Consider the following 57,671-nt stretch of genomic DNA (forward strand, 5'->3'; position numbering starts at 1 on the left):
ATAGAAATATTTACACGCAAAATAGAGAAAAGTGAATTTGAGGATCCTCAAATTCACTTTTCTCATTATTTAGAAGCTAGTTATGTCCCAGCCTCTTTTTCTATGAACAGCTTTTACCCATATTGCTGTATTTAACTTTTGATCCCGTTTCTCCTCGCAGCAAATCGCCATTCGTTGAAATGATGATTTCGTCTGTCACTTTATTAGAGATCGTATTTGCAACTAATTGTAGAAGATCATTCACTTCCACCTGAGATTGTTTAAATTCTTGGACAAGTGGAATTTCATCCAGCTCTGCTTCAAGTTTTTCAATTTTTGCTTCTACTAATTTAAGTGCTTCTGTTTTCCCATAATGCTGAAAGTTAACTGCTTGTTTTTGTAAGCTTTTAATACTTGCGACCATTTCACGGACTTTTTGATTTTCATTAATTTGAGCTTCCGCTCTTTTAAAAAAATCCACTTCATCTGTCTCTGCAATCATCTTAGCAATTTCTTTCGCTTTATCAATGATATCTGACTTTGTATATGTCTTTTCCATCTAGTTCACCTCAGCGACTTTTTCTACTTGTACCATTTCTCCATTTAATGTCCATGTTTTTGTTTCTGTTATTTTCACATGTACGAGTTTTCCAATAGCTGATTTCGGACCAATAAAATTAACAAGTTTGTTTTTCCGAGTATATCCAGCCAGGATATTAGGATTATTTTTACTTTCTCCTTCTACAAGAACTTCGACAACTTGTCCTTGATATTTGTCCATTGCTTCACGAGAAAGTTCGTTAACTAATGCATTTAAGCGCTGTAAGCGTTCTTTTTTTACTTCCATTGGAACGTTGTCTTTTAGCCTAGTAGCTGGTGTACCTTCACGCGGCGAATAAATAAATGTATAGGCTGTTTCAAAACCAACTTCGCGATAGAGAGAAAGCGTTTCTTCAAACTGCTCTTCTGTTTCCGTTGGAAATCCAACGATAATATCCGTTGTTAAACATACATCTGGAATTGCTTGTTTAATTTTTCGAACGAGCTCTAAAAACTGCTCTCTTGTATATTTTCGCGCCATGACTTTTAATACTGCACTTGAACCAGATTGTACAGGCAAATGAATATGCTCTACCAAATTTCCTTTTTTAGCAAGCACTTCAATTAATCGATCGTCAAAATCACGTGGATGGCTAGTTGTAAAGCGAATTCTTGGAATATCAATCGTCCGCAAATCATCCATAAGATCGCCAAGACCATATTCAATGTCTTCAAAGTCTTTCCCATATGCATTTACATTTTGTCCGAGTAATGTTATCTCTTTGTAGCCTTGAGCTGCCAGTTGACGAATCTCTTGAATGATATCTTCTGGACGGCGGCTTCGCTCTTTTCCTCGTGTGTACGGAACGATGCAATACGTACAAAACTTGTCACAGCCATACATGATATTGACCCAAGCTTTAATATTGCCTTTTCTTACTTTTGGCAGATTCTCTATTACGTCGCCCTCTTTTGACCATACTTCTAATACCATCTCTTTTGACATGTATGCTTCATGTAAAATTTCTGGCAAACGGTGAATATTATGGGTGCCAAAAATCATATCGACAAAATGATAAGATTTTAAAATCTTATTCACGACCGATTCTTCTTGTGACATACATCCACAAACGCCTAAAAGCAAATCAGGCTTTTCTCGTTTTAGCGCCTTTAAATGGCCTAGTTCACCAAATACCTTATTTTCTGCATTCTCGCGAATCGCACATGTATTCAACAGGATAACATTCGCTTCTTCCAGCTTCTCTGTTGGTTCATAGCCCAGTTCAAGGAAAATACCAGCCATCACTTCAGTATCATGCTCGTTCATTTGACAGCCGTATGTTCTTATATAAAATTTTCGCCCTTCTCCAATCCCTATCAGAGATTCTTGAATTTGAAAATCATCGTGATATTTTATTTCTTCCTTTCCTCGTTTACGAGCTTTTCTTAAGGAAGGAGGGGTATATACCGTTTGAAAATATTGACTATAATCTTTTTCTTGTTTTTCATTCGTTGTTCTCGTGATCTGTTGACTTTCTAAACGTTGTTTCTCGTTCATGAAGATCTCCTTTCTAACATAGTGAATTTTCCTCAAATAGAGAAACTTAAGTGCAAGACGACAGCATATTACCCAAAGAAGTTTTCTCCTTCTGCTGCAACACTTAAGCGGCCTATGATTCAGACCTGAATTCAAAATATTTTGCCACGTTCTCTAAGACGCCATGCACTCTCTCATTAGGACACGAGGTAAAAGCACTTAAAAAAGAAGCTGTTGCTTCTCATTATATATGAGTTGATCTAAATAATACAGACATACATCTATTAAGTATAATCGCTTTTATTTTTGAACACAACAGTTGAGCGAAACATGCCTTTGCATTTACTATCTCTATGGCTCTGCTACTCATGACGAAAAGCCTTGTTTTACTATAACCAAACAAGGCTTTCCCTATTTCATTTCCGTGATGCTCTCGCTATCTCGGTTCGATAATCAATTTTATCGCAGTTCGTTCCTCACCGTCAATTTCAATATCTGTAAAAGCTGGAATACAAATAAGATCTACACCGCTTGGAGCAACAAAGCCTCTAGCAATTGCCACTGCTTTCACAGCCTGGTTCAAGGCTCCAGCACCAATCGCTTGAATTTCTGCCCCGCCTCTTTCACGAAGAACACCCGCAAGTGCACCAGCTACAGAATTAGGATTAGATTTTGCTGAAACTTTTAATATCTCCATTCCTTCTCCTCCTTGTTTTCCCGATCCCGAATGCTCATGAAAATGTGAACAAACTTGGTACGATGATTCCATTGCTACTATATTCGCCATGAAACAAAACTATTCCGAGTAAACATTAAAAAGGTAAAAATGGACGATTTTATCTCTTGCCGTAATTGCAAGCTTGCGTTTCATCTTCATTATTGATTTTAACCCCGATGGATAGTAATGACTTCCATCTAGCCAGTATATTAGGATCAAAAGTCAACAAATGGATGATCGTCGTTGATCATGATCCTTTCGATGCTATTGGCCATCCCAGTTTTTTCATTTACATCAATAAGGCAGCCGCTGAGCTGATGCCGTCCAGTTTTTGGCACTTCAAAGCGCACCGGAAGCCCTGTTGTAAATCGTTTTAATACTGCGGAGCGTTCCATTCCAAGAATACCATCGTATGGGCCTGTCATTCCAACATCAGATAAATAAGCGGTACCATTTGGTAAAATGCGATTATCAGCTGTTTGGACGTGCGTATGCGTCCCAATTACTGCAGTTGCTTTTCCATCTAAAAACCAGCCCATTGCTTGTTTTTCACTCGTTGCTTCAGCATGAAAATCAATAAAAATTATATTCGTTTTTTCTTTCGCTTTTTCGACTAACATTTCTGCTCGTTGAAAAGGACATTCTGAAGCAGGCATAAATGTTCTTCCTTGCAAGCTAATTACTGCGACTTCCAAATTGTTTATTTTTGAAAAAACTAGCCCTGTCCCTGGGTTATTTTCTGAGAAGTTTGCAGGTCTCGCTAAGTATTTGACTTCTTCGATAAAATTAAAAATATCTTTATTGTCCCATGTATGGTTGCCAAGTGTAATAACATTGGCGCCTGCATCTAAAAAAAAGCGATAAATGGCCTCCGTTATTCCTCTCCCACCCGCAGCATTTTCGCCATTAATGATCGTTAGTTGAGGATGATATTTAGCCTTTAGTTTAGGTAAATATGTTCTTACCATGTCGCGCCCAGGTGAACCAACGACATCACCAATAAATAAAATTTTCATGTATATATCCTTCCTCATATGAAATTAAGGTTATTTCTCGTCTTCTAAAAGTCTTAGCATCAGAATGCAAATCAGTTCGATGAATCACAGGGCGTGATTTTTCAATTGTTTGCTTGTCAATGCTCTTGTGTAAATAGCCGTTTCGAGAACAGTTTTTAATACGGACTTGCACGCAAACTCTTAGCGTTGTTTGCCTTTCTTTTTGTATAGCATATGCATTCATTGCTCTTTTTCAACAAAAAAGCAGAGTGATCACACCCTGCTTTTTTATAAGAACGAATCTGTTAAAAGGTAGAACTGAAATGGTTCTAATGAGGATCACTTTGCATATTCGACAGCCCGTGTTTCGCGAATCACTGTTACCTTAATATGACCCGGATAATTCAGCTCTTCTTCAATACGCTTCCGAATGTCGCGTGCTAATCGATGGGATTGTAAATCATCGATTTGCTCCGGTTTTACCATAATGCGTACTTCACGGCCAGCTTGGATAGCAAATGATTTTTCCACACCTTCATAAGATTCCGAGATATCTTCTAACTTTTCAAGACGACGAGTATAATTTTCAAGCGTTTCACTACGTGCACCTGGTCTTGCTGCAGACAATGCATCGGCAGCAGCAACTAATACTGCAATGACAGAGGTTGGTTCCGTATCTCCATGATGGGAGGCAATGCTGTTAATGACAACAGGATGCTCATGATACTTTGTGGCCAATTCCACGCCAATTTCTACGTGGCTGCCTTCTACCTCATGATCAATTGCTTTTCCGATATCATGCAATAAACCAGAGCGTCGTGCTAATTTCTCATCTTCTCCAAGTTCCGCAGCCAACATTCCTGTTAGGAACGCGACTTCCATAGAGTGTTTTAAGACATTTTGTCCGTAACTTGTACGGTATTTTAGACGGCCAAGGATTTTAATGAGATCTGGATGCAGCCCATGAACACCAACTTCAAATGTTGTTTGTTCACCGATTTCCCGAATGTGTTCATCTACTTCACGCCTTGATTTATCAACCATTTCCTCAATACGTGCCGGATGAATTCTTCCGTCTTGTACAAGCTTTTCAAGGGCTAGTCTAGCTGTTTCACGACGAATCGGATCAAATCCAGAGAGAATAACTGCCTCTGGTGTATCGTCGATGATAAGATCAATTCCTGTTAAGGTTTCTAAAGTACGAATATTACGCCCTTCTCGACCGATTATTCGTCCTTTCATCTCATCATTTGGCAAGTTTACAACGGAAACCGTTGTTTCTGCTACATGATCAGCTGCACAACGTTGAATGGCAAGGGACAGGATGTTCTTCGCTTTTTTATCTGCCTCTTCTTTAGCGCGATTCTCACTCTCTTTTACAATGAGTGCTATTTCATGAGATAGATCATTTTCAACACGCTCTAAAATAATGGCTCTTGCTTCTTCACGAGTGAGGCTTGAAATACGTTCAAGTTCAGTTTGCTGCTTGCGTCTCATCTCGTCCACTTTGCTTTCCATCTCTTCAATATGTTGTTGTCTTTGAATTAGAGAATCCTCTTTCTTTTCAAGAATATTTTCACGTTTTTCAAGAGATTCATCTTTTCGATCGAGGTTCTCCTCCTTTTGCAATAATCGTTTTTCTAGCGTTTGCAACTCATTTCTTCGTTCACGAAGGTCATTTTCCATTTCAGTACGAAGTCTATGATTTTCATCCTTTGCTTCTAACAGAGCTTCTTTCTTTAATGCTTCAGCGTCTCGATTGGCGTTCTCGAGGATGGCTTCCGCAGTACTTGTCGCTCCTGTTATTCTCGTTTGTGTTATTTTTCTATGGATGAAATAGCCAACAACGACACCGACGATTAGGGTTATAAGCAAAATGGAGATGATAACTAACAAGTTTTCCATCATTTTCACCTCCTCTTGCTATGAATTTATATCATGTTTCAAACATGTCGGCTGATACATTGTTACATACATTCAATATACAGCACTAAGCTTTTTAAAAAATGTCATTTGAGTATCATGTAAAAACATACAATTTAATTTTAAGGCTGTGAAAAATCATTGTCAAGTAAATATCCTTTTATATTTAGATTTAAAGCTTTTCTAACATGGCCACGATCTAAATTCATTTTCAAAAACAATCATCTCATTCTTTTCATACTGAATAGTCTGAAAAGAACAGCCGCTTACTTCCTCATTTCACAAAAAGAAACAGACAAGGATACGTTTTTTAGAACACAACTTCACTTTTTCACAGTACGGCATCGTTTTTTTGAACTACTCTCACTTACTTCGTTGAAGTGAGAGATTCCTACGAACACCAAAGTATCCTTCGGTTATTTTAGAAGGCTAACCCCTTAGTCCCTACGGTTTATACGATTTTCGTATGGTATTACAATCTTGTATTCAGTTTGACACTTGGTTTTCGTGTCACAGATTTGATAGTTTATTCTTTTTGCGACTTTCGAATGGTATAGGCGAACGACAACCACCAAACAAGTTCTATTTACGCAACAAGCAACCACACTTGAATTCATTCTATATCTATTATACCTAACTTTTAGGCTTACGCCTAACCGACATTCATCTCCCACCTATCGTCGGGCTTCACCCTTTACACGATTGAGGAGGGAGTCTTCTGTCGGAAAACGATAAAGAAACTGACCCACATGTCATTGTGACAACATAGGTCAGTTTTTTTCATTTCATTATTTTTTCGATTATAAATCGAGCTCTGCTTGTTCTTCTACATTTTCTTCGACAAGCTTTTCTTCATCTAATCCATAATGCTCTCGAATTTTCATCATAATTTCATTGCGAATTTCAGCATTCTCCTTAAGATATTGCTTGGCATTTTCTCTCCCTTGCCCTAAGCGCTCCTCATTGTAGGAATACCAAGAACCGCTTTTTTGAACAATATCTAATTCAGATGCCATGTCAACAATTTCGCCCTCTCTTGAAATGCCTTCTCCGTACATAATATCGACTTCAGCTGTCCGGAAAGGAGGAGCGACTTTATTTTTGACAACTTTTACTCTCGTTTTGTTGCCAACGATATCATTTCCTTGTTTTAATTGCTCTGCCCGTCGTACTTCTAAGCGTACAGAGGAATAGTTGGGTAGGAAGGAAACGCCTTTTCATCTCGCGATAAGAGGTTTTCTCCTTCCCCCCGCCGAACCGTACGTGTAAGTTTCCAAACATACGGCTCTCCAGTCATTACTAAGCCTTATCTACACTCGAATTTCGATGATTTTATTGATGAGGTTTTTTCAAAAGAATAAGATGTTGATACTCTATTTATATGAACAATTTGTTGAATTGTTTAATGGCTGATAAACGATGTGTTCTTTTTGGAACAACGGCAAAAATTGTTCTTCATTATCTTTATTTCGATGCATGACGCCCCAAACACCGTTAAAAAAGTATTTTTTCTTTCCGCTCGCTGTTCTAACAGACATTAGTTTACGCACTTTTGTCCTGTATTTTCCTGCAAGTGTCTTCGTAAAGCTTCTTCGGAAAATAAAATGTGCTTTTCCCAATTTTTCTTTGGCATCAAAAGCTATTTGATAGTAGCGGCAAAATCTTTTAAACTCTGTATTATATGCCTGAAGGATAATGTGATCATCACAGTGCAGCAGTCTAGGCCGATGCAGTGCTTTCCACTTTCCGTCTACTATTTTCATATAGCCATGCTTTAGCAGGAAAGCTCTTAAAATCTCATAGGGCATAGAAAATTTGATCGTTCCTGTATCATTCTGCCGAAAGCCGCTGTTCTTTTTTTGTGAAGGAACAATAAACATATCATAGTCTAAAAATCGGATTTTCTCTCGCCAATGTGACATTTTTATTTGTTCCTCTCTAAACGGAAGCCGCAGCGTTTTTGTCAAATCATCGTGCAGTTGTTTTTTCATATTCTCTGCATCCTGTTTTTTTCCAATAATGCCAATAAGACAATGGTTTGCGTAACGAATGTATGCCATCTTCTGCTGTGAGTTCTCGCTGTAACGTTCCATCCGTTTCTCCATCCCCTTATCAAGCTCTTGAAGATAAATAGATGCCAACAAATTACTGAAGCTTTGCTTACGAATGCCTGTATCGGTTAAATCGAATTCGAAATTAGCCAGATATCCTGCTTTTAAAAATTTCCTAATCAGTCTAAGCAGCTTTTCGTCATCAATGCTTTTACGCATTATTTGAATGAGCGTTTCATGATGAATGTGCTGCATGCTTTCCTTTATATCCACGATAATCCACCATTTAATGGCTCGAAACTGCTGCTTTATTTGTGATAAAGCCGGCTGTAAATGTTGATGCGAACAAGGTGAAAACCGTGATGCAAAGATCGCTGTCAGCAACTGTTTAAGCACTTCTTGTACAAGCTTATCAGCAAATGGCTGCTTCTCTTTCACACCGCCCTTGATAGAGATGGGCTGGTAGTTTTCTGTTTTTAACTGTTCTATTAATGTTTCTACTCTTTCTGTAGGGAGCTCATTTTGTTTAGATGTATTGTTTCCTTTCTTTTGATACAGTATTGCATATGCTTTTTGATAGAAAGCTGGATTGTATAAATTTCGATATAATTTTTGAAAACGATAATTGTTATTTTTCGAGTGTTTGTGTAGACTTTCTAAAACCCAGTCAGGATTTCTCATGGCCTCTCACCATATCCTTTCCTCATGTTTTAGTTTTCATGACCTGTCTCCCTTCGCTCTCGTGATTTTTCTCCTTTACAGCTATCACTAGCTATATCCAAGCGGATCACGATCCTTGCGCTACTATGGAGACTCCGTTGCCGTATAAAGCATTTGAGCATCAGCCTTTCCAGACTATGCCTTATCTATTGTCCCAATGTTTACAAGACGCAAATCAGTCGGGAGCTGCTGGTGTGGATGCGTTTGTTTACTAAGCATCCTTTCATAGCGCCGCTTAAGCACCCTTTTTCTATCATTATTCAATCCTTGCAAACATTGTTGTTTTTTTACAAGTAAAATTTCTACCGCTAGTTTTATTACAATAGACGCTTTACTTAGGCAATCGTAGGTTATACGGCATAGCATAATATGATCCTTGCTTAGGCCTCTCGTTCGTTGTTTGCCTCTAAACTTGAGGTGAAGGGAGCGCTGTTCTTCCAGTGTCAACGCAAGTTTTAAACGCTGCACATCCGCTCCAACTGCCATTTGCTAGCCACTCATCAGGCAGTTTCCGCTCTTATGGACTCTCCAACTGAGATTCAAGCAGTATAGCCTTGACCATACAAGGTGTTTCCGTCTCGCCATTCATCTTCGTTCCCAGTGGCTGGAACGGATTATGACTTTTCAGCCATGCTGTCGTCGCCCATTCCTTTCGGTTAGGGGTTAGGCTGCTGACGGTAGCACTCAGAACTGTGCTAGCTGGTTCTTTCATAACAGCAATGCTATGCTGAACACGCTTTTGTGAAGTGAAGATGACAAAAGCTTCCTACCGCACAAACTTGAGAGCACGTCCACCAGGAGTTGTTTATCGTGATAGGTAATAGACAGCTGCAGCTTGACCTGTTAAGCGCTATTTTCCCCCACGTCACACCGTACGTGAGACTTTCGAACTCATACGGCGTTCCATCAATGATCTTAATGTGGAAAAAGTGATTTTTTTCATCAAAATAGCTTTTCCAATCATTGACTATGCCCCTTCGCTCCCCTCTCATTACAAGAGGCTCGACACTACTACGGGCTGCTGCCACTTGAATACAACAGACATTTCCTTCTGTTTAGAGACATCGGTTACGGCCAACCTTGACATTCTCTTTCAAGCTTCCTTTGTTCCTCAAGAATCTAGCTTTTACCATTTGTAGCCTTAGGCTTCCTCTATAGCCCGCCAGATCCCTTTTCGACCTTCTTACTGGTGGTCTTAAGGTGAATATCTCTTACAAGCATATCCACAGTTTGATGTTATCCAGATACATCAAACCGCTTCTGGCACCTGCTCAAGCAGGCGCTTATCCTTTCAGACAAGCTTCGGTTTACGAGCCGTACACACAAGGATTCCCTTTCGGTAGCCATAGCAACTTTTTAGCCCCCCGCATACTTCATTTGCCTTAGACTCTCATCCTTAGGCACACTTTTCTGCGACTTTAGCGAGCTTCGTACAAAAGCTGGACCATCAGCCCTGCACGTCGCAGTCTTAGGGTATCCGATAGCCAGTATTCTATCGGGAAAGGAACTGCCCCCTTCTGGAATCGATTCTTGAAGTTGCATTTTACTGGCGTTTCCATGCTCGGAAAAACAAAGAAATTCTTTTTCATGAGCACCTCTTCCCAGCAATATGCCTAGACATTGCTGTGCATTTCTGCAAACAGATTACGTCTAAGAACAAAGCGCACCTGGATTACCGAACATTACTCCTACTTTTTCCCGGATTTGGTTAATAAAGATTGCGATTGTTTTCGATTTGTTAATAGCACCGGATAATTTTCGCAGCGCTTGTGACATGAGACGCGCCTGCAAGCCGACATGGGAATCTCCCATTTCTCCTTCGATTTCTGCTTTAGGCACAAGTGCTGCAACTGAGTCAATAACAATGATATCAACTGCTCCGCTGCGCACAAGTGCTTCAGCAATCTCTAGAGCCTGCTCGCCCGTATCTGGCTGTGATAAAAGCAACTCATCAATATTTACGCCTAACTTGCTTGCATATACAGGGTCAAGTGCGTGTTCCGCGTCGATAAACGCTGCTTGACCGCCCTTTCCTTGTACTTCAGCAATTGCATGAAGAGCAACAGTTGTTTTACCAGAGCTTTCTGGTCCGTAGATTTCAATGATCCTGCCTCTTGGATACCCTCCTACACCTAAGGCGACATCCAATGCAAGAGAGCCGCTTGGAACGGTAGAAATTCTCCGGTCTGTCTGCTCTCCAAGCTTCATAATAGAACCTTTCCCAAATTGCTTCTCTATTTGTTTTAATGCCATATCCAAGGCTTTTTGACGATCACTCATTCCTTTTCCTCCCACTCATTTATCTTCTCTTGTTTTAAAAGAGCATCTATCTTTTTCTTATATACACTTCCCCCTTTCATCAAAGAATAAAACCTACCCTTACTATATATGTTTTTAAGTCATTTGCCAAGCAAAAACACGAACATTCATTCGATTATTTTTTTAAATGAATGAATGACAAATGACCATTTTTCATTGTGCAAAATTTCTTTATATCCGTATCATACAAAACTAAAATCGTATTTTTGTTCCTTTACAGACTTCTAGTGAAAAATAGAATACAACAATATTTTCCAGTATTATTCACTAGAAAAATGAAGCTAATGATGTATATTGATGACACACTACCTAAATGACAGACAAAAAAAATCAAGTGCCTCCTATTCTTTTAATGTGGAGACGCTTGATTTAGTTCTGTCATTAGAAAGTAGCATCCATATCTCACTGTTCTTTTGCGGTTTCCATTTCTTGAACCTGCTAAATGCAATAAAAAAGCTTTTGGAGGCCTTTCTTTTACGGCAATTCCGATCCAAATCGTTCCGGGTGAATGCCCTTCAAGGGAATCAGGACCAGCAACGCCTGTAAAGCTAATGCCAATATCGGCATTGAGCTGCATTTTCACATTAGCTGCCATTTCAAGTGCACATTGTTCACTAACAGCGCCATATGCATTGATCGTTTCTTCCTTTATGTTCAACTGCGTGATTTTTGCGGCATTGGAATAGCAAACGACCCCTCCTAAAAATCTGGCGCTGACACCTGCTACTGATGCTAGTTCTGACTGAAACATCCCGCCAGTAAGACTCTCCGCACAAGCAATTGTATACCTCTTTGCCTCTAAAAGCTTGACGAGTTCATCCATCAATGTTGTTTGTCCATATCCATAAAAATAATTGCCGACACGTTGAAAGATTTGCTCTTCCATTTGATCGATAAGCGCTTGTGCATCCTTTTGTTGGCGACTTTTCGCGGTAATTCTAATCGTTACATCACCATCACCAGCTAGTGGTGCAAGAGTAGGATTCGTCTGCTTATCAATCAAATCCTCAAGCACTGTTTCTAGCTTCGATTCCCCAATATCAAAGAATCGCAAAATGCGTGATTCTATTTTCTCCTTTGCTCCCAGCTGCGCTTCTATTAACGGCATCGCATGGTGAACAAACATTGGCTCCATTTCGCGCGGTGGTCCAGGCAATAAAATGTAGACACAGCCTTCCTTTTGCAAGTACATGCCAGGTGCCATTCCATATTGATTGGGAAGCACTTCTGATCCCGTTATAACCAATGCCTGTTTTTTATTATTGGGCGTCATTTCTCTTTTTGTTTTCGCAAAATAAGCTTGGATTGAAGCAAATGCAGCTTCATGAAGTGTCAATGTTTCTCCTAGATGTTCGGCAATGATTTCTTTCGTTAAATCATCCTTTGTTGGACCAAGACCACCCGTAAAAATAAGCAAGTTAGAACGTTTTTCTGCAATATGTAAAACATTTTTCAATCTTTTTGGATTATCTCCTACCACTGTATGGTGGTAAACATTGACTCCCAGCTCTGCTAATGACTTTGATAAAAATTGTGCATTTGTATTAGCAATTTGACCAAGAAGGAGTTCAGAGCCTACCGCAATAATTTCTGCGTTCATAATGAATCTCCTTTATTATCACACTTCTGCTCGATTGCTTGCCAACAAAGGCTTATTCAAAAAAAACTGCTTTATTTTTATTAAAATAATCCCATCCTGACCAAATTGTAAAGAAAACAGCAATCCAGAGCATGACCATGCCGAATGGAAATGCCGAAAAGGAGGAAAATGGAAAATCATGAAGCAGTAATAGAGAAATTGCAATGAGCTGTGTAACTGTTTTAATTTTGCCAAGCATATTAGCAGCAACTACTTCTCCTGTTCCAGCTAAGACGAGACGAAGACCAGTAACTGCGAACTCGCGGCTAATAATGACAATCACCATCCATGACGGTGCTACATTTAGCTCTACAAGTACAATGAGAGCAGCTGATACGAGTAATTTATCTGCTAATGGATCTAAAAATTTGCCTAAATTTGTGATTAGGTTATACTTTCTAGCAATGTAGCCATCGATCCAATCGGTAGTCGAGGCAATGATAAAAATAAGTGCGCCAATTAATTGAGAAATAGGCAATTCTGCATTAGTTAATGAAATATTTCCCCAAGAAAATGGCACAAGCATCATAACTAGAAAGACTGGGATTAAACAAATTCGTGAAATGGTAATTTTATTAGGTAAATTCATCTTGTTTTTTCCACCTCATTATGAAGTCCGTTCTATGGTCTTTATTTGATAAGCAAATAATCTTAGAAGGTCTCTTCTAAAGGGAAATAGTCATCTAAAGATGACTATTCTGTTATCCCTGTAAACTGAATAATGACATCTTGTCTAACGATATCAGTAGGAGATATCTCATATTTGAGCTGTTCACCATTTACAAAGATGTCCGTAGATGATGCATTTCCAATCACAATAAAGGCTGATTTATCCTCTATTAAATCAAAGGTTTCGCTATCTCCCTCTTGAAACTCTTTTTGGAAAATGAATTTACCTGTTGAGTCTTTTAATCCAACCCAAGCTTTCCCTGTTGCTGCAATTTTCAGTTCAAATTTGTTTGCACCAGATAATTCGTAAGTTGTCTGTTTGCCGCTCGATCCTACAACACTCAAGCTTTGCTCAGGTTCAGAAGCATCCTCCTCCTGATCTTCGGAATCCTCTTCCTCATCAGCGGAATCTTCTTTATCTTTTTCCTTCTTGTTGTCATCTTTATCTTCTTTATTATCTTTCGCAGTTCCTTCTTTTTGTTCCATTTGTATCTGTTCATTCTGATTATTTGATGTTTTGGATGGCGTGCTTTGGTTTTGGCTTTTTGATAAAAAATACCACGCCAATAAAACAGCAACGACAATAAACGTTACGACTAATATTTTTGGCAGCAGCTGAAATATTTTCGCATTTGCAGGCGAAACTGACCGTCGTGCCTGCACACGAGAAAGCTGCTCTGGCAAATCATCCTCGTAAGCAACTGGAATTTCTTTTTTATATTCTTCAAAAAGCGCTTCTGGCTGGAGGCCAACTGCTTCGGCATATTGCTTAATAAAAGCACGGACATAAAATTTGCCCGGTATCATTTCATAGTTACCTTCTTCAATCCCGATTAAATAGCGCTTTTGGATTTTAGTAATTCTTTGCAAGTCATCCAGATCAAGCCCCTTAGCCTTTCTTTCTTCCTTTAATCGGTCCCCTAAATTTGTCAATGATGAACACCTACCAATCTAAAAATCAAACCCATCAAAACCAGTACTGCTAAACAAATGATTATTTTGTACTACTTCATATGTAATTTCTTCATTGGGATCTTTGCGCAATTCAATAATATAGTCGAAATCTTCGATGGAGTACTCAGAGTGCTGGACAAAAATATCAGGGTGCTCGATCACCTTTACAGCTGGAAGCCTCATGATCTCCCGCACTAGAGCCCAATGCTTTTCATCTGCTCTTTGCCTAGATACAATGCCGTCAATGATGAAGATATTATTAGCGTCATATTCGTCCTTGATGAGTTGACTGCGAATGGTTTGTTTTAATAGCGTGGAGGAAACAAACAGCCATTTTTTATTTGCACAAACACTTCCTGCCACAACTGATTCCGTTTTGCCAACTCGAGGCATTCCTCGTATACCCACTAATTTATGTCCATCCTGTTTAAAAATCTCTGCCATAAAATCAACTAAGATTCCTAGTTCATCCCGCACAAAGCGAAATGTCTTCTTATCATCGGCATCTCTTTGTATATAGCGCCCGTGCCGCACTGCTAACCTATCCCTTAGCTTTGGTTCCCGCAGCTTCCGTAATTCGATCGTTTTCATTGTCCGTAATATCGACTCTAACCGTACAATTTGTTTTTCGCTTTTTGCAAGTATTAATAATCCGCGTCTTCCCTTATCTACACCACTAATACTAACAATATTAATTGAAAGCATTCCTAATAATGAAGAAATATCTCCAAGCAATCCTGGACGATTCATTTTAATTTCATATTCTAAATACCACTCTTTTTTGTCCATAATACCCTCCATACAAAATGGTCATTGTATCTCATCTGGCATGGGTACATTTTGTTTTCATTTATATTATCTAGCTTATATAATATCTGATTTTTTATTAATATGAAAGGAAAACATCAAAATGGAAAAAAAATCATCTTCTTTTTGAAAAAACATCATGTAAAAGTTTGCTCTTCTCAACTACTCTTCTTGATTGTAAGCAGATTTTTTCATACAAAAAGAAGGCTGCCCTTACTTTGTAGGACAGTCCTCCTTTATCAATTTTACATGTGTATGACTTAATAAAGCAAATTTTCATTAATGCGTGCTATTATTTTCAACTAGTTTTACCATGCAGCTTGCAATCGCTTGCTGTTCCTCTTGGCTTGCAACAGACCATAGATCTGCTAGAACACGTTCCTGTTCATTTTTAGGCTGTACTTGTTCTGCAAGATAATCTCCGATTTGATAAGCAAGTTGATGAATGACTTGTTGACTCATTCCTTCATTCTGTGCTTGATCTAAACGGTCACCCAGAAAATTCTTCCACTCATTCCAGTTATCTAAAACAGACATATATCTGAGCCTCCTTTTTTAAAATTCGTTATTATTGTGCAACGAAAAGGCTAAATTATACATCTTGATTTTAGAAGTGCAAATATAAATCTTGCAGTGTGCTGCTATGGTTTTCCGATTAATTATACCAGCCTCCGTTGACTGCCAAAACTTGGCCAGTAATATAAGATGCTTTAGGAGAAAGCAAAAACGAAACAGCTGCAGCAATTTCTTCAGGTTTTGCCAATCTGCCCATCGGAATACTGCTCTCTATTTCCGAAATTTCGCTCTCGGAAAAGCCTTGAAGCATTTGGGTATCAACTGCTCCAGGGGCGATTGCATTTACAAGCAGATTATTTTGTGCAACTTCCTTGCTAAATGATTTTACAAACGCAATCTGCGCCCCTTTTACAGTAGAATAGATCACTTCACATGCTGCGCCTGTCTGCCCCCAAATCGAGCTCATTAAGACAATAGAAGAAGTTTGATTTCTCAACAGCTTTGGCGTTAGGTTTCTTACAAGCTGGAGCGGGCTTTTAACATGAAGCTGGAGCATCATCTCGATGGTGTCGTCATTTGTATCGATAAAAAGGCCATAAGGTGCAATCCCACTCATGTAAACAATTGCATCAAGCTGAAAGATTTGTTTTGCCAAATCGTTGACACCGCCAGCTGTTGCCAAATCTGCCTGAATTGGGATGACTTCTATATGGTATTGTTTTAGATCAGATTGCAATCGTTCAATCTCCTGCACATTCTGAAAATAATGAACATATAGATTCCATCCTTCTTTTGCAAGTTCTAATGCCGTTGCTCTTCCTATACCCCCACTAGCTCCAGTGAGAAGCGCATACTTCTGCAAATTGAGCACCTCCACTTTCTGTAGACTACATCTTATTTCTAATGTCAACTAACGAAACGATCGTATAAGCTTTTTGCCTCGCGAACATCTTTCGTCCCATGCACAAGTACCCGGCCATCTTTAAAAACAACTAACCGAATCTTTCCTTGTGTAAAAGAAACAAGATAAGGGTTTTGCATGACTTTCCCACCAATTTGTATAAATCTTTCTGCTAATACATCTAGATTTCGCTCTTGTTTCTTTGGAGGTCTAATCTGAACAGTGTCTCTCCCACATAAAACAGCTGTTCTCGTTTGATTTTCTTTTTGTAAAAATGGATGAGTTGCCTTATCGCCACATGATGGACAATCAGTTCTTTTCAGCTTGTCCACCACGATAGCTGAATGTTGATTTTTCCATAAGTCAAAAGAAACAAGTGTCTTACGCATCTTATCATTTGCCTCTACTAATAGCTTTAATGCTTCAGAAGTTTGGTAAGAAACGACCATTTGTACTGTCGGTGCAATGATACCAGCTGTATCACAGGTTGCAGCTCCAATTGGAACTGATTCAAGCAAGCATTGCAAGCATGGCGTTTTTGAAGGGATAACCGTATAAGTTAAACCGTAGCTGCCCACACAAGCGCCAAAAATCCAAGGGATGCCTGCATACTGAGAGATGTCATTGATCAACATGCGTGTCTCAAAATTATCTGTTGCATCAATGATTAAGTCAACCCCTTTCACAAGGAATTGCATTTCTTCAATCCCAGCATCTAAAATATGCGATGCTACTTGAATACCAGAATTTATTTGTTGTAATCGTTCCTTGACTGCTGCTGCTTTAGGTGTTCGATTTTCTGCTTCATCTTCGCCGAATAGCTGCTGGCGCTGAAGATTGCTCCACTCGACATAATCGCGATCAACAATCGATATTTTCCCTACACCTGCACGGGCAAGAATTTCTGCATTTCCGGTTCCTAATGCGCCAGCACCAACAATTAACACATGTTTATGAGATAACTTTTTTTGGCCTGTTTCTTGTATGCCATAAAACAACGCTTGTCTAGAATATCTCGTCTTCACGATAAGCTCAAACCTTCTATCGGACTGCTGGCTGTCGCATACCTTTTTTTAGGAATACGGCCTGCTTCATAGCCATATCTTCCCGCTTCGACTGCTAACTTCATTGCGAGCGCCATTTTTACAGGGTCTTTTGCACCCGAAACAGCACTGTTTAACAATACTCCGTCAGCCCCCATCTCCATTGCAATCGCAGCGTCTGACGGTGAACCAATGCCAGCATCGACTATAACGGGAATCGATGCTTGTTCAATAATAAAGCTTAAATTTAATGGATTTACGATTCCTTGTCCTGAACCAATCGGTGATGCACCTGGCATAATGGCATGTACACCTAAATCTTCGAGTTTTTTCGCCAAGAGCACATCATCTGATGTATAAGGCAATACGATAAACCCTTCTGCTAATAGCATTTCAGATGCTTTCAATGTTTCAAGCGGATCAGGAAGCAGCGTTTTGTCATCACCAATCACTTCTACTTTAATCATGTCGCATAAACCTGAAGCTCTCGCAAGCTTGGCAATCCTAACTGCCTCTTCAGCATTTTTTGCCCCAGCTGTATTAGGAAGCAGCGTATAGTCTTCTACTTCCAGCTCTTCTAAAAAATTGGGTTGTTCTGCATCATAAATATTCATTCTGCGCACAGCAAATGTCAAAATTTCTGTACCTGATTTTTTTACTGCTTCTTTTTGAACCTCAAAGTTGGGAAATTTCCCCGTTCCTAACATAAGTCTTGAAGAAAACTGATGGGTTCCTATTTTTAACAACTTAACCGCCTCCTACAAAATGCACAATTTCTATCCTGTCTTTATTTGTTAAACGACGCGTTTCATATTCTTTTTTATGGAGTATTTCTTGATTTAGTTCCACAATTGCACCTTTATTATGCAATTGAAACGAGACGAGTAAATCTTGGACTGTTAGAACATCTTTCGCTATTTCCATTTCATCCCCGTTTATTGTAATTTGCATCTTCTCACCTCCTGTATTTTTTTAAAGTTTTTAAGATTTAGAGCAAAAAGCAGTCTTTATTTTTATGATAGTAAGATTGCAAAATAGTTTATTATAGCTTCAATTTGTTATGATAAGCACGGACTGCCTCTACTGGATTGTCCGCATCCCATATACCAGACATGACGGCAATCCCATCTGCACCTGCTTCGATTACATCATTCACTGTTTCAATGGTAATGCCGCCGATTGCAATAACTGGAATCTCCACTGCTGCTGCAACTGATTCCAATCCACTTAATCCTACTGGTTTTTTTCCTTTTTTTGAAGCAGTAGCAAAAATATGGCCAAAAAGTAAATAATCAGCACCTTGCTGCTCTGCTTTTTTTGCTTCCTCTAATGAATGAATCGATTTTCCGATGCGGCATGAGGAAAAATGCCGCTTCACTTCTTCAACAGGAAGGCTATGGTGCTTGAGTTGCACACCGTGTACTCCTGTTACTTTAGCTACATCCAAACGATCATTCATATAGATTTTACAAAGTGGAATTCCTCTTGCCTGCATATCCTTCACAATTGAATAGAGCTGAAAAGCAGTTGCCTCTTTTTCACGGATATGAATGGCAGCAGCATATTCATTCATCTCCTCAGAGATACGCAGTAAACGAGGAAAATCTCTTTTGCCATCTGAAATAATATGAAGTTCTTTTCTCATTTATGATTTTAGGGTGAAAATCACTATTAACTTATTTAAATATTCACCCAATTGCCTACATCTCCTTTCTTTTTTCAATTTTTCTTTTCACATAGGTGCCATGCAGACAAAGAAAAAAACCACCCTTAGCGTAAAGAGTGGTAGATAAATACATGATAAAACCCATCATGAACAATCCACTTCCCTACGCTAGTATAAACTAAGATCAGGTTCAAAGGGTTTAGAAAAAATCTATCTCAGTCTTTTGGCAAGACACCCCTAGTGTGATTACAAAATATGTAGTTAAAAGTCATTATACCATTGTTTTGTTTATTGAACAACGAAATGGAACGAAAATTTAAGTGATCATATGAAGAACTTTCCCTTTTATCACAAAAAGAGAAGGTTCTTCATTATTTAGTTACATCCCTAATTACACCTTGGCATTCTTAGGCACAATCTGGCAAACAGTCATCTGCTCTGCTTTTAAAAAAGAAGCGGCAACGTTTTGAATGTCTTGAAAGTTTATTTCCTCCAATGTCGGAACAACATCAAATAAATGCATGTTGTTAAAAGCATAACGAGTGAATTGATTGGCAATATATTCAGGGGAATTCATCGCCCTTAAAAAGGCGCCAATTTTCTTTTTCTTCGTTCGCTCCAGCCCTGCTTCTGATAAATGCTTTCCTTCAGCAGCTTCCAGCAAAATTTTCTGAAGCCTTTCTGCCAAAACATCAGGCTGATTGCTATCACTCCCGACCATGCCGAAACCAAAGCCTGATTCCTGAGTATAATCAAAGAAAAACGATTCATCAATCAATCCTTCTCTGTATAGGTCAAAGTAAGGCTCTGCACTTTTACCAAATAGCATATCAAGAAGTACATTGATGGACAGTTCTTGTTTTAACATCTCTTTTCCGCTCATATTCACCTCAGTTGCTTTTACCCCAACTGAGCATTTCGGCGTCTGTACATGCATTGGTACGACTTGTTTCTTTTCAGCAACTTCATCTGGCTCCTCTTCAAATCTTCTTTGAATATCGGGCCGATCATGAAAATGTTTTGCCGCTTGATTATCGCGAATCAACTTCATTGTTTCCTCTGGATCTACCGGCCCAACCACAAACAAAAGCATATTGCTTGGGTGATAGAAAGTATGATAGCACTCATACAGATGATCTTTCGTAATTGGAGCAATCGATTCAATTGTACCAGCTATATCTATTTTCACTGGATGATGGTGATACATATTTTCGATTGTGCCAAAATATAAACGCCAGTCTGGATTGTCATCATACATGGTGATTTCTTGCCCAATAATGCCTTTTTCTTTTTCAACTGTTTTTTCAGTAAAATATGGCTCCTGAGCAAAATCAATAAGTGTCGTTAAATTTTTCTCTACGTTCGTGGTACTTGAAAATAGATAGGCAGTTCTTGTAAAGGACGTGAATGCATTCGCAGATGCCCCTTGTTGGCTAAACTGTTGAAAAACATCTCCGTCTTCCTTCTCAAATAATTTGTGCTCAAGGAAATGAGCGATGCCATCAGGAACGTGAATAAAATCATCTTTGCCAAGAGGAATGAACTCATTGTCAATCGATCCGTATTTCGTTGTAAAGGTCGCAAATGTTTTGTTAATTCCGCGTTTTGGTAAGATATACACTTCTAGTCCATTTTCCATTTTTTCATAAAATAATGTTTCTTGTAATTGTTCAAATTGTACTTCTTTCATGTTCATTCCCCCTCCATTCCAGTTAAAAAGTAGATCGTATCCAATTCAATTTTTTGAGCTACTGCTACAATCTCATCGTGAGTTACTTGTTGGATGCGGTTCAACCATTCATCCATACTGATCTCTTGTTTAGCAATAACTTTATGGTATAGCACTTCGATGGATCCGCGGGCAGTGTCCATTGTTTCAAGAAGTTGGTTCTGAATGACTGCTTTCGTTTGCTCGATCTCCTTATCCGTAAAATCACCATTCTTCATCGCATCCATTTGAGCGTGAATAATGTCAACCGCCTTTTCATAATTTGTTGTTTCAATTCCAGACATAACCATCATTAAGCCGTGGTGGCTTTCCAAACGACTTGCTGCATAATAAGCAAGGCTTGCTTTTTCACGAACGTTAATAAATAGCTTTGAATGAGAAAAGCCTCCAAAAATCCCATTAAACACTTGCAGCGAAAAATAATCCTTATCTCCGTATTGGATATGCGTTCGATAGCCAATATTCAATTTCCCCTGCTTCACATCCTGGTGGTCTGTTACATTTTTTACTTCTTTGACATCTCGTTTTCTAAGCTCTGTTTGTGGATAGGCTTTCCGCTCGGAAAATTGGAATTCCTTGCAAAATGCTTCTACTTCCTTCTCATCGACATCACCGATTATATAAAGATCAAGTTCATCTTCATTTAATGCCTGCTGGAAATAAGTAAAAAGCGACTGCGGGGTGATGTCATCTATTTTGTCCAGCAACCCATTTTCCTGTAGTGCGTAAGGCTCATCAGCACACATTTCTTCGACAAGACGAACACTGGAATAGCGCATTTTATCATCATAAATAGATTGTAAGCGCTGCTTTAATGTGCGTTTTTCCTTCTCCACTGTTTCAGCATCAAAAGCGTTTTCTTCACTGTTAGGATGCAAAATGACTTCCCGTAAAAAATCCAATCCTTTTTGAAGCAACGGCGAAGCGTCTTTGAGAAATTTTTCATTTGCTATTTCCACTGAGAAAGACATGATATGGTGCTCGCCTTTTTTACCGACATCAGCAAAAAAATGAGCACCATACAAATCATCTAAAAACGCCCGAAGCTTTGTCGTTGTCGGATAGGCTTTAGTACTGCTTTGCAATACATTCGGCAACAGCGCCCGAAGTGTCACTGTTTCTTTCGCAAGCGGCGCCTTCATTTTCCAAACAATTGTATTTGTTTTGTATTTTGCTGTTTTTATCATATGTAAACGATACCCTTTTTGGGGAATGACTTTCTCTACTATCGTTGTCATCAAATCTTCCTCCTTCTCAATCTGTGTTCAAATATTGAGTCCAATTTTGCTTCTTCCTAGTTTATAGTCATTTCATTTTAACTATACATGTTTCCTTCGTGCAAATTCAACTTTTGTCTTATGTTTATAAGAAAAGAAGGTTTTTTTCGTAAGATATAAGCAACGTTAGTAATAAAGAAAAGCGAGGTTTATCATTTTTATCACCGGTTAAACATGTAAATGCAAAAACAAAATTCTTCCAATAAAGAGGATAAATCCTCATTATTAGAAGAATTCAATGTTCTGCTTACATAACTCTTCAATATGCTTCTCTTTTGCAAATACTAATCCAGCCAATTTTATTTACTTCATGACGCTTCCGATTTTTGCAAAACTACTTGTTTTAAATAAAAGACGGTCATAGCTAAAATGATGATGATGATTAAAACGGCGGATACTATATTTATAATAAAGTACTCTCCGACACTTCCTGTTTGTAGAATATAAATGCCATGTTCAACTAAACGAGCTGGACTCCAATACATCCATTTCGGAATAAACGATGTTAAAAATTTCAAGGCAATGAGAATAACCATTGATAATGCAGCCACAATTGATGTGTTTTTAAATAACGTACTGAAGAATAGTGTTAATGTAGCTACAAATACAAACCATAGAGCAAAGAGTAAAAATGAAGTGATACATTCAAATATTGCTACTTTACCGAACAATATAGTCGTATAATACGTTGCTCCGGTATAACCAAGAAATAATGAGATGACAGTAATGAAACATGCAGCTGCCCATTTTGACGTAATGTAATGAGAATAGGATACGGGTCTTACGAGTATAAGGCTCATAATACCGCTGTTTCTTTCTGCAGCAACCATCCCCATTAATCCTAAAACTAGAATAAGTAAACCAATTTGGTCAAACTGTCCTGATATCGTCGCAGATAAAACTTCGACACTTGACTGATTAGGTATCGAAATAACCGACTCAGCCGGCAAATCACCGTACATTTGTAAAATATCAGATAAATAATAAAGGACAATTGGCTGGGATAAACCTAATAGGATAAAAACAATTGGCAGCCAGAAGATTTTATAACTTCTTAGTAACTCTAACCATTCCTTTTTAAATAATACCCACCATTGCTTCATTGTTTCACCATCTTTAAAAATATTTCCTCTAAGGTTGTTTGCATAATCTCAAACCTTTGTAGAGGTATCTCGTCTCGTTCAATCATCATTAACAGTTCTTTTCTCGCTTTTGCAATATCATTAACTCTAATTCTAGCCTGATTTCCTAAAGCTTCTGTTGCCTCAATTGTCTCGGATTTGCTCTGAAGTGACTTCGTCCATTGGTCAATGTTCCGTTCTGCCTCAATGAAGAAAACTGGCTGTTGATGGTCAGCAATGAGTTGATTGAAAGTACTGTTGACAACAACTTGACCCTGATTAATGATAAATACCCTATCACTTAGTTCTTTTACATCATGTAAAATATGTGTAGAAAATAAAATCGTTGTTTCCTGTTTAATACTCTTTAGTAAGTCAAGCATTTCACGTCTTCCTATTGGATCTAAGGCAGAAACAGGTTCATCCATGATGACTAGCTTAGGTCTATGAATGATCGCCTGAGCGATGCCCAACCGCTGCTTCATCCCTCCTGAGTAAGTACTCACATGACGATTAGCTGCTTTTTTTATTCCTAAAAGAGAAAGCAACTCTTCTACACGATCATCTAGATCTCGTTTTTCCATATGCGACAATTGCCCCATAAACCTTAATGCTTCTCTCCCAGTCATCCAAGGATGCATCTTTGGCTCTTGGGGAAGGTAACCAATAAGATGACGAAAATCTCCACTCTTTTTTCCGTAAAACATGATTTCCCCTTGGGAAGGAGTTAAAATCCCCGTTAACATTTTTAATGTCGTTGATTTTCCAGCACCATTCGGACCTAATAAAGCGCCGCATTCTCCTTCATTCAATGTAAAGTTAACGTCTTGAACTGCAAAGTTTTTACTAAAACTTTTCGATAAATGTTGTACGCGCAGCAGTGTCACTAGTTGTTTCTCCTTCCTATAATGAAATACATGACAGGCCCAAATATATTAATAACGACAATGATAAATACCCAAACCCATTTTGATTCTTTATGAGGCTGTTTCTTAAAAAGATCAAATAATGCAATGGTCATAAGAATAAATTGAATCATAATAAATGGTATGAGTAATTGCCAATTAAACTCCATATTACTTATTCCTCCTCTACATTCATTTATTTATTTTTAGTTTTCCATTATCACTTTTGATTATCATTAATGATAATAGTATTTATATATAATGTCAAGGATGTAGTGACACTTTGTACAATAGCGAGTTTTTCTTCTCCCCAAGTAAATTTTAAATTAAAAAGGATAACGCTTTTTCTTCGTATGATTTGTAAGTCCTAGAACCAATAGAACTTTATTAGAAAAGGAGCAAGATATGAAGATCAGAAAGAAGTCACTCTCTATTAAAACTAACATTCTTCAATTTCTCTTACTGCCAGTTAGATGTGGGATAAAAAACTCATGAATGGATAGAGACGATCAAAAAGAAATGGCTAAAAGAACTCTATGAAATGGTTTCTCTTGGAAAATATACTTGAAATCGTAGAGGAAATACATTATCATTTATGATAATGTTGTTATTAACTTCTAACGTTTATAACACCTAATTGAGAGGGGATTACATTGTCTGACAATACTTTTGATATTATATTTCATCCTGTTCGTTTGAAAATTATTAGAACTTTAACTATTTATGATGAACTAACATCGATGCAGTTATTTAAAGAGATAGGTGACGTTCCCCAAGCTACCTTATATAGACATATCCAAACGTTATTAGAAAAAGGCGTTTTGTATGTGGTTAAAGAACATAAAGTAAGGGGGAACATTGAAAGTGTTTATGCGTTAAATATAAACAAAGTCTCCTTAACAGCGTCAGATTTGGACAAAATGTCAAAAGAGGAAAAATTACTTTTTTTCCTAAAGTTCCTGATGATGAACCATGTTGAATATGAAAATTATTTAAATAATAACGAAAACAAATCAGATCAAGCTACTTATGCAATGGCGAATTTGTATTTAACGGATCATGAATTTAGTGAATTTCAAACGGAATACAATGAACTTATTAAAACAAGAATTAAAAATAAACCGACTGAAGGACGAAAACTAAGAACCCTTTCTACCATCATCATTCCACAGAAAATCGAAAAAAAGGATTAATCAATGCCCTTCCATAATGTTAGGAACCAGACCAATTGTCGTTATTTTTGTTGGAGATAATACGAAAAGAAAGAGCCGTCAGCTCTATTGACCGTTATAAATGATCAATAGAGCTGACGGCTCCTATATTAAAAAAGAAAATCTATTTGTTCCTAAAGAACAGTATGTTGCCCAACTAGAAGACAAAATTTTAGTTCTAGTCCTCACTTCATTTATTAATTAAAAGCTAGTATGACTTATATCGATTGAAAATGAAATTTTTTCATAAATATTTCCTCCTGTTTCTTCCTCATCTTCTAGTACGAGATAATACGTTGCACGTTTATCGTAGGTAATCGATTTAAAGATAAACTTTTCTCGATAAGTCCGATCTTCAGATTTTGATGAACGGCTATCTGCAATAATGATATTTTCATTTGATAATCGTTCACCTGCCTCATTAACAAAATAAAGCTTTATTCGCAATGTCTCTATTGTGATGGCTATTACATTGTGGATAAGTCCACTCATGAAGATTTAGGTTTTTTCTTCTTTATTTTGGTAGTCACATTCAGAACATAATTAACTCCTTGCATCGTTTTTAGGAGCGATGATCAAATCACGATCTTTCCACTCTGCTTTGTAGTCAAGATATTCTCTGAAGATACTTCGCTGACTGCTTTGGCTAGTTTATGATTTTTTAGCATATGCTTCACTTTCAAGTCTTCAATCACAATCACTTGGTTTTCGTTTGTGACTTCATTACTTATTTTATGAAGAAAATCATTGCGTTGATTCGCTATGTACTGTTGATTGTTTCTACAAAAGTACCGCCTGTAGTAAACTAGCAGAACCTTTTTAAGCAAACTTTGCGGTCTAGAGCAAGAACCCTGTCGTTAAGCCTTTATATACTTCCCAATTGGCATCTACAGAATAAATCTTTCTTAATCATGAAAATTCACTACTTGAATAATTGTCTAAAATTTGTTTTAATTTGAGGAGGTAAATTCAATTTAATTGAAGTTGTAAACAAGCTGAAAAAAACAGGGATAATTAAAGTAATGGAAAGGAGAGCAATGATGGTGATGAAACAACTCACCATCCACTCTGTAAATAACAGGAGTGTAGAATAATTCATATACGTTTCCAAAACCAGATTATTGTTGAATGGGCAATTCGGAATTATTATGGTGATTTCTCCTTTTCATGGCACCATTATAACTTATTTATCACGTTCCTGTGTCTCGCCCTATGGGAGCGTTATACTTTGAACTATGATGAAATCCTTAGTGGGGAAAATGATACATATAAAATGAAAGGATTCTGTAAAATGAATAATTGAATTTGGAGAGAACATTGTAAAACTGTTTCAAAGTATCTTCATCCATACGGAATAAAAAGCAATTCCCAAAAAATAGGGTGTTAATTGCTTTATTTGGATATACAAGTACATCATTTTGGAAATCTGTAGGGAGTGACATTAATATGATTGAAAGAATTGACACTATATGTATAAAAGTCAATGATGTTGAAGAATCAAGTACTTGGTATCAAGAGTTTTTAGGATTTAAAGAAACATTTAGGGGTGAAGGTTATCGAGTTTTAAGTATTGGAAATAGTGGAGTGCCTTTAACTATTGAGGAGGGGGATACAGCCTCCCAGGAAAATAGTACTTATCCTATATTTTTTACCAAAGATATTAAGCAAACATATAAGAAACTAGAGGAACTGGGCTTAAATGTAAGTGAATTACAAATTGATGGAGTAAATAGCTTTTTTGATTTTTATGACTTGGATAACAATAGATTGCAAGTTTGTTTTTGGGAATAGATTGTAACACGCGAACGCGGTAATTCAAGATCATATTGAGAGAAGTTTGACGGATACTTAAGGATGCTTAAATATATGCTGTTGGGAAAATGTGCTATAATAAATGTCAATAGATAGATGTCTCATGGGTGGATCGGCACTCCCTAAGAAGGAAGGGGGTGCTTATGATGACTGTCTACGAGTCTATTTCTTTAATGATTGCCTTTGCAATGCTCGTCATAGTCATAAAAGACAAAAAATAATCCACCCCTGAGGTAACGACTCATTTTGGGTGGATATTTTAAATATATACGCTAAAATCAGTCGATCCCCCTTGTAGGGAATCTGTCTATTACATGGCTATCAGTGTGCCGACACTGGTAGCCTTTTTATTATTAACCTTGTTATTAATATTATACAACGGTTTTTAGAAATAATTCAACTTCTTAATTAATAATTTTGTGAACTACTCACCCTAAAGCAAGTTTAAATTTCACAAAATATCACATCTTTCGAGAAAAATGGTTCTTATTTTTAACAGAGGTTTTTTCAAAGGAAACAACCTTCCTTCCAACGTTGATTTATTCCTTTCTTTATTCATTGTTTCACGTAAATGGACAAGAAATCGCTTTGTCTTATTTTTTTGAGGGACAGTCTTTCTATAAAAAATAATTAAAGAGAAAAGGAACCAATAAAACTAAATAGAACCTATACCAAAAACAGATATCACTTTTATCATGTCTTTTTTCAAGATAACACCACCTATAACACAAATATAAAAACCATGATTATTGTCACTAGCGTTACAGTAATTTAATCAGATCATTCAAAGTACTAATAACCTCAGAGGAAAAGCGTTATACCACTCAAGATCATTGAATCAAGTACGCTTCTACTCAATTTAACAAATTACAAATGAAATTCCGAAAAACTAAAGCAGGCGTCCAGCTTCATTTATTTATTTTGTGCCATTTTGGTTAATGTAAATAAAATCATCATCGAATTAGAAAGAAATCTAAGCATCACAAAAAATGAAGACAACCCTCGCTATGACGGCGAGGGTTGCTAAGCTTGCTTCTAGCGTTTTCCTTTGATATATGGGTTTCCTAATTCTTTCGGCGAATCTGCCCGGCCAATGAAACCTGCTAATGCAAGAATCGTTAATGCATAAGGAGCAATGAGTAAAATGACGGGTGGTACACTTTTCAACAATGGAATGCTGGAGCCAACGATGCTTAAGCTTTGAGCAAAGCCAAAAAATAACGCTGCCCCCATCGCTCCAAGTGGATGCCATTTTCCGAAAATCATTGCGGCAAGCGCCATAAAACCTTGGCCTGTGATCGTCGAATGGCTAAAGTCTAATGTAATCGCCTGTGCATAGACAGCCCCGCCAAGACCTCCGAACACACCAGATAAAATAACGCCAATGTATCGCATTTTCGTTACATTGATTCCCATTGTATCTGCTGCCATCGGGTGCTCTCCAACGGAACGAAGTCTCAGGCCAAATGGTGTTTTAAAAATAATAAACCAGACAACAAAAGCGGTGAAAATCGCAATGAATGCAGGATAAGATGTGTTAGAGAAAAAAATATCACCAACAACAGGTATCTTATGAAGCACTGGAATATCGACTTTACCGAAGTTTTGTTGAATCATATCTGTTTGTCCTTTTCCATACAATTTTTTGACAAGGAAAAGTGACAAGCCCAATGCTAAAAAGTTAATCGCTACACCACTCACTACTTGATTAGCTTGGAAAGTGATGGAGGCAAGCGCATGAATGAGCGCAAACAATCCACCGATTACCATCGCAATAAGAAGGGCAATCCAAGGTGTTGCATTTCCCAATGAAGAAGCAAAGGTAAGGTTAAAAATAATCGCTGTAAATGCACCAATTACCATTAATCCTTCCAAACCGATATTAACAATACCAGATCGCTCGGAAAAAACCCCTCCCAATGCAGTGAATATAAGTGGAGCTGCCATGATCAGTGAAGAAGATACAATGATCGCTAATGTTGTCGTTAAATCCACTTATTTCACCCCCTTTTTGAAACGGCCTATTAGCCATTTAACCATATAGCTAGACGCAATGAAGAAGATAATTAAAGCAATGACAATATCTACAAGTTCGTTTGGCACTCCGGATTCGAGTGGCATATTTAATGCTCCTACCTTCAATCCACCAAATAAAAATGCTGCTAAGATGACACCGATAGCGGTATTAGCGCCGAGTAGCGCTACTGCGATTCCATCAAATCCGATCCCAGAAAAAGTAGCGTGCTGAAAAGCATACCCAAATGTACCAAGCGCTTCCATCGCACCGCCAATACCTGCAAAGGCACCTGAAATAACCATGGAGAGGATAATATTTTTACTAACACTCATACCAGCATATTGTGACGCATGTTGATTAAATCCAACGGATCTTAATTCATAACCTAATGTTGATTTTTCGATAATAAACCACATCATCACGGCCGCAACGAGTGCAAGAAAAATTCCATAGTGAAGACTTGAGTAATCTGTTAGCTGTTCCAACAATGGTGATTTTAATGTCGCACTTTCACTCACTCTAGGGGTTGTATCTTTCTGATCTGATAACACGTTTCGAACTAAATAATTTGTCGTATGCAAAGCAATATAATTCATCATAATCGTCACAATTACTTCGTGGACACGAAGGCGTGCTTTTAATAGCCCAGGGAGAAATCCCCAAGCTGCTCCAACAATTGCTGCTACAATAATCGCAAATGGCAAATGGATCACTTTTGGCAAATCAAAAGATAAACCAACCCATACAGCAGCAACCCAACCAACAAGCAATTGTCCTTCTACTCCAATATTGAACAGACCTGTCCGAAAGGCAAAAGCCACTGCCAAACCTGCAAAAATGTAAGGGGTCATTTGCCGAATGGTTTCTCCAAAATAAAAAGCATCGCCCATTGCACCGTTCCAAAGCGCACTATATCCAGAAACAGGGTTATACCCACTGACGAGCATCATAATCGCGCCACATAATAATCCTAAAATAATAGCAATAATCGGGATCATAACATTTATTAGTCTATTAGACATTGCTTGCTTCCCCCGTTTCCTTACGCTTAGATCCAGCCATTAACAAACCAAGCTCTTGGTCATTCGTTGACTTAGGATCTACAATCGCTACAATTTCGCCTTCATAAATGACTGCAATCCTATCACTAACATCTAAGATTTCATCCAATTCAAAAGAAATGAGCAAAACTGCTTTTCCATTATCACGCTGTTCTATTAGGCGATTATGAATAAATTCAATTGCTCCAACATCAAGCCCACGAGTCGGCTGAGCAGCAATGAGCAGATCTGGGTTCCTATCTACTTCACGAGCAATAATTGCTTTTTGTTGGTTCCCACCAGATAAAGATCGTGCCAAAGCATATTCACTCGCAGTTCGAACATCAAACTCTTTAATCAATTTATTGGCGTGTTTATATATAGCTTGATCATTTAAAATACCACGCTTTGAATAAGGCTGTTGGTAGTAAGTTTGTAAAACAATGTTTTCTCCAATAGGAAAATCAAGCACCAACCCATGCTTATGGCGATCTTGGGGGATGTGGCCGATTCCTGCCTCTGTTATTTTTCTTGGTTTTTTATTTTGGATTTCCTTTCCGTTAAGCTTGATTTTTCCTTCAACAGCTTTCGATAAACCAGTAATTGCTTCGATCAATTCAGTCTGACCGTTTCCATCAATGCCTGCAATTCCGACAATTTCACCGGCACGAACCGTTAAATTTAAACCTCGGACAGCTTGAATACCGCGAACGTCTTTTACAACTAGATTTTCAATTTCCAATACATTGTGCAGAGGATTTGCTTTACCTTTTTTGGTTGTAAAAATGACATCACGTCCAACCATTAGTTTTGCTAATTCATCAGGATTTGTTTCAGCAACATTAACTGTACCAATCCCTTTTCCTTTACGGATAACCGTAACCCGGTCACACATTTCCATAATTTCTTTTAGCTTATGGGTAATGAGAATGATCGATTTACCTTCTTTTCTTAGCACTTCCATAATTTGACCTAGTTCTTTAATTTCTTGAGGGGTTAGTGCTGCTGTTGGTTCATCAAAAATTAAAATATTTGCGCCCCGATATAGTATTTTCAAAATTTCAACACGCTGCTGCATGCCAACAGAAATATCTTGAATTTTTGCGTAAGGGTCAACCTTTAGTCCATATTTTTCAGATATTTTTCTAACATCTTCCGCTGCTTTACGCTTTTCAATGATCCCAAATTTTTTAGGTTCTTTGCCTAAAATAATATTTTCTGTCACTGTAAATTTATCAACGAGCATAAAATGTTGGTGAACCATCCCGATTCCTAAATCATTAGCAATATTAGGACTGGTAATCTTAACGGATTTTCCATTTACAAGGATTTCTCCTCTTTCTGGCTGATAGAGTCCGAAAAGTACATTCATTAATGTTGATTTGCCTGCACCGTTTTCACCTAGGAGAGCGTGGATTTCCCCTCTTTTTAACTGTAAGGTGACATTATCATTTGCAACTATACCAGGGAATTCTTTTCTTATATTGAGCATCTCAATTACACAGTCCACCGTAATCAACTCCTTGTTTAAAAAGGTTATTCAAACTGTTTGCGTTACGCCATAAAGTGAAACTCCCATTATCCCCCACTGACCGAAATCAAGCGGCTACCTATCACTAGAGTGACTCACATCGGGTTTAATCTAGAGCTTCGTTTCTTACACCAAGACCTATTCAAGCGTCTATTAAATGTCGAAAAAATCATTTTTGGACCAAATTGGACAAAAAGAATCTAACATGTTTAGGAGAAGAAAAGGATAGTCATAAAAGAAGAAGCTATTTAACATTACTCATAAGATAAGCCGGTATTATACCGGCTTACCACTCTGTCATTCCTTTGTTGGAACTTCGGGTACTTCTACTTCACCATTTAATATTTTTTCTTTCCACTCTTCCACAGCTTTCAGGACATCTTCAGGAAGATGTTCCTGTGAAGATGATAATCCTACAGCATTTTCTTCAAGTCCGTATTTAAGCTGCTCTCCACCAGGGTAATTACCATTTTTTGCTTTTTCAGCAAGGTCTTTGACAGCAATATCAATGCGTTTAATATTAGAAGTGAGAGTGACATTGTATGTTTCTCCATCAACTTCTACATTGCCTTCTTCTGCTTGGTCACGATCAACGCCAATGACCCATACTTCTTTATTTGGATCTTTCTTTTTCAAGTTTTTAGCTTCTGTAAATACGCCATTTCCAGTACCACCAGCAGCTTGGAAAATAATATCTACTCCAGAGTTATACATAGCGGCAGCGATCGATTGTCCTTTTCCTGCATCTCCAAAGCTGCCTGCGAACTCTATTTGCAGCTCTGCATCAGGATTAACTGCTTTTACACCGGCTTGGAAACCACCTGCGAAACGATTAATGACCTCGCCTTCTACACCACCGACAAAACCAATCTTATCCGTTTTTGTCATCATAGCTGCAACAACACCAACAAGGAAAGAGCCTTCGTGGTCTTTAAAATTAATACTAACAACATTGTCTTTCCCTTCAATTAATTCATCCACAATCGCAAAATGAGTATCTTTGCGTTGTTCAGCTATTTCTTCGAGTGATTCTTTAAGCGCATAACCAATTCCATAAATCAGATCAAAGTCATTTTTCACAGCTGTGTTTAAATTTGTTTTATAGTCAGCTTCTGATTTTGATTGTAAATAATCATAACCTTTCGTTCCTTGTTCAAGGCCATTTTCTTCACCGAACTCTTTGATTCCTTCCCAAGCGGATTGGTTAAAAGACTTGTCATCAACTCCGCCAATATCTGTAATCATCGCGACAGTAAATGTCTCATCGTCCTTTTTACCTGTATCTCCAGCGTTTTCCTTTTTGTTATCATTGCTTGCACCACATGCACCTAATATTGTACCTGCGGCCAATACTAGTGAGAGCGCCAAACCAAATTTACGCTTTTTCACTTTTTGTACCCCCTAAAATTTTCATGATTTAGTAGGAATTCCTTTCTAGGCCAAGTTATACACGCTTTCTTAATACTTGAAAGCAAAATACATCAGCTTTGAAATAATTTACAGAGTAGAGAATGGGCTTGTCCTCTTCATTGAAGTGAAGCTGCTTTAATACGAGTAAAGCCGTTTCAGGAGCACAATCCAAAAGAGGTGAAATTTTGTTATGATAGCCAATTGGAATGATCTCAGCTACTGCATGTGTTATTTTACACGTCCCTTCTTTTTCTAGCATACTAAAAAGCGAAACATCTTCATGTGTAAAATTTCTAGGTACATATTTCCCTAGCAATTTATCCATACAATAAACAACCGGGTTCCCATTTGCGGTTCTAACTCTTTCAATTGCCACAATTTCTTCATCACTCTGGCAAGAAAATCGATTGCGATCTGCTTCTGTAGGACGCAATGTCGATGAGTTTAATAAAATGGTGCCCGGCTCCATCCCTGCTTGTTTTATCATATAGGTAACACTATTTAGTTGTTCTATCCCTGAGGTAAACAAAGGTTTAGGACTAACAAATGTTCCTACTCCATGCCGACGGATGATAACGTTTTCTTCTTCTAAGACACGAAGCGCTTCACGCAGTGTTGCTCTACTGACGCCTAGCTGCTTTGCCCATTCAAACTCCGAAGGCAATCTCTCCTTTTCCTTGTAGATTCCTAAGGAAATGTCTTGTTTAATACGATCCATTACTTGTAAATATAAATGTCGGTTATCTGCCTTAATCGTCATAGAATTTTCACCCACCATCCTCTAAAGACATCAGACCTCTGATGTAAAAAACTCCTACTAATCGAGATTACTATATCATTTTTTTATGAATTAATAAAGTGAAACTTCCTTGAATGAAGCCTTATTAGCAAAAGTTATTATCTGAAAGACTCGAACAATCAAATTTTTTTGCTAATCGAACGATTCCTGCTTTAATACTTTTCTCTCTATTGTAGATATTTTATTTGGTCATAACAGCAATTTAAGGGATTATGACATAGAATCATTCAGGTATTCAAATTATTATGTGTGAGGAAGCTTACTAAGGTAAGATTATGATAAAATGCTAAAAGTGTCGCTTTTCCTAAATAAAAAATTGGAGCTAAATGGATTTTCGATGTTTATTGTAGAGCAACCAAGATTGTAATTGTTAATGAAAGAGTGAATTGTGAATCTTTCGCATACAATCGTCAATTTTTTTGTAATTAAATCACAATTAATAAAACTATATTAAATTTATTTCCCAAAAATATCAAAAAGACCTTTCAAAAGTTCAGTGAACTCATGAAAGGTCTTTAATAGAAAGTCATTTTTAATTGTTTTAAATTCGAAGGTTTTAAAGTTGATTTAGACCTTCCAAACCTTGTTTGATATTCACTTACATCGTTCCATTTCCTGCAAAAGACAATACAATAATTTATGAGCTTTGTTCTTCCGTTGGTTTTTGAATTAATACTTTACGCGGCTTGCTGCCTTCATACGGACCGACAATACCATTTACTTCCATCGCATCAATTAGCCTTGCTGCCCTTGTATATCCTATCCGGAATCTTCTTTGTAGCATTGAAACAGAAGCTGTTTGCATGTCAGCGATTAATTGGACGGCATCTTCATACAATTCGTCATCAACCATCTCTGTTGTTTCTTGAATGTCATCAGGGATCATTTCTTCATGGTACTGTGCTTTTTGTTGGCCAATTACAAAGTTGACAACTTCTTCAACTTCTTCATCTGATAAGAAAGCTCCTTGGATGCGAACAGGCTTTGAGGAGCCAACAGGAAGAAAGAGCATGTCTCCTCTTCCGAGCAGCTTTTCTGCCCCTCCCATATCCAAGATTGTACGGGAATCAGTAGTCGAAGAAACAGCAAAAGCGATTCGTGATGGAATGTTCGCTTTAATCACTCCTGTAATGACATCGACTGAAGGACGCTGAGTGGCAATGATTAAGTGAATACCTGCCGCCCGTGCCATTTGTGCTAATCGTGTAATAGAATCTTCTACATCACTCGATGCTACCATCATTAAATCTGCTAATTCATCGACAATAACAACGATAAATGGCAGCAAAGGCTGCTTGTCATCTTGTTCAGCGTTATGCTTTTTTATATATTCATTATAGCCTTCAATATTTCTCGTTCCCGTATGAGAAAAGAGATCATAGCGCCGTTCCATTTCTCCAACGACTTTTTGCAATGCCTGCGAAGCTTTTTTCGGATTCGTAACCACTGGAGCAAGCAGATGCGGTACACCATTATAAACATTCAATTCAACCATTTTTGGGTCTATCATCATCATTTTTACTTCATGTGGTTTTGCACGCATTAAAATACTTGTAATAATACCGTTCACACAAACACTTTTACCGCTTCCCGTTGCACCAGCAACGAGCAAATGAGGCATCTTATTTAATTCTGCCAGCACAGCTTCCCCAGTTATATCTCTGCCTAAACCAATTTGAAGCTTTGCCTCTGGATTATTTTTTTCTTTAGCATCCAATACTTCACGCAAAGATACGACTGCCACCTCTGTATTTGGCACTTCAATACCGATTGCTGATTTTCCTGGAATAGGAGCTTCCATACGAATATCTTTTGCTGCCAAAGCCAAGGCGATGTCGTCGCTTAAACTTACTATTTTACTCACTTTCACACCAACGGCAGGATGTACTTCATATTTCGTTACTGCTGGACCTAAATGCACCTGTGTAATTCTCGCATTGACACCAAAGCTTTGAAAAGTGCGCTCCAGTTTGCGGGCATTGGCTTGAATTGAGCTGTATTCTCCGCTTTGATCCGTTGTTCGCGGACGATTGAGCAAGGAAATAGGGGGCAATTGATAATCTTTATTTTCTACCTCTACAAAAGTAAGCGGCGGCACTATTTCTTCCCCATGTTCGACCGTAGAATCTCCTGTTTTTGCTTGCATTTGCGGCTCTATTTCTTGTATCGTTTCATTCTCCATTTCTACTTCATCAATATATGCTTTTTCAGCAAAATTGGAAATAATCGGCTCGGAACTAACTTCCACTAATTCGTCTTCCATCGTGTTTGCTTCTGCCTGTACAGCTGAAACTTTTGGTGCTTTCTTCTGCTTATGTTTACCCTTTTTGCCAGACTTCCAACTATTTAACTCTTTTCCTGCTGCTAGCCATTGCCCTTTAATAAAATGAGCCAATTTTTTGCTGCATTTCGCTAGGATTGCTCCCAACGATTTACCTGTTATTAATACGATAGAAATTACGATCAGTACAATACTAAAAATATTCGTTCCTAATGCATCAAATAAAAAATAGGAAGCTGCAAAAAACACTGCGCCAACCATGCCGCCGCCTAAATCAACTGTCGACGTTTCCCCTTTGACATCTTGCCAAAAGAAATCCCACGTATTAGCAACGACACTAGGGTTTTTAATCACTCCATCGTTTGTTAACAGTTCAAATAGTGTTAAGTGGCTTAATAGCAAAATGCTAATGAGCAGCAAATAAAATCCAAGCAGTCTTTGTGTTAATAAATATGGCCACTCGTTTTTAACCATGAAATAACCAGCAAGTGTGATCATTGCTATAAACGCGATAAAATACCATTCTCCAAAGAAAAAACGAAAAAAATAGACAAAGCCTTTTCCAACTGCGCCTAATTGGATAATGGAGATTAAGCTAATTGCTATAAGGACAATCCCACCAAGTTCATATTGCAGCGATTGCTTTAATTTTTTTGAACGTCGTTTGCGACGCTTTTTTTTCGCCACCAACATCACCTTTTTCCATCTATGATGAAAGAAAGCAGCCAAATTAGGGCTGCTTGTCCAGTTTCTTCTATCTCATTATAGCACATGCATGATGGTTATGACATTGGTATAGCAAGGATTTATCTCATGCTTAACGTACAATAGTCCCTTCGCCTCAAGATAATGGAAATGAAACATACAGGCAGGTTAGAAAAGAGGCTTATGAAGGAAGAAAGTACTCTTGTATGAGAATTGTGGCCTGTCTAATTGGAAAAAACATCTTTAAAATCACTCATAAGGCTTATATAGAGAGATATTGTCCGGGAAGCAATTCTGAGCGTAAGTAATCATTCGGATTACTGCTAAGGAGCCGGATTATGCGGTAGCGATTTTCTTCTTGTTCTACAATTAGTGAAATACCGTTCACTTCTACCGTTGTTTGCTGTGTAAACATATTGCTTTCCTGTGGGAATATAAGCTCCTGAGGGATTGTTGTATGCAAAATCATTGTAACAACCTCTTTTCTTGTGAATCATTTCTCTTCAAAGCAATTAGTTCATTTAACTTTTTCATCGCGCTTCCAATCCCGCCTACTTCGTTAATCAAACCAATTTCGACGGCATGAGCGCCAACAACGTTTGTCCCAATATCTCGTGTTAAATTTCCTTTCGCAAACATTAAGTCTTTAAAAACTTCCTCGGAAATTTTGGATTGTCTCGTTACAAATTTAATGACCCGTTCTTGCATTTTATCTAAATACTCAAATGTTTGCGGTACACCAATGACAAGCCCCGTTAAACGAATAGGGTGAATCGTCATCGTCGCTGTTTCGGCAATAAAAGAATAATCGGTAGAAACAGCGATAGGAACACCAATGGAGTGGCCACCGCCTAAAACAATAGAAACAGAAGGCTTTGAAAGTGTCGAGATCATCTCTGAAATAGCTAGTCCCGCTTCGACATCACCGCCAACAGTGTTTAATACAATGAGCAGCCCTTTAATGCTTGGATTTTGTTCGATCGCTACAAGCTGTGGAATAAGATGCTCATATTTGGTTGTTTTATTTTGCGGCGGTAGCTGCATATGGCCTTCAATCTGGCCAATAATCGTTAAACAATGAATATTAGAGTCTTGAGATAACTGCGGAACATTCGTTTGTCCTAGCTGTTGAATCTTCTCAACTGTTGGAGATGTTTTCGTTTCTTCATTCTTTTTTTCACTATCGTAATCACCGTTGCTGCCGTTTCGCATAAACTCCCCCCTCTTCTCATTTCCAATAGGCAATACACTCTGGATAACAATTTAATTTTGACTGCTACCGTTATTATCTTCACATCTAATCAATTCATACGTATATTCTTATACATGGAAATAGGAAGCGTCGTCATCGAACGCTTCCTTTCACGATAGTTTATCCTTGTAAGGAATATTGTCAACATTTTTTTAACAGCTCTAAATAGATTGTTTATAGCCAAGTTCGGCAGATATAGTGGCTGCACATGCTTTCGTTTGTTTTTTAATGTTTTCTAAATCTGTGCCTTTAAAACGGCTTGATGCACCGCTCACTGCAAGTGCAGCGACTACTTGATGATGATAATCGTAAATTGGGTAAGAGACGCCTGTTGTCTCTGTGTCTTGTTCTCCATAGCTAATAGCAAAGCCATTCTTGCGAATTTGCCCCAACTCTTCCATCAGCTTCTCTTTCTTCCCCGCCTGCAGCACCTTTGTCTGCGTCGCTTTAGGAAGAAATGCCAATAGCAGCTTCGGTCCAGAGCCAAGATAAAGCGGGGATCTTTTCCCGATTTTTGTATATAATCTTAGAGCGCGCTTGCTTTCTACTTTCTCAATATAAACTGCTTCAAGATTATTCTCAATCACGAGATGAACAGCCTCATTCATCTCACCAGCTAATTTTTTCATCTGAGGTAAAGCTATTTCCCTGATCTCTAGCTGTTCAGAAACTAAATTTCCAAGCTCTAAAAGTTTTAAACCAAGCTTATATCGCGCGTCATGTTGAGATTCTTTTGATTTCAAGACAAAACCGCAATGTTCTAATGTTCTTAACAATCGAAATACGGTAGGCTTTGGAAGTTGAGATTTTTCTGTTAGTTCCTTTAAACTTAGTTCGGGTTGTTCCTCTGTAAATAAATTTAATAGCATCAGTGCTTTTACGACGCTCTGATTCATGTTCTTCTCCTTTATGAAGTTGGTCAAAAAGCTGCCAGCGTCACGTTGCTGTATCAGTTATCACCTATATGTCACATGCTTTGCTCTCTTTTGAAAAGCAGCTCTTATTTCCCTGTTTCACAGACTTCTATGTGTGCATCACGCAATGTTCAACAATATGAACATCACGCTTCTTCATTGCTTCAATATACGCCTTCCCAGGAACTATTTGTTCTGGTGGATAAACACCTCTTTTCACAATTAACCCACTCGCAATCATTTGAGCGACAACGGAAATCGTATTTGCTGTTGCTCGTGCCATTGCTGTTTCTTGGTTGGCTTGGTCTCTGTAGGTCGTCATTTCATATTCATAGGCGACCTGCTCCCCATGTTTTTCTCCCGCTACAACGACTCGCAATAAAACAGCGTCATCCTTGTCTTTTAAATCAACAATTGGATCTAATACTTTTAATAGCACTTTACGTGGGTTGATCTTATGCCCATCTACTTCAACCTCATAATTCTTTTTCGTTAAATTTAAATCAACGAGCAATTTAAACTTTTCTGCATGGCCTTTGTAGCGAATTGTCTTATATTCTAGACAGTCTAGTTCTGGAAAGGAATAGGCTAATGTTGAGGTTCCACCTGCTGTGTGAAATGCTTCAAGTGGACCAAATTTTTCAAAGTGAATTGTTTCTACCTCTGATAAAGACGGGATCATTTGTTTCACACCATTTCGGATAATGAAAGAGGGGTCTGTATAATGGTCAAACACACCTTCCATTGAAAAAACATGGTTGTACTCTAATGGAGGATCTGGCCTCACAGGTATGCCTCCTACATAAAGTTTAATCGATGTTGTTTTATCAAGTTGGCTAGCGCCGTAGCCTGCTAATATATTCACCATTCCTGGCGCTACACCTAAATCAGGAATGAGAGTGACATTCGCCCGTTTTGCAATTTCATTTAATTCCAAGACGTGGTCGGTTGCCTGCCCAATATGCCCTCCTAAATCAACACAATGTGTACCTGCAGCGATTGCTGCATTTGCCACTGCTTCATTAAATGTATAAAACAAGGCATTAATTGCCACGTCAAATCCTTTTAAAAATTCGATCAGCTCGTTACGCTGAGTTGCATCAAGAAAAACCGCTGATAGTTTAGAAGATTGAAGCTTTTTACAAACAGCTTCGGCCTTTGATAAATCCATATCTGCTAAAACAATTTGTTCTACTCCCTCACTATTTACTAAATCACGAGCTGCTTCTTTTCCCATCAATCCTGATCCTAAAATGGCTATTTTCACCATTCTATACCCCCTTTATTTAACTCATTTTATGCTTTAAAAATCCTGCGCCTCAAAGAAAGAAGTGTGTGACGCAGCAATTACACATCCATATCTATTTGAGCACGCTGCAGCTTCCCACTAAAGTCTACATAGACACTTTTCCATTCTGTAAATACATCCAACGCTTGCACACCTGAATCTCGATGGCCGTTGCCTGTTCCTTTTGAGCCTCCAAATGGCAAGTGAATCTCAGCACCTGTCGTTCCAGCATTAATATAAACGATGCCAGTATCTAAATCACGTTGTGCTGTAAATACGTTATTCACATTTTTTGTAAAGATGGCACTCGAAAGTCCATAACTAACTCCGTTATTGATCTCAATTGCCTCTTCCAGACTTTGCACTGGGATAATAGAAGTAACTGGCCCAAAAATTTCTTCTTGCGCAATCCGCATCGTTGGCCTGACGTTTGTAAATAAGGTTGGAGCATAATAATAGCCGTTACCCAGATGTTTATCTTCGAGGATGCTGCCGCCTGCAAGCAGCTTGGCTCCTTCTTCTTGACCAATTTCAACATATTGATGGATTTTCTTTATTGCCCTCTCATTTATTACTGGCCCAACTTTAATGCCATCTTCCAAGCCATTGCCAATCGTAAGTTTTTTCATTTCTGCGAGCAAACGCTGTTCCAGTTCCTCCTTTACCTTCTCGTGGACTATGATGCGAGAACATGCAGTACACCTCTGGCCACTTGTACCAAATGCGCTCCAAAGGATTCCTTCAACAGCTAAATCAAGATCCGCATCCTCCATCACAATAACCGCATTTTTACCGCCCATTTCTAAGGAAACGCGCTTCAAGGATCGGCCGCATTTTTCCGCAATACGCCGCCCTACTTCATTCGAACCAGTAAAGGAAATAACATCAATATCAGGATGCTCAACGATTGCATCACCAACTTCAGCTCCAGAGCCTGTTACTAAATTAATAACACCTTTAGGTAGTCCAGCTTCTGTGAATATGTTGACTAGTTCCTGCGCCATTAATGGCGTTTCAGTTGCAGGTTTCCAAATAACAGCGTTTCCAGCAACGATAGCTGGGAATGATTTCCACGTAGCGATTGCGATAGGAAAATTCCATGGTGTGATAATTCCTACGATCCCAACAGGAACCCGAACACTCATTGCAAATTTGTCTTTTAATTCTGATGGTGTCGTATCTCCTGTAAGACGCCGGCCTTCCCCAGCCATGTAGAAAGCCATGTCAATACCTTCCTGCACCTCACCGCGAGCCTCTTCGATCACTTTTCCCATCTCTGACGTTAAAATTTGAGAGAGTCTTTCTTTTCTCTCTTTCATAAGCGCCCCAACTTGATAGAGAATCTCCGCACGCTGCGGTGCTGGAACAAGCCGCCATTTTTTTTGCGCTGCTTTTGCTGCTGCAACGGCATTGTCGACATCTTTGCTTGTCGATAATAATACTTTCCCTAAAACACTCCCATTTGCTGGATTGATAATTTCTGTGAAACGCGAATTTTTTGAAGCCGTCCATTCACCATTTATATAATTTAAAACGGATGCTCCATCTACAACTGTATTGGCCATTATGCCAGCCCCTTTCCTGTTTTCTTGTTTTTACTTGTCATCAAATAGGCGAATATCGCCTGTCAAGTTTGCTAGAAGCATACTTAGAAAATTCGTTCATCGTTCCCTATCTATTTAGTATTTCGATTGCGTATTTGCTGGATTGTTTGAGCAACAGCTATTTGTTCACGATCCATTTCGATCTCAATTAATGTTGGTTTTTTATCTTTTATTGCTTGCTGCAATGCTTCTCCCAATTCTTTCTCTGTTTTTACAAAGATACCTTTCGCTCCAAGCGACTCTGCTAGTTTGACGAAATGAATACTGCCTAAATCAGTCCCAATTACTTTTTTCGGAAAATGTATTTCCTGATGCATGCGTATTGTTCCATACATACAATTATTAAACACAATGCTGATGATCGGTATGTTGCAGCGTACTGCTGTTTCTAATTCCTGTACCGTCATCATGAGACCACCATCACCAGAAAGAGAGACAACAACCCGATCAGGACAAGCAAGCTTTGCGCCAATTGCCGCTGGCAATCCGTATCCCATTGCACCAGATGTCGGACCGATATACGTGTTTTTCTGCTTAAATTGATAGAAAGTATGAAGCCAGCCTGCAAAATTTCCAGCGTCATTTGTAATAATCGCATCATCTGGCAAGTTTGCTTGCAAAGTAAAGATGACATCTGTATTCGTAAGCGGCTTTGTTGACTGCTTTTCAGGTCTAGCCGTTGCCTGTTGGTAAATATGGCGTCTTTCCTGACTCCAATCTTTCCATGCTGGCTGAATATCAGTTTTTAATAAAGCAAGAAGTGCTTCTTTTGCATCAGCAACAATTCCGAGCTGAGGAGAATATACCTTTCCTAAGACAGCTTCATCAATGTCTACATGCAGAAGCTGCTGGGTAGGAGAAAACAGCGTATAGTCTTGGGTTGTTACTTCAGATAACCTTGTGCCAATTGCGAAAATGACATCTGCTTTTTGCACTGTTTGAAGAATACCAGAGTCAGTTCCTAGTCCAAGATGACCGGCATAAAGCGGATGGTCGTTTGGAAATACATCATGCCTGCGAAAAGCAGCAACAACCGGCAGCATGTTTTTTTCCGCAAATAACAGGAGGGCCTCCTCAGCACCGGCACTCATTACACCGCCTCCTGCTAGAATAATAGGTGTGCTTGCTTGCTGTAATCGAGCAGTAAGTTCCGATATTTCCCGTTGACTAGGTGCAGGTGCAGGACGAACAGAGACAGGGCCAAACTGCATCTCCGCCTCCTCCTTCAATAAATCTTCTGGCAAGGAGACAACAACTGGACCAGGACGGCCTGTTTTAGCAATCCGAAATGCTCTCTGCAAAAGTTCTGGTATTCTTTCCACTGCATTTATTTCTACTGTCCATTTGGCAATTGGAGCAAAAAATTGCTCCAGCTCTACTTCTTGAAAACCTTCACGCCCGCGAAATTTACGATGAACTTGACCCAATAATACAACCATTGGCGTTGAATCCTGATAAGCGGTATGAACCCCAATCGCTAAATTGGCTCCACCTACTCCCCGAGTGGCCATGACGACACTCGGTATTTTTGCAGCCTTTGCATAACCCTCTGCCATAAAAGCGGCGCCGCCTTCATGACGAGCTGAAATCAGTTTCATTGACTCCTCATCTAAAATGGCATCCATGACAGGCAAGTAACTTTCACCAGGTACACAAAAGATAGTTGTTACGTGTTCCCTTTTAAGACATTCCACAATCGCTTTCGCACTTGAAAGCTGCATCTTATCACTTTTTTGTTGCCCCATTGCTTGAAGCATCTCTATCCCCCTCTTCGTTCCAAATTTTTCATTCTTGCGGCTGCTTCCTTTAACCGTACTGTTGGAACTGAAAGTGAGAGACGAAAGTAGCCTTCACCTGAAGGACCAAAAGCATTTCCAGGTGTAATAACCACACCAGCTTCTTCTAGCAATTTTTCAGTGAACTGTGTTGATGTGTACGTTGGCGGTACGCGTGCCCAAATAAAAAAAGTCCCTTGCGGTTCCTCCACTTCAATGCCTATTGTACGCAAAGCAGAAAGCATCGTATGAAGACGCTCTTCGTACACTTGATTATTATCAACGACGGTCGTAAAATCACTTAACATTGCCGCCGCAGCCGCTTTTTGAATTGGCAAAAATTGACTGCTATCAATATTACTTTTAATCGTTGCAAGTGCACGAATCATGTCTTTATTGCCAACGACATAGCCGATGCGCCAACCTGTCATGTTAAAGCTTTTCGATAATGAGCCAAACTCAACGGCAATATCTTTCGCTCCAGGAACTTGCATGATACTCGGAGCAGCATAATCGCCGAACGTCACAAGTGCATAGGCAGCATCATGGATGACAGCAATTCGATATTTTTTTGCAAACGAGATTGCTTCTTGAAAAACAGCCAAGTCTACAGTTGCAGCCGTAGGATTGCTAGGATAGTTTAGCACCATCATTTTTGCATTTTGGCATGTATCGATAGAAAGTTCTGAAAATAATGGGCGATATTGATTTTTTGCATCTAAGGGAAGATGAAGACATTCTGCTCCTGCAAGGTATGCAGCAGTTCGGTAAACAGGGTACCCTGGATCAGGGATTAAGACAGTATCACCTTTATCTATCAATGCAGGAAAAATATTTGCAATCCCCTCTTTTGATCCAATCAGCGTTAAAATTTCTGTCTTGGGATCAAGCTGTACACTGTAGTGTTTCTCATAAAATGCTGCAATAGCTTCACGAAATTCTTCACACCCTTCATAAGGCGAATACGTAAAATTTTTTGGCTTAGCAAGCTCCGCTATCATCTTTTCAACAATAAAATAAGGGGTTGGCAAATCAGGTGCACCAATTCCTAAATCAATCACATCAATCCCTTTCGCTTGTAAGTGTGCTTTTTTCTCATGAATGACTGAAAATACATATGGCGGTAAACCTTGCACTCTTTTTGACATCCAGCACATGTTTTTACCCCTTCCCTTTCTAACCATTCCGATATATGAAACGTCATTTCAAAGTATTCATACAAATTATATGATAACGCTTTCAATTTATCAATAATAAAAAGAGAAAATAATAATTTTTCTAAATTTCCACTTTTCTCTATGATTATTGTACAAGAACTAAGGAAATTTCTACATATAAAGAAAGTGAATCTTGCTTTCAAACGTACTGAAATATCTTTTTGCAATTCTGTTAAAAGAGGGCGCTCCCTTTCCCGATAGAAGTTGGGATAGGAAAGCACCCTTTTTCCAAAAAATTAAATGTTGCTTTTTTATCATTCAATTGTTTTTTCGTTTAAAGAAACACTCACATTTTTACGCGGCAAAAACATGATAATAACAAGAAGAATCACTACTGTGCCTAAACCGGCTAATGTGCTACCACTGAAACCTAATACTAAATATCCTAAGGCCGAAACAGCTGCCGCGGTAAAGGCATAAGGCATTTGCGTCATTACATGGTCCATCAAATTGCTGCCTGCTCCTGTTGATGACAAGATCGTCGTATCAGAAATTGGTGAGCAATGATCGCCAAAAACAGCACCAGCAAGAACTGCAGCCATTAATGGAAGAATAATATTCATATCAACAACCGCTGCAATTTCACCAGCAATTGGAATTAAAATACCAAATGCTCCCCATGAGGTTCCGGTTGAAAAGGCAATAAGTCCAGCAATAATAAATAGCAGGAATGGCAAGAAGCCTATAGGAAGACTGGAATTTTCAACAATACCCGCCAAGTAAGCACCTGTTTTTAGTTGACCGATTAAATCAACAATTGCCCAAGCAAATATTAAAATTAAAACAGCAGGAAGCATGGAGCGGATTCCTTGTAAGGCACCGTTTAAAAAGATCCCAGGATTTACTGCTTTTTTGATCATGCTTTGTTGAATGAAGAAAATAAACGAAAGTAGTAAACCGATCAAACCACCATAGAAAAGCGCCACCGAAACATCAGCATCCCCAAATATCTCCATTATGGATGCTCCTTCGCTATACCCAGTCCAAATCATAAAAACAACAGTTGCAATAATCAATGCAACGATCGGCCAAATTAACGAATGAACAGAGCCTTGTTTACTTTCAGGAAGCGGCGTCTTCGTTTCACCCGGCACATCCTTATTAGGATCAAATAATTGTCCTGTTTCACGAGCCCTTTTCTCATGCGTTTTCATTGCTCCGAAATCAAGATCGCGAATGGCTACGATAAATACTAATGCTAATGCCGACCAAACATATAAGTTCATAGGAATCATTTTAACAAACGCTGTGAAGGCAGACATTTGTGTAACACCATGGGCTGCAAAAACGGATGTAACAATCCCGATAATATAAGCCCCCCAGCTTGAAATAGGTGCAATTACACAAACTGGAGCTGAAGTAGAATCGATAATATACGCCAATTTAGCTCTTGATATATGATGACGATCCGTAATAGGTCGAGAAACTTGCCCTACTGCTAAACTATTAAAATAATCATCTAAAAATATCGCGATGCCAAGAAAAGCTGTCATAATTTGTGCGCCAGCTCTCGTTTTAATCCGTTTCATCGCCCATTCACCAAATGCTCGTGTTCCTCCATTAATGCTTATGAAAGCGGTTACAATCCCTAAGATGATGATAAAAAATTCAATATAAATATTCCAAGTATTCCAACTGCCATCTTTCCAGAAGATCCCTTTAAATGCCTCCCAAACAATAACGACTGTATCGGCAACATTTCCATTCGCCAAGAGCAAGGCAGCGGAAAGAATCCCAAGCCCCAACGATAGAATAACTCTACGTGTTAATATTACCATCGTAATCGCAATAAATGGGGGTATAAGCGAATAAATTGTTCCTTCCATTTTTCCCTTCCTTTCATTCTTTATATAGGATTGGTGGTCAATGCTACTCCTCTCCTGCTATAACTTAGAGGAAATAGTGGGAAAATCATTGCCAAATCCATGTGATTTATCACGAAGTACGTAATAGGAGCATGAGATCATTATATATAGAGAAACATATGCTGTCAAAGGGCTTTTTATCCATTCTATCGTTCATAAGACCCTCATTTCCAATTACTGTAGATGGTAATAAAATTCCTATTGTAATTCTTGATTGCAGCTGTGAATGTCATTTGGATTTAAAAAACCGATAAAGGGGCTGGTTCCTATAAGTCAGTTAAACTGACTAAGGTCCTGCCCCTTCTCCTTAAATTTCCATAATAATCGGTAGGATCATTGGTCTTCTTCTCGTTTTTTCAAACAGGAAGTGATTTAACTGATCGCGAATATCCTGTTTAATGCTTGACCATTCGAATGCCTCGCGCGCTAAATTTTTCTCCACTATTTGAGCAGTGAGCTTCGTAGATTCTTCTAATAATTTTTCCGATTCTCTAACATATACAAAGCCTCGAGAAATAATTTCCGGTCCAGAAGCAATCGTTTTTCTTTTCTTGTTTAATGTAACGACGACGATAAAAATCCCGTCTTCAGATAGCAATTTGCGGTCTCGTAAGACGATATTGCCTACATCTCCAACACCAAGGCCATCAATAAGGACATTCCCGGCATTTACTCTGTTTCCAGTCGTCATTTTCCCATTTCGATATTCAATAATTTCACCTTTGCCGGGAATAAAAATATTTTTTTTCTTAATGTCCATTTCTTGAGCGATTTTTGCATGAGCAAACAACATGCGGTACTCGCCTTGGATAGGGACAAAGTATTTCGGTTTTGTTAAGTTCAACATTAGTTTTAAATCTTCCTGATGCCCGTGCTCGGAGACGTGAATTTTTTTGCTAATAACCGTAGCTCCCGCTCGATATAAAAGATCCATTGTTCTATACAAGAACGTTTCAAGGCTTGGCCCAGGAGTGGGAGTAATAAGAACGGTATCTCCCTTTTGAATATTTACTTGCTTATGGGTTTGCTTAGCCATTCTTTGCAGCGTTTTTAGTGGTTCTCCCATATGGCCTGTCGCAATCACAATAATTTGATCATCACGATATTTGCCAATATCCTGAATAGGTATAATCATCTTTTCGTCTTTTACTTTTAGATAACCAAGTTCCAAAGCAATTTCGTACACTCGTTCAAGATTTTTGCCCATTACTGCTACTTTTCGATTATTTTCATAAGCAACATCAAATACTTGCTGAATACGAATCAAGTTAGAAGCAAAACACGCCACAATCACTCTTCCCGGTGCACTATGAAAGGCGTTGGTAATCTCTTCAGTCACAACAGATTCGGAGGTCGTATAGCCTGGACGTTCAGCTTCCGTACTATCAGATAATAAGCAAAGCACTCCTTCATCGCCAATGTTTGCAATTTTTCCAATCTCAGTCTTATATATATCGGTGGCGGCTTGATCAAACTTAAAATCTCCAGTGTAGACAATGTTTCCTTCAGCTGTATGAATACAAATACCAACGGAATCAGGAATGCTTTGCGTCGTTTTAAAGAAACTGACTGTAACAGAATCGAATGTTAATTGTGAATCCGAGTGGATAACATGGAATGTCCCATTTACTTTCTGGTCTTTCATCGCTTCCTTTGCAAATGCAATCGTTAGTTTAGTACCATATACTGGAACATTTAATTTTCTTAACACATATGGAAGTGCACCAATTGAGTCTTCATGCCCATGAGTTAAAAAAATTGCTTTTACACGTGATTTATTTTCTTCAAGATAAGAAGTATCCGGGATGACGACGTCAATGCCGAGCATTTCATCCTCAGGGAACATTAGTCCCGCATCAAGGACAAAAATATCATCATCGACCTCTACTATATACATGTTTTTCCCGATTTCTCCAACTCCGCCGAGTGGAATGATTTTAATCGATTCATTTTTTTTATTTCTCAATGTTTATATCCTCCAATATTCTTGTTTCCCGATCTTCATCAGTTAATATTATTATACAAGACTTTTCCAGATAATTCACCAATCAATCATTAAGGGGGAATGGAAACTTCTATCAACATGATTTTATCTTACCTTCCATAGAGAGCATATGAAGCTAAAAAAGTGCAATCCTTGAAAAAGACGCTTTCCCTTCGCCAAAGCAATTCAAGTAAGTCTGAACATATGGAACCACTTTCACATCTACTACCGATTTCTTTATATTAGTGTTTGCACCTTCTGTAAAAATAATTGTCGGCAGCTTTAAACAGAAATGGAGTAGCAAGAGATTGCTGAGAGGAGAAGTTTTAATTGAAGTGTAACGATAATAAAGTGAAGCTTCAAAAGATGGGGTTTTCTCTTATCCCCCACTCATAAGAAGTAGAACAAAGGCTAAGGTCGCGAGCGTCCTCGAAAAAGGAAGCCGCTTTTTCTTCGTTCGATGTATTACTGGCGAAGCTTTCCTTGTCCTGCGGCCCGAACCAATCGGACATTTGACTTTCAGTTTCCCCCCACCTAGCGCTTCTGATTCCTCGTGCTCTTGAGGTGGGGGTCTTGACTTGCCAGTTAGATGTGGGATAAAAAAAACTCCCATGGTGCTAAGCACCATAGGAGAAGCGGCTCCAGCATTCTGGAATGCCATTCTATTTGTTTTTTACTTTTTTCATAAATGCTGCAATAGTTAAGCGTTCAGGTTCAGTTAATGGAACGAGAGGCAAGCGCACAGAACCAACATCAAGACCTTGAATTTGCAAGGCTGTTTTAACAGGAGCTGGATTTGGGGCAATGAACATCCCGCGCATCAATGGAAGCAACGTTTGGTGGATGCTTGCAGCTTTTTTTGTTTCTCCAGCAAAAAATGCCTGAAACATCGCTTGAATATCGTTCCCAACTATATGAGATGCTACCGAAACAACGCCTGCACCGCCAATCGCTGCAACGGGAAGTGCAATACTATCATCGCCGCTGTAAAGCAGAAAATCATCTGGAGTATTTGCAATAATATCTGTCATTGCATCTAAATTACCGCTTGCTTCTTTTACCGCAACAATATTATCAATATTTGCAAGCTCAATCACCGTTTCCGCTTGAATATTGACTACAGAGCGGCCAGGGATATTATACACCATAATTGGCAATGAAGTTGTTCGAGCGATTGTTTTAAAGTGCTCATATAATCCAGCCTGATTTGGCTTATTATAATAGGGAGCAACGAGCATGATGCCGTCAACCCCACATTGCTCTGCTTTTTTTGTTAATTCTATGGAAGCGTACGTATTGTTGCTTCCTGTTCCAGCGATTACTGGTATGCGATGATCTACTACTTTTACGACATGTTTAAATAAAGCCACTTTTTCTTCTGTCGATAATGTCGGAGATTCTCCTGTCGTTCCTGCAACAACAAGGGAATCGGTTCCATTAGCGATTAAATGGTTTACTAATTGTGTTGTTTTTTGAAAATCAATATTGCCTTTTTTATCGAATGGCGTCACCATTGCGGTTGAAACTCGGCCAAAATTTAACATTATTTCACACCCTTTTTCCTTTTCAAGTGAGTGATGACTCCCGCTTCTTTATGCGGCTTCTATTAGGTGCCAGTAAATCTCTATCTTCATGTCGGAAGAATAAGCGTGAAGTTTAAATCATGTACAAACAACAGATGTTTCACTTCATCATGCAGCCTATCCCACGAAGAAACTATCTTCTAGTGAACTACTCACCACTTATTGACCTTGCGGTCTGATTGAAGTGGGAGAATTCTTTTCGGAAATCAAGTTAAAAGTCTATAAAGAGCAAACCTTTCTTATGTGCAAGCTTAGAAAAGATGGACCTTCGATCAATACGCGCCTTGCTTCTATCCTAATAAAGCACTATCTTCTATTTCTAGTATTTCTTCTTGTAAATGAAAGACATCATGCAATGCATTAACAGCCTCGGTTAAATCGGCAGCTTTGACAAGCACCCAAATCGTCGTATGGCTATCAGCTGCTTGAAGAATTCGAATCTCTTTTTCTGACAAAGCAGATACAATTTTTGAAGCTACTCCAGGCACGCCTGTTATGCCTGCGCCTACGACAGATACTTTAGCACAATTGCGTTCTATTATTGGATCATACTGCAACTCTTTCAATACCGCAATTGCCCGATCAGTCGTCTCTTCAGTGACTGTATACACAACGCCTGTAGGAGAAATGTTAATGAAATCCACACTTATATTTTCTTTCGCCATCGCCTTAAAAACTTCTGCTTGCAAGTTGTATTGGCCTTCCTTTGATGATACTTTGATTTGTGTGACATTTGGAACATAAGCGATTCCAGTAACAAGTCTCTCTTTAATATCGAAACCGATATTTTTTTCCTTGTGCATAGAGGTGATCAACGTTCCTAAACCATCTGAATACGTACATCTAATCCTAATCGGCACTTTTGCCTGCATTGCAATTTCTACCGCTCTCGGATGGATTACTTTCGCTCCCTGATAAGCCATATTGCAAACTTCATTATAAGTAACGATTGACAATGGACGTGCTTTCTCAACTAGTCGCGGATCAGCGGTCATCATTCCTTCGACATCTGTAAAAATATCGATCCTTTCTGCTTTCAATGCGGCTCCAATTGCAGCTGCAGACGTGTCACTGCCACCCCGCCCTATCGTTGTTGTGTCGCCGTTTTTCCCAGCTCCTTGAAAGCCTGCTACAACGATGCAATCGTGATGATGAAGCTCTCGAAGCAGGCGATCGCATTGCATATCAATGATTTTTGCATTTGTATGTTCGTTATTTGTAAATAAACCTGCCTGTTGACCAGTCAATGCCGCTGCGCTTATTCCGTCTTCTAGCAGCATGTTTGTCATTACAATGCTGGAAATTGTTTCGCCGCAGGAAAGCAAAAGGTCTTGCTCTCGTTTGCTTAAAAACGTATTTGAACCGCCAGCTAATGTAAGCAGGGTATCTGTTGCGTATGGGTCTCCTTTTCTGCCAATTGCAGAAACAACTACTACAACTTTATAACCGTCATGGATCGCTCGTTGAATATGCTTCTTTGCTAACAGACGTGTCCTTGTATCACATAACGATGTTCCGCCAAATTTTTGGACGATTACTTTCATGCTCACACCCCTGATTCTGTTTTACAGCAATCTAAATAATGATTAATGAGAGGAATCAAGTGAAGCAATGCTCCACATGATACAAACCCCACTCTTACTATGTTATCTCTATCATTTTAATTTTTTGGTTTAACTAAATCAAGTTTGATAAGACTTTGAGCAATTTGAACAGAATTCCAGGCTGCTCCTTTTAATAGATTATCAGATACAATCCACATGTGAAACCCATTATTTTCATCTAAATCTTGGCGAATTCTACCAACAAAAATATCGGTCTTGCCTACTGCATCCGCAGGCATTGGATAGAGCTGCTCCTGTGGGTTGTCTTGAAGAACTACTCCTGGCGCTTTTTGAAGCACCTCGTGAATATCTTTTGTTGTCACGTTACCCTTTTCAACCTCGATATAGACTGATTCAGAGTGACCTGTTTCAACAGGAAGCCGGACACAAGTTGCTGCCACCTTTAGAGCTGGCATGTTCATAATTTTTTTTGTTTCATTCATCATCTTCATCTCTTCAAGTGTATAGCCATTTTCAGAAAATACGTCAATTTGTGGAATGACATTAAATGCAATTTGGTAATGTTTTTCTGCACCTTTCACTGGTAATGTTGCTGGTTGAATAGATTGGTCGTTTAACAGTGCTTTAGTTTGGTTTTTCATTTCTTCGATAGCTTGTACGCCAGCACCAGAAACTGCTTGGTATGTGGAAACAATGACTTTTTTCAATCCGAAAGCCTGGCGAATCGGCTCTAAGGCAGCTACCATTTGAATAGTCGAACAGTTTGGATTGGCAATAATGCCGCGATGTTCGTGCAATGCTTCTTCATTCACTTCTGGTACAACCAATGGAACCGTTTCATCCATACGGTACGCACTTGTATTATCTATGACAATAGCGCCGCGTTTCACTGCCTCAGGAGCTAATTGTTGAGAAATGCTGCCGCCTGCACTAAAAAAAGCGATGTCTACACCTTCATAACGCTCAGGGGCTGCTTTTTCAACGACAATATCTTTTCCTTTATAAGTAATAACGGTTCCTGCTGAACGTTCGGAGGATAGCAATGTGAGCTTCCGAATTGGAAAATTTGTTTGAGCTAATAATTGAACAATTTGTTGACCTACTGCACCAGTGGCTCCTGTTACCGCCACATGAAACCCTGACTCTGTCATTTCTTTTTTCCCCTTCCAGCTTTTCATTTCAAATGTTCGATTGATGATTTTATTCGTCTTCATTTATAATCATCATTTTAGCACATTCTTTTAAAATAAGGAGACTATTTTTCTTTATTCAATGAAACTTCTTTTTTGCAAGGGCTGTATGCCAATAACATGAGATGCGTCCGAACAGCGATCATCCATCATCCTCTCATTCTTTGAAGGGGGGAGAATGCCCCCCTACACTGAAATATGAACATTTGCTCGCTTCCGTTAGATAAAGATTAAATTAAAAGTCCAGGTATCTTTCCACAATTACAGGCTGGAGCTGCTTTCCTTGCAATGCCATTGCAACAGTTTCATCAAGCGATGACATTCTGGCGACCATAGAGTTTGGCTTGTTGTTAGGATCGTCCTGGCCAAATGGAATAAAATAAATATGCTTGGATGCCATTAAACGCATTAAATTTACGCCATTTAAACCAAGGGCATCATTTGTAGAAATGCCGAGCACAACCGGACGCCCATTTCTCAATGTTGCTTTCGCCGCCATTAATACCGGGCTATCCGTCAAAGCATTTGCAAATTTGCTCATCGAGTTTCCAGTTAATGGAGCTATCACCATACAATCGAGCGGCTCTTTCGGTCCTAAAGGTTCGGCATCAACGATAGAATCAATTACTTTTCGTCCAGTTGCTTCTTCTATTCTTGCTATCCAATCTTCACCTGCACCAAATCGTGTTTCTGTTTGTTTTACAGTGAAAGTAACAATTGGTACAACGTCCACTCCTGCGTTTACAAGTTTCTGTATTTCTGGAAAAACAGCATCGTATGTGCAATGGGAACCAGTCAAACCAAACCCTATTCTTTTTCCTTGTAAACTCATTTCACTGTCTCCTCCTGATTGATATCATTTTCTGCCAGTAGCTTCGCTAACACATTTGCCAATATTTTACCGGCAGTTTTTGGTGCAACAATCCCTGGAAGGCCTGGAGCTAATATCGCTTTGATGCCTCGCTTTTCCGCATATCGAAAGTCTGTTCCTCCGGGTTTTGAAGCAAGATCAATAATGAGTGTATGGGCTGGCATATTTGCAATAACTGCTGCTTTAACAATCAATGCTGGAATGGTATTAATACAAATGTCCAGGTCTCGCACCTCCGCCTTAATCTCATCAAGGTGAAAAGGCTCTAATCCCATTTCACTTATTCTTGCTAGATGTTCACTTTTTCGAGCTCCTACCTTCACCTTCGCCCCCAGGTGATGAAATGCCCTAGCTACACTCATTCCAACACGACCTAATCCTAAAACAGCAACTTTAGCATGATGAATGGTAAAATCAGTATGCTGAATCGCCATCATAATCGTACCTTCTACAGTTGGAATAGAATTATAAATAGCAACGTCGTCACGTTCAAACAACTGAACTAAGCGTCTTTCTGCTTTTTTGACAACACTATTCAAATAACCATTGCTAATTCCTGAGTAAATAACACAGTGAGGAGGTGTTTTAAGTAAGATCTCTTCTGTAATGACTATTTTTTCATTGGAAAAAATCGTTTCTACTTCACCCTTTTCATTTGTACCAGGAACCGGTAATAGTAAGGCGTCTATTGTAGAGAAATCAATTCCATCCATTTTTTCATTTTCTACACCTGTAAATTGAATTTGCAACTGTTCAAAACCGATTAAAAATAGTTTTGCGTCCAACTCTGTTAACTTTCTAATAATTTCTAGTTGTCTTGCATCGCCGCCTATAACAGCGATTTGCATATCTGTCAACATGAATCAATTCACCTGCTTATAAGTTGATGGAGTGGATATTTCTTTAACAGATTATGTAACGGGCGCAAAAAAGTGAGTTGTTTAAGGAAAAGAATGGTTTTTGAAAGGTTTTGAAAAGTCTATAAAAGGGAAATGTTCTAGCAATCGTAGCTTTTATGGAGGAACTCATACTAAGGTTTCAAAAAAGAAAATCACTGTCACTTTTTCTTCGTGGGTGTATTGCTTTTCAAAGTTTTCGTTGTTAGTTGTATCGCTTGAATTACTTATGCTTTTGTTGTCCCCAATTTCAACTAGATAATTTTCTTCGGTTTCCCAACCGGAGCTTTTCTAATAATGCCGCAATGCTAAATTCTCCGAAAAACAAACTATTTCTTCATCCGATGCTATTTAAGGAACTTCATTAAAAAAAGCTGACATATATGTCAGCCCTTTTTCAGATCGCATGAATCAAACTATAAATAAAGTGAAACTTCCATGAGTGGGGGTTTTCTTTCACCCCCCCCCCACTCAAAAGAAGTAGAACAAAGGCTAAGATCATAGCGTCCTCGAAAAGGAAACCGCTTTTCTTCGTGCGATGTATCGCTACCGAAGCTTTCCTTGTCCTGTTAAAACGCCTTTGTGACCGACATCCTCGAAAAAGGAGAGCACTTTTTCTTCGTGCGATGCTGATTCAAAAAGCTTTTCTTATCCTGTCGGCCCGAACAAATCGGACATTTGACTTTCAGTTATCTACACCTAGCGCTTCTAATTACTCTGACTCTTAAGGTGGGGGGCTTGACTTGCCAGTTAGATGTGGGATAAAGTGAAACTTCCATCAGTGGGGGTTTTCTCTCATCCCCCACTGATGGTTAGTTGAACCAATCGGACATTTGACTTTCAGTTATCCCCCACCTAGACTTCTTCGAATCCTCTTAGCTCTTGAGGTGGGGGGCTTGACTCGCCAGTTAGATGTGGGATAAAACATTAATAATTAGTCCTCTGGAACATCAAGAATAATCATATCTGTTCCGATTGTTCGAATGTAATGCCATGGTACTCTAATCTCTGAAGTTGTTTGCCTACCAACGCGAAACCATTTGCCATTTGGAATAATCAATGTATTTATATGTCCGGTACTCTCATCTATTTCCAAATCTGTTTGGCCTAAAACGCCTAATCGTTCTGCTTTTTTATAGTTCACAATTTCTTTTCCGCTAAGTTCGCTTAATCTCATATTCATCCCCCTAAAAATTCTAGCAGTCTCGACTATCGCTAATCTTTCGGCAGCGGCTCTGTTTTGTCCATTTTGTTTGAGTCTTTTTGAAACGAACATCTATCACTAATATATAGCCTGTTTTTATTTTTAGAATGGATGCACCACGATTTTGATCTTTGCAGGTCTAAACCTTATAAATGAAAAGAACTTCTTGGCCTTAAACACATTCTTTAACAATGGCCGGCCTTATCTAATCACTTGCGAGCAATTCATATCATTGGTTTTTAAATGGAACAAGCAGTAAAGCTTTTGTTTATCAGTTTACCTGTCCATATAATGATCAGATGTAAGATCATGATTCATTAGGATTAATAATGGCAAAAGCATACGGTTCTGAAAAAATTCGTTCTGCTAACGTGTTCGCACTTTCTATCGTTACTTGATCAATTTCTACAATCATCTCATCTAAGGAACGATGTCGCCTAAGAAGTAATTCATTTTTGCCATTTCGACTCATGCGGCTGTTTGTGCTTTCTAAGCTTAGCATCACATTTCCTTTTAATTGTTCTTTGCTGTTTCGCAGTTCTTTTTCCGTTACACCATGATTTTTCAAGTCTTGAATCGTTGATTGAATCGTGTCAAAAAGGGCATTCATTTGATTAGCACCAGTGCCGCCATATATTGTAACCATTCCACTGTCTTGGTAAGCAGAATGATAAGAGAATATTGAATAAGCTAGGCCTTTTTGTTCTCGGACTTCTTGAAATAATCTTGATGAGAAACTGCCGCCGAAGATATTATTCATGACAATGAGATCGTAAATATCTTTGTGTCCAATCGGCAAACCTTCATAAGCAAAGCAAAGATGCGTTTGTTCAATGTCTTTTTTTCTTTGAATACGGTTGTGATGAAATAATGGCTTTTCTGATTCAATTAGGGCTTTTTCACGTTCATAGGAACCAAATAAGCGTTCAATTTGTGTAATAAATGTTTCTTTTACATTTCCTGCCACAGAAATAACAACACGGTCTGGAGTATACATCTGATGCATATATGCCTTTAATGTCTCTCCTGTAAATGCTTCTAGTGTTTCAACGGTTCCTAGGATTGGATAACCTAATGCATGATGAGGGTAAGCAGAACGATCCAGCAAATCATGGATCAAATCGTCTGGTGTATCTTCATACATTTTTATTTCCTCATAGACGACTTGCTTTTCCTTTTCCAACTCTTCTTCAGCAAATGTCGAATGAAAAAACATATCTGCTAAGATATGAAGTGCATATTCTGCATGGTTGTCCAATATTTTCGCATAAAAGCATGTATATTCTTTCGAAGTAAACGCATTCACTTGTCCACCTATTGAATCAAATGCTTCAGCAATTTCTAGGCTCGTCCGTGTTTGTGTGCCTTTAAAAAACATATGCTCCAAAAAATGGGAGATGCCATTATTTTTTTGGTTTTCATGTCTGGAGCCACTGTTCACCCAAATGCCGATTGCTACTGAGCGCACCGTCGGGATCTCTTCTAATACAATCCTTAATCCATTTTGACACGTATATTTCTTAATCATTATGCTCCTCCTGTTCTTGGTGCACGTATTTATTTGTTGAAGAGGTATGACGTTTCGAGCAGATAAAGAAAAAGCTTCATCTATTATTGCTCCAATTACAGCATTTTTTAACGCTTATTC

Annotated in this window: 50 protein-coding genes, 3 pseudogenes and 1 riboswitch (1 of these 54 running past the window's edge); of the genes and pseudogenes, 3 read left to right on the forward strand and 50 right to left on the reverse strand. The window is 38.6% G+C overall.

The window, feature by feature from the left end; translation table 11 throughout:
- Positions 1-100 precede the first annotated feature (100 nt).
- The 24 genes and pseudogenes from J2S08_RS07750 to J2S08_RS07865 form a co-directional block, all read right to left on the reverse strand.
- Positions 101-538: a regulatory iron-sulfur-containing complex subunit RicA gene (locus J2S08_RS07750; protein ID WP_307228279.1), complete on the reverse strand. Its 438-nt coding sequence runs from the start codon at positions 536-538 to the stop codon at positions 101-103.
- On the reverse strand, positions 539-2,077 hold the full coding sequence (miaB, locus tag J2S08_RS07755) for a tRNA (N6-isopentenyl adenosine(37)-C2)-methylthiotransferase MiaB (protein ID WP_307228281.1): 1,539 nt from the start codon (positions 2,075-2,077) through the stop codon (positions 539-541).
- Positions 2,078-2,492: 415 nt separating this feature from the next.
- Entirely contained in the window at positions 2,493-2,753 is a 261-nt protein-coding gene (gene spoVS / locus J2S08_RS07760; protein ID WP_307228284.1) for a stage V sporulation protein SpoVS, read from the reverse strand.
- A gap of 236 nt (positions 2,754-2,989) precedes the next feature.
- Entirely contained in the window at positions 2,990-3,790 is an 801-nt protein-coding gene (locus J2S08_RS07765; RefSeq protein WP_307228286.1) for a TIGR00282 family metallophosphoesterase, read from the reverse strand.
- Between the two features lie 318 nt (positions 3,791-4,108).
- The gene (gene rny / locus J2S08_RS07770; protein WP_370875650.1) at positions 4,109-5,674 is read right to left on the reverse strand and encodes a ribonuclease Y; all 1,566 of its coding nucleotides are present in this window, start codon (positions 5,672-5,674) and stop codon (positions 4,109-4,111) included.
- Between the two features lie 818 nt (positions 5,675-6,492).
- Positions 6,493-6,885: pseudogene (locus tag J2S08_RS07775) on the reverse strand (recombinase RecA family protein); the annotation flags it as partial.
- 180 nt (positions 6,886-7,065) lie between these two features.
- The gene (locus J2S08_RS07780) at positions 7,066-8,424 is read right to left on the reverse strand and encodes a reverse transcriptase/maturase family protein (protein ID WP_307228290.1); all 1,359 of its coding nucleotides are present in this window, start codon (positions 8,422-8,424) and stop codon (positions 7,066-7,068) included.
- Positions 8,425-8,598: 174 nt separating this feature from the next.
- Positions 8,599-8,949, reverse strand: coding sequence for a hypothetical protein (locus tag J2S08_RS07785; protein WP_307228292.1), 351 nt, complete (start codon positions 8,947-8,949; stop codon positions 8,599-8,601).
- A 1,182-nt stretch (positions 8,950-10,131) separates the two neighbouring features.
- Positions 10,132-10,743 (reverse strand): annotated as a pseudogene (gene recA / locus J2S08_RS07790) (recombinase RecA); the annotation flags it as partial.
- A gap of 388 nt (positions 10,744-11,131) precedes the next feature.
- The gene (locus J2S08_RS07795) at positions 11,132-12,382 is read right to left on the reverse strand and encodes a competence/damage-inducible protein A (RefSeq protein WP_307228293.1); all 1,251 of its coding nucleotides are present in this window, start codon (positions 12,380-12,382) and stop codon (positions 11,132-11,134) included.
- A 52-nt stretch (positions 12,383-12,434) separates the two neighbouring features.
- On the reverse strand, positions 12,435-13,010 hold the full coding sequence (gene pgsA / locus J2S08_RS07800; RefSeq protein ID WP_307228295.1) for a CDP-diacylglycerol--glycerol-3-phosphate 3-phosphatidyltransferase: 576 nt from the start codon (positions 13,008-13,010) through the stop codon (positions 12,435-12,437).
- A gap of 104 nt (positions 13,011-13,114) precedes the next feature.
- On the reverse strand, positions 13,115-14,023 hold the full coding sequence (locus J2S08_RS07805) for a helix-turn-helix domain-containing protein (RefSeq protein ID WP_307228297.1): 909 nt from the start codon (positions 14,021-14,023) through the stop codon (positions 13,115-13,117).
- A gap of 18 nt (positions 14,024-14,041) precedes the next feature.
- The gene (locus J2S08_RS07810; protein ID WP_307228299.1) at positions 14,042-14,833 is read right to left on the reverse strand and encodes a DUF3388 domain-containing protein; all 792 of its coding nucleotides are present in this window, start codon (positions 14,831-14,833) and stop codon (positions 14,042-14,044) included.
- Between the two features lie 297 nt (positions 14,834-15,130).
- Positions 15,131-15,388 (reverse strand): DUF3243 domain-containing protein, encoded by a 258-nt coding sequence (locus tag J2S08_RS07815; protein WP_307228302.1) that lies wholly within the window; start codon positions 15,386-15,388, stop codon positions 15,131-15,133.
- Positions 15,389-15,506: 118 nt separating this feature from the next.
- Positions 15,507-16,229 carry an elongation factor P 5-aminopentanone reductase gene (ymfI, locus tag J2S08_RS07820; RefSeq protein WP_307228304.1) on the reverse strand — a complete coding sequence of 241 codons (723 nt, stop codon included), beginning with the start codon at positions 16,227-16,229 and terminating at the stop codon, positions 15,507-15,509.
- A gap of 44 nt (positions 16,230-16,273) precedes the next feature.
- Positions 16,274-17,293, reverse strand: a complete 1,020-nt coding sequence (locus J2S08_RS07825) for a MoeB/ThiF family adenylyltransferase (RefSeq protein WP_307228306.1) — start codon at positions 17,291-17,293, stop codon at positions 16,274-16,276.
- Positions 17,290-18,057, reverse strand: coding sequence for a thiazole synthase (locus tag J2S08_RS07830; protein ID WP_307228308.1), 768 nt, complete (start codon positions 18,055-18,057; stop codon positions 17,290-17,292). The genes J2S08_RS07825 and J2S08_RS07830 overlap by 4 nt, the downstream gene beginning before the upstream one ends.
- Before the next feature lies 1 nt (position 18,058).
- Entirely contained in the window at positions 18,059-18,262 is a 204-nt protein-coding gene (gene thiS / locus J2S08_RS07835) for a sulfur carrier protein ThiS (RefSeq protein WP_307228310.1), read from the reverse strand.
- Between the two features lie 91 nt (positions 18,263-18,353).
- Positions 18,354-18,956 carry a thiamine phosphate synthase gene (locus J2S08_RS07840; protein ID WP_307228312.1) on the reverse strand — a complete coding sequence of 201 codons (603 nt, stop codon included), beginning with the start codon at positions 18,954-18,956 and terminating at the stop codon, positions 18,354-18,356.
- A gap of 164 nt (positions 18,957-19,120) precedes the next feature.
- A riboswitch (TPP riboswitch) is annotated at positions 19,121-19,226 on the reverse strand.
- A gap of 142 nt (positions 19,227-19,368) precedes the next feature.
- Complete coding sequence (gene yfmH / locus J2S08_RS07845) at positions 19,369-20,667, reverse strand: EF-P 5-aminopentanol modification-associated protein YfmH (RefSeq protein ID WP_307228314.1); 1,299 nt, start codon at positions 20,665-20,667, stop codon at positions 19,369-19,371.
- A 2-nt stretch (positions 20,668-20,669) separates the two neighbouring features.
- On the reverse strand, positions 20,670-21,944 hold the full coding sequence (yfmF, locus tag J2S08_RS07850; protein WP_307228315.1) for an EF-P 5-aminopentanol modification-associated protein YfmF: 1,275 nt from the start codon (positions 21,942-21,944) through the stop codon (positions 20,670-20,672).
- A 347-nt stretch (positions 21,945-22,291) separates the two neighbouring features.
- Positions 22,292-23,086, reverse strand: coding sequence for an ABC transporter permease (locus J2S08_RS07855; protein WP_307228317.1), 795 nt, complete (start codon positions 23,084-23,086; stop codon positions 22,292-22,294).
- Entirely contained in the window at positions 23,083-23,991 is a 909-nt protein-coding gene (locus J2S08_RS07860) for an ABC transporter ATP-binding protein (protein ID WP_307228319.1), read from the reverse strand. Before J2S08_RS07860 ends, J2S08_RS07855 begins: the two co-directional genes overlap by 4 nt.
- Positions 23,991-24,179 (reverse strand): PLD nuclease N-terminal domain-containing protein, encoded by a 189-nt coding sequence (locus J2S08_RS07865; RefSeq protein ID WP_307228321.1) that lies wholly within the window; start codon positions 24,177-24,179, stop codon positions 23,991-23,993. The genes J2S08_RS07860 and J2S08_RS07865 overlap by 1 nt, the downstream gene beginning before the upstream one ends.
- Before the next feature lie 483 nt (positions 24,180-24,662).
- Here J2S08_RS07865 and J2S08_RS07870 point away from each other — a divergent pair, with 483 nt between their 5' ends.
- Complete coding sequence (locus tag J2S08_RS07870; protein ID WP_307228323.1) at positions 24,663-25,202, forward strand: helix-turn-helix domain-containing protein; 540 nt, start codon at positions 24,663-24,665, stop codon at positions 25,200-25,202.
- Between the two features lie 219 nt (positions 25,203-25,421).
- Here J2S08_RS07870 and J2S08_RS07875 read toward each other — a convergent pair whose 3' ends face one another.
- Entirely contained in the window at positions 25,422-25,712 is a 291-nt protein-coding gene (locus tag J2S08_RS07875) for a hypothetical protein (protein WP_307228583.1), read from the reverse strand.
- Positions 25,642-25,984: pseudogene (locus J2S08_RS07880) on the reverse strand (zinc ribbon domain-containing protein); the annotation flags it as partial. The pseudogene J2S08_RS07880 and the gene J2S08_RS07875, both read right to left, overlap by 71 nt.
- Positions 25,985-26,666: 682 nt before the next feature.
- On the opposite strand from J2S08_RS07880, the gene J2S08_RS07885 reads away from it, so the two are divergent.
- Positions 26,667-27,011: a VOC family protein gene (locus J2S08_RS07885; protein ID WP_307228325.1), complete on the forward strand. Its 345-nt coding sequence runs from the start codon at positions 26,667-26,669 to the stop codon at positions 27,009-27,011.
- A 167-nt stretch (positions 27,012-27,178) separates the two neighbouring features.
- On the forward strand, positions 27,179-27,253 hold the full coding sequence (locus tag J2S08_RS22485) for a putative holin-like toxin (protein WP_370875652.1): 75 nt from the start codon (positions 27,179-27,181) through the stop codon (positions 27,251-27,253).
- 814 nt (positions 27,254-28,067) lie between these two features.
- Here J2S08_RS22485 and J2S08_RS07890 read toward each other — a convergent pair.
- The 24 genes from J2S08_RS07890 to J2S08_RS08005 all read right to left on the reverse strand — a co-directional run.
- Positions 28,068-29,027, reverse strand: coding sequence for an ABC transporter permease (locus J2S08_RS07890; protein ID WP_307228326.1), 960 nt, complete (start codon positions 29,025-29,027; stop codon positions 28,068-28,070).
- Positions 29,028-30,071, reverse strand: coding sequence for an ABC transporter permease (locus J2S08_RS07895; protein ID WP_307228329.1), 1,044 nt, complete (start codon positions 30,069-30,071; stop codon positions 29,028-29,030).
- Positions 30,064-31,599 carry an ABC transporter ATP-binding protein gene (locus J2S08_RS07900; RefSeq protein WP_307228330.1) on the reverse strand — a complete coding sequence of 512 codons (1,536 nt, stop codon included), beginning with the start codon at positions 31,597-31,599 and terminating at the stop codon, positions 30,064-30,066. Before J2S08_RS07900 ends, J2S08_RS07895 begins: the two co-directional genes overlap by 8 nt.
- Before the next feature lie 318 nt (positions 31,600-31,917).
- Positions 31,918-33,009, reverse strand: a complete 1,092-nt coding sequence (locus J2S08_RS07905) for a BMP family lipoprotein (RefSeq protein ID WP_307228332.1) — start codon at positions 33,007-33,009, stop codon at positions 31,918-31,920.
- Positions 33,010-33,064: 55 nt separating this feature from the next.
- Positions 33,065-33,790: a GntR family transcriptional regulator gene (locus tag J2S08_RS07910; protein ID WP_307228334.1), complete on the reverse strand. Its 726-nt coding sequence runs from the start codon at positions 33,788-33,790 to the stop codon at positions 33,065-33,067.
- A gap of 676 nt (positions 33,791-34,466) precedes the next feature.
- On the reverse strand, positions 34,467-36,803 hold the full coding sequence (locus J2S08_RS07915) for a DNA translocase FtsK (protein WP_307228336.1): 2,337 nt from the start codon (positions 36,801-36,803) through the stop codon (positions 34,467-34,469).
- A gap of 274 nt (positions 36,804-37,077) precedes the next feature.
- Positions 37,078-37,284: a YlzJ-like family protein gene (locus J2S08_RS07920; protein ID WP_307228338.1), complete on the reverse strand. Its 207-nt coding sequence runs from the start codon at positions 37,282-37,284 to the stop codon at positions 37,078-37,080.
- Entirely contained in the window at positions 37,281-38,027 is a 747-nt protein-coding gene (locus tag J2S08_RS07925; RefSeq protein WP_307228339.1) for a ClpP family protease, read from the reverse strand. Before J2S08_RS07925 ends, J2S08_RS07920 begins: the two co-directional genes overlap by 4 nt.
- A gap of 201 nt (positions 38,028-38,228) precedes the next feature.
- Positions 38,229-38,963: an IclR family transcriptional regulator gene (locus tag J2S08_RS07930; RefSeq protein WP_307228341.1), complete on the reverse strand. Its 735-nt coding sequence runs from the start codon at positions 38,961-38,963 to the stop codon at positions 38,229-38,231.
- 127 nt (positions 38,964-39,090) lie between these two features.
- Positions 39,091-40,248 (reverse strand): saccharopine dehydrogenase family protein, encoded by a 1,158-nt coding sequence (locus J2S08_RS07935; RefSeq protein ID WP_307228569.1) that lies wholly within the window; start codon positions 40,246-40,248, stop codon positions 39,091-39,093.
- A gap of 80 nt (positions 40,249-40,328) precedes the next feature.
- Complete coding sequence (locus J2S08_RS07940) at positions 40,329-41,834, reverse strand: aldehyde dehydrogenase family protein (protein WP_307228343.1); 1,506 nt, start codon at positions 41,832-41,834, stop codon at positions 40,329-40,331.
- Positions 41,835-41,944: 110 nt separating this feature from the next.
- The gene (locus J2S08_RS07945) at positions 41,945-43,630 is read right to left on the reverse strand and encodes a thiamine pyrophosphate-dependent enzyme (protein ID WP_307228345.1); all 1,686 of its coding nucleotides are present in this window, start codon (positions 43,628-43,630) and stop codon (positions 41,945-41,947) included.
- Positions 43,631-43,632: 2 nt separating this feature from the next.
- Positions 43,633-44,805, reverse strand: a complete 1,173-nt coding sequence (locus tag J2S08_RS07950; RefSeq protein WP_307228347.1) for an LL-diaminopimelate aminotransferase — start codon at positions 44,803-44,805, stop codon at positions 43,633-43,635.
- A gap of 314 nt (positions 44,806-45,119) precedes the next feature.
- On the reverse strand, positions 45,120-46,691 hold the full coding sequence (locus J2S08_RS07955; RefSeq protein ID WP_307228349.1) for a Na+/H+ antiporter NhaC family protein: 1,572 nt from the start codon (positions 46,689-46,691) through the stop codon (positions 45,120-45,122).
- A 346-nt stretch (positions 46,692-47,037) separates the two neighbouring features.
- A complete protein-coding gene (locus tag J2S08_RS07960) occupies positions 47,038-48,696 on the reverse strand; it encodes a ribonuclease J (RefSeq protein WP_307228351.1) in 1,659 nt (552 codons plus the stop codon).
- Between the two features lie 377 nt (positions 48,697-49,073).
- Positions 49,074-49,226, reverse strand: coding sequence for a hypothetical protein (locus J2S08_RS07965; RefSeq protein ID WP_307228352.1), 153 nt, complete (start codon positions 49,224-49,226; stop codon positions 49,074-49,076).
- Between the two features lie 150 nt (positions 49,227-49,376).
- Positions 49,377-50,258 carry a 4-hydroxy-tetrahydrodipicolinate synthase gene (dapA, locus tag J2S08_RS07970; RefSeq protein ID WP_307228354.1) on the reverse strand — a complete coding sequence of 294 codons (882 nt, stop codon included), beginning with the start codon at positions 50,256-50,258 and terminating at the stop codon, positions 49,377-49,379.
- A 329-nt stretch (positions 50,259-50,587) separates the two neighbouring features.
- Positions 50,588-51,841: an aspartate kinase gene (gene dapG, locus J2S08_RS07975; protein WP_307228356.1), complete on the reverse strand. Its 1,254-nt coding sequence runs from the start codon at positions 51,839-51,841 to the stop codon at positions 50,588-50,590.
- A 116-nt stretch (positions 51,842-51,957) separates the two neighbouring features.
- Complete coding sequence (gene asd, locus J2S08_RS07980) at positions 51,958-53,013, reverse strand: aspartate-semialdehyde dehydrogenase (protein WP_307228571.1); 1,056 nt, start codon at positions 53,011-53,013, stop codon at positions 51,958-51,960.
- A gap of 274 nt (positions 53,014-53,287) precedes the next feature.
- Entirely contained in the window at positions 53,288-53,884 is a 597-nt protein-coding gene (locus J2S08_RS07985) for a dipicolinate synthase subunit B (protein WP_307228358.1), read from the reverse strand.
- A complete protein-coding gene (dpaA, locus tag J2S08_RS07990) occupies positions 53,881-54,783 on the reverse strand; it encodes a dipicolinic acid synthetase subunit A (RefSeq protein ID WP_307228361.1) in 903 nt (300 codons plus the stop codon). Before dpaA ends, J2S08_RS07985 begins: the two co-directional genes overlap by 4 nt.
- A 970-nt stretch (positions 54,784-55,753) precedes the next feature.
- Entirely contained in the window at positions 55,754-55,996 is a 243-nt protein-coding gene (locus tag J2S08_RS07995; protein WP_307228363.1) for a YlmC/YmxH family sporulation protein, read from the reverse strand.
- Between the two features lie 334 nt (positions 55,997-56,330).
- Positions 56,331-57,551 carry a M16 family metallopeptidase gene (locus tag J2S08_RS08000; protein WP_307228365.1) on the reverse strand — a complete coding sequence of 407 codons (1,221 nt, stop codon included), beginning with the start codon at positions 57,549-57,551 and terminating at the stop codon, positions 56,331-56,333.
- Positions 57,552-57,658: 107 nt separating this feature from the next.
- On the reverse strand, positions 57,659-57,671 hold the 3' end of the coding sequence (locus J2S08_RS08005) for a polysaccharide deacetylase family protein (protein ID WP_307228367.1). The gene runs 950 nt beyond the window's last position; 13 of the gene's 963 nt are visible here — the last part of the coding sequence; its start codon lies off the right edge, out of view — the gene reads right to left on this strand; its stop codon occupies positions 57,659-57,661.

Origin of the sequence: Bacillus chungangensis (assembly GCF_030812995.1) — a bacterium.
GTDB classification, from domain to species: Bacteria; Bacillota; Bacilli; order Bacillales; family Bacillaceae_C; genus Bacillus_CF; species Bacillus_CF chungangensis.

Excerpts from the sequence above, each read along its gene's own strand:
- J2S08_RS07920 (WP_307228338.1), bottom strand. The coding sequence starts at position 37,284 with ATGATTTTGCATACAACAATCCCTCAGGAGCTTATATTCCCACAGGAA.
- J2S08_RS07925 (WP_307228339.1), bottom strand. The coding sequence starts at position 38,027 with ATGCGAAACGGCAGCAACGGTGATTACGATAGTGAAAAAAAGAATGAA.
- J2S08_RS07985 (WP_307228358.1), bottom strand. The coding sequence starts at position 53,884 with ATGAGTTTACAAGGAAAAAGAATAGGGTTTGGTTTGACTGGTTCCCAT.
- J2S08_RS07815 (WP_307228302.1), bottom strand. The coding sequence starts at position 15,388 with ATGTCTGTTTTAGATAACTGGAATGAGTGGAAGAATTTTCTGGGTGAC.
- J2S08_RS07950 (WP_307228347.1), bottom strand. The coding sequence starts at position 44,805 with ATGTGCTGGATGTCAAAAAGAGTGCAAGGTTTACCGCCATATGTATTT.
- J2S08_RS07750 (WP_307228279.1), bottom strand. The coding sequence starts at position 538 with ATGGAAAAGACATATACAAAGTCAGATATCATTGATAAAGCGAAAGAA.
- J2S08_RS07785 (WP_307228292.1), bottom strand. The coding sequence starts at position 8,949 with ATGGCAGTTGGAGCGGATGTGCAGCGTTTAAAACTTGCGTTGACACTG.
- J2S08_RS07780 (WP_307228290.1), bottom strand. The coding sequence starts at position 8,424 with ATGAGAAATCCTGACTGGGTTTTAGAAAGTCTACACAAACACTCGAAA.
- J2S08_RS07940 (WP_307228343.1), bottom strand. The coding sequence starts at position 41,834 with ATGGCCAATACAGTTGTAGATGGAGCATCCGTTTTAAATTATATAAAT.
- J2S08_RS07855 (WP_307228317.1), bottom strand. The coding sequence starts at position 23,086 with ATGAAGCAATGGTGGGTATTATTTAAAAAGGAATGGTTAGAGTTACTA.
- dapG (WP_307228356.1), bottom strand. The coding sequence starts at position 51,841 with ATGAAAGTAATCGTCCAAAAATTTGGCGGAACATCGTTATGTGATACA.
- J2S08_RS07885 (WP_307228325.1), top strand. The coding sequence starts at position 26,667 with ATGATTGAAAGAATTGACACTATATGTATAAAAGTCAATGATGTTGAA.
- dpaA (WP_307228361.1), bottom strand. The coding sequence starts at position 54,783 with ATGTTGACAGATATGCAAATCGCTGTTATAGGCGGCGATGCAAGACAA.
- J2S08_RS07765 (WP_307228286.1), bottom strand. The coding sequence starts at position 3,790 with ATGAAAATTTTATTTATTGGTGATGTCGTTGGTTCACCTGGGCGCGAC.
- spoVS (WP_307228284.1), bottom strand. The coding sequence starts at position 2,753 with ATGGAGATATTAAAAGTTTCAGCAAAATCTAATCCTAATTCTGTAGCT.
- J2S08_RS07945 (WP_307228345.1), bottom strand. The coding sequence starts at position 43,630 with ATGCTTCAAGCAATGGGGCAACAAAAAAGTGATAAGATGCAGCTTTCA.
- J2S08_RS07930 (WP_307228341.1), bottom strand. The coding sequence starts at position 38,963 with ATGAATCAGAGCGTCGTAAAAGCACTGATGCTATTAAATTTATTTACA.
- J2S08_RS07810 (WP_307228299.1), bottom strand. The coding sequence starts at position 14,833 with ATGGACAAAAAAGAGTGGTATTTAGAATATGAAATTAAAATGAATCGT.
- thiS (WP_307228310.1), bottom strand. The coding sequence starts at position 18,262 with ATGCAAATTACAATAAACGGGGATGAAATGGAAATAGCGAAAGATGTT.
- J2S08_RS07915 (WP_307228336.1), bottom strand. The coding sequence starts at position 36,803 with ATGTTGGTGGCGAAAAAAAAGCGTCGCAAACGACGTTCAAAAAAATTA.
- J2S08_RS07840 (WP_307228312.1), bottom strand. The coding sequence starts at position 18,956 with ATGAGAAAAGAACTTCATATTATTTCAGATGGCAAAAGAGATTTTCCT.
- miaB (WP_307228281.1), bottom strand. The coding sequence starts at position 2,077 with ATGAACGAGAAACAACGTTTAGAAAGTCAACAGATCACGAGAACAACG.
- J2S08_RS07965 (WP_307228352.1), bottom strand. The coding sequence starts at position 49,226 with ATGTCCGATTGGTTCGGGCCGCAGGACAAGGAAAGCTTCGCCAGTAAT.
- J2S08_RS07875 (WP_307228583.1), bottom strand. The coding sequence starts at position 25,712 with ATGAGTGGACTTATCCACAATGTAATAGCCATCACAATAGAGACATTG.
- J2S08_RS07955 (WP_307228349.1), bottom strand. The coding sequence starts at position 46,691 with ATGGAAGGAACAATTTATTCGCTTATACCCCCATTTATTGCGATTACG.
- dapA (WP_307228354.1), bottom strand. The coding sequence starts at position 50,258 with ATGTTAAATTTTGGCCGAGTTTCAACCGCAATGGTGACGCCATTCGAT.
- yfmF (WP_307228315.1), bottom strand. The coding sequence starts at position 21,944 with ATGACAACGATAGTAGAGAAAGTCATTCCCCAAAAAGGGTATCGTTTA.
- yfmH (WP_307228314.1), bottom strand. The coding sequence starts at position 20,667 with ATGAAAGAAGTACAATTTGAACAATTACAAGAAACATTATTTTATGAA.
- J2S08_RS08000 (WP_307228365.1), bottom strand. The coding sequence starts at position 57,551 with ATGATTAAGAAATATACGTGTCAAAATGGATTAAGGATTGTATTAGAA.
- J2S08_RS07910 (WP_307228334.1), bottom strand. The coding sequence starts at position 33,790 with ATGACGATTAAGGCAGATAACCGACATTTATATTTACAAGTAATGGAT.
- asd (WP_307228571.1), bottom strand. The coding sequence starts at position 53,013 with ATGACAGAGTCAGGGTTTCATGTGGCGGTAACAGGAGCCACTGGTGCA.
- rny (WP_370875650.1), bottom strand. The coding sequence starts at position 5,674 with ATGGAAAACTTGTTAGTTATCATCTCCATTTTGCTTATAACCCTAATC.
- pgsA (WP_307228295.1), bottom strand. The coding sequence starts at position 13,010 with ATGAATTTACCTAATAAAATTACCATTTCACGAATTTGTTTAATCCCA.
- J2S08_RS07865 (WP_307228321.1), bottom strand. The coding sequence starts at position 24,179 with ATGGAGTTTAATTGGCAATTACTCATACCATTTATTATGATTCAATTT.
- J2S08_RS07995 (WP_307228363.1), bottom strand. The coding sequence starts at position 55,996 with ATGAGATTAAGCGAACTTAGCGGAAAAGAAATTGTGAACTATAAAAAA.
- J2S08_RS07895 (WP_307228329.1), bottom strand. The coding sequence starts at position 30,071 with ATGTCTAATAGACTAATAAATGTTATGATCCCGATTATTGCTATTATT.
- J2S08_RS07795 (WP_307228293.1), bottom strand. The coding sequence starts at position 12,382 with ATGAACGCAGAAATTATTGCGGTAGGCTCTGAACTCCTTCTTGGTCAA.